The 55521-nt window shown below is 65.0% G+C and carries 51 protein-coding genes, 1 tRNA gene and 2 pseudogenes (1 of these 54 running past the window's edge); 21 read left to right on the top strand and 33 right to left on the bottom strand.

Annotation, left to right across the window (positions count from 1 at the left end; translation table 11 throughout):
- Positions 1-19: 19 nt before the first annotated feature.
- Together B3H47_RS13680 and B3H47_RS13675 are read right to left on the bottom strand one after the other, a co-directional pair.
- Positions 20-271, bottom strand: coding sequence for a hypothetical protein (locus tag B3H47_RS13680; RefSeq protein WP_286987547.1), 252 nt, complete (start codon positions 269-271; stop codon positions 20-22).
- 575 nt (positions 272-846) lie between these two features.
- Positions 847-1008, bottom strand: a pseudogene (locus B3H47_RS13675) (ATP-binding protein); the annotation flags it as partial.
- A gap of 114 nt (positions 1009-1122) precedes the next feature.
- Between B3H47_RS13675 and B3H47_RS13670 the strand changes: the two are divergent.
- Positions 1123-1290, top strand: a pseudogene (locus tag B3H47_RS13670) (IS21 family transposase); the annotation flags it as partial.
- Positions 1291-1398: 108 nt separating this feature from the next.
- Here B3H47_RS13670 and B3H47_RS13665 read toward each other — a convergent pair.
- A tRNA-Arg gene (locus B3H47_RS13665) sits at positions 1399-1474 on the bottom strand.
- A gap of 304 nt (positions 1475-1778) precedes the next feature.
- On the opposite strand from B3H47_RS13665, the gene B3H47_RS15355 reads away from it, so the two are divergent.
- Complete coding sequence (locus B3H47_RS15355; RefSeq protein ID WP_156054296.1) at positions 1779-2411, top strand: c-type cytochrome; 633 nt, start codon at positions 1779-1781, stop codon at positions 2409-2411.
- A 74-nt stretch (positions 2412-2485) separates the two neighbouring features.
- Here B3H47_RS15355 and B3H47_RS13655 read toward each other — a convergent pair whose 3' ends face one another.
- The 6 genes from B3H47_RS13655 to B3H47_RS13630 form a co-directional block, all read right to left on the bottom strand.
- Positions 2486-3055, bottom strand: coding sequence for a DUF2946 family protein (locus B3H47_RS13655; RefSeq protein WP_276709005.1), 570 nt, complete (start codon positions 3053-3055; stop codon positions 2486-2488).
- A gap of 3 nt (positions 3056-3058) precedes the next feature.
- On the bottom strand, positions 3059-4090 hold the full coding sequence (locus B3H47_RS13650; RefSeq protein WP_414718246.1) for a YheT family hydrolase: 1032 nt from the start codon (positions 4088-4090) through the stop codon (positions 3059-3061).
- A 4-nt stretch (positions 4091-4094) separates the two neighbouring features.
- Positions 4095-4547, bottom strand: coding sequence for a YybH family protein (locus tag B3H47_RS13645; RefSeq protein WP_276709001.1), 453 nt, complete (start codon positions 4545-4547; stop codon positions 4095-4097).
- Positions 4548-4572: 25 nt separating this feature from the next.
- Complete coding sequence (gene purU, locus B3H47_RS13640; protein WP_286987545.1) at positions 4573-5448, bottom strand: formyltetrahydrofolate deformylase; 876 nt, start codon at positions 5446-5448, stop codon at positions 4573-4575.
- Between the two features lie 232 nt (positions 5449-5680).
- A complete protein-coding gene (locus tag B3H47_RS13635; RefSeq protein ID WP_286987544.1) occupies positions 5681-6643 on the bottom strand; it encodes an IS5 family transposase in 963 nt (320 codons plus the stop codon).
- A gap of 89 nt (positions 6644-6732) precedes the next feature.
- Positions 6733-7488, bottom strand: a complete 756-nt coding sequence (locus tag B3H47_RS13630; protein ID WP_276708997.1) for an SIMPL domain-containing protein — start codon at positions 7486-7488, stop codon at positions 6733-6735.
- A gap of 129 nt (positions 7489-7617) precedes the next feature.
- Between B3H47_RS13630 and B3H47_RS13625 the strand changes: the two genes are divergently transcribed.
- From B3H47_RS13625 to B3H47_RS13615, 3 genes are all read left to right on the top strand, one after another.
- Positions 7618-9114: a Do family serine endopeptidase gene (locus B3H47_RS13625; RefSeq protein ID WP_276708995.1), complete on the top strand. Its 1497-nt coding sequence runs from the start codon at positions 7618-7620 to the stop codon at positions 9112-9114.
- 120 nt (positions 9115-9234) lie between these two features.
- Positions 9235-9687 (top strand): RidA family protein, encoded by a 453-nt coding sequence (locus B3H47_RS13620; RefSeq protein WP_013122227.1) that lies wholly within the window; start codon positions 9235-9237, stop codon positions 9685-9687.
- Between the two features lies 1 nt (position 9688).
- Positions 9689-10117 carry a GNAT family N-acetyltransferase gene (locus tag B3H47_RS13615; RefSeq protein WP_276708222.1) on the top strand — a complete coding sequence of 143 codons (429 nt, stop codon included), beginning with the start codon at positions 9689-9691 and terminating at the stop codon, positions 10115-10117.
- A 41-nt stretch (positions 10118-10158) separates the two neighbouring features.
- On the opposite strand, the gene parC is transcribed toward B3H47_RS13615, so the two are convergent.
- The 4 genes from parC to B3H47_RS13595 form a co-directional block, all read right to left on the bottom strand.
- The gene (gene parC, locus B3H47_RS13610; protein ID WP_276708219.1) at positions 10159-12492 is read right to left on the bottom strand and encodes a DNA topoisomerase IV subunit A; all 2334 of its coding nucleotides are present in this window, start codon (positions 12490-12492) and stop codon (positions 10159-10161) included.
- A 1-nt stretch (position 12493) separates the two neighbouring features.
- Complete coding sequence (locus B3H47_RS13605) at positions 12494-14452, bottom strand: DNA topoisomerase IV subunit B (protein ID WP_276708217.1); 1959 nt, start codon at positions 14450-14452, stop codon at positions 12494-12496.
- 259 nt (positions 14453-14711) lie between these two features.
- Positions 14712-15209: a GlcG/HbpS family heme-binding protein gene (locus B3H47_RS13600; protein WP_013122231.1), complete on the bottom strand. Its 498-nt coding sequence runs from the start codon at positions 15207-15209 to the stop codon at positions 14712-14714.
- Positions 15210-15367: 158 nt separating this feature from the next.
- Positions 15368-16213 carry a GDSL-type esterase/lipase family protein gene (locus B3H47_RS13595; protein WP_286987541.1) on the bottom strand — a complete coding sequence of 282 codons (846 nt, stop codon included), beginning with the start codon at positions 16211-16213 and terminating at the stop codon, positions 15368-15370.
- Between the two features lie 365 nt (positions 16214-16578).
- On the opposite strand from B3H47_RS13595, the gene B3H47_RS13590 reads away from it, so the two are divergent.
- Positions 16579-18837: a sensor domain-containing diguanylate cyclase gene (locus tag B3H47_RS13590; RefSeq protein ID WP_286987540.1), complete on the top strand. Its 2259-nt coding sequence runs from the start codon at positions 16579-16581 to the stop codon at positions 18835-18837.
- Between the two features lie 26 nt (positions 18838-18863).
- On the opposite strand, the gene rsmI is transcribed toward B3H47_RS13590, so the two are convergent.
- Positions 18864-19745, bottom strand: a complete 882-nt coding sequence (gene rsmI / locus B3H47_RS13585) for a 16S rRNA (cytidine(1402)-2'-O)-methyltransferase (protein WP_276708203.1) — start codon at positions 19743-19745, stop codon at positions 18864-18866.
- A gap of 7 nt (positions 19746-19752) precedes the next feature.
- Between rsmI and B3H47_RS13580 the strand changes: the two genes are divergently transcribed.
- The 4 genes from B3H47_RS13580 (at position 19753) to ppa (ending at position 22091) form a co-directional block, all read left to right on the top strand.
- A complete protein-coding gene (locus B3H47_RS13580) occupies positions 19753-20127 on the top strand; it encodes a YraN family protein (RefSeq protein WP_276708224.1) in 375 nt (124 codons plus the stop codon).
- 79 nt (positions 20128-20206) lie between these two features.
- Complete coding sequence (locus tag B3H47_RS13575) at positions 20207-20806, top strand: phosphoheptose isomerase (RefSeq protein ID WP_013104663.1); 600 nt, start codon at positions 20207-20209, stop codon at positions 20804-20806.
- Entirely contained in the window at positions 20803-21522 is a 720-nt protein-coding gene (locus B3H47_RS13570) for a BON domain-containing protein (protein ID WP_286987538.1), read from the top strand. The genes B3H47_RS13575 and B3H47_RS13570 overlap by 4 nt, the downstream gene beginning before the upstream one ends.
- A gap of 38 nt (positions 21523-21560) precedes the next feature.
- Entirely contained in the window at positions 21561-22091 is a 531-nt protein-coding gene (gene ppa / locus B3H47_RS13565; protein ID WP_013104665.1) for an inorganic diphosphatase, read from the top strand.
- A gap of 71 nt (positions 22092-22162) precedes the next feature.
- Here the strand turns inward: ppa and B3H47_RS13560 are convergent, their stop codons facing one another.
- The gene (locus B3H47_RS13560; protein WP_286987536.1) at positions 22163-23068 is read right to left on the bottom strand and encodes an NAD(P)-dependent oxidoreductase; all 906 of its coding nucleotides are present in this window, start codon (positions 23066-23068) and stop codon (positions 22163-22165) included.
- Between the two features lie 28 nt (positions 23069-23096).
- On the bottom strand, positions 23097-24377 hold the full coding sequence (locus tag B3H47_RS13555) for a putative Na+/H+ antiporter (RefSeq protein WP_286987535.1): 1281 nt from the start codon (positions 24375-24377) through the stop codon (positions 23097-23099).
- Between the two features lie 114 nt (positions 24378-24491).
- Between B3H47_RS13555 and B3H47_RS13550 the strand changes: the two genes are divergently transcribed.
- On the top strand, positions 24492-28454 hold the full coding sequence (locus tag B3H47_RS13550; RefSeq protein WP_286987534.1) for a DUF748 domain-containing protein: 3963 nt from the start codon (positions 24492-24494) through the stop codon (positions 28452-28454).
- Here the strand turns inward: B3H47_RS13550 and B3H47_RS13545 are convergent.
- The gene (locus tag B3H47_RS13545) at positions 28442-29485 is read right to left on the bottom strand and encodes a DUF2235 domain-containing protein (RefSeq protein ID WP_286987533.1); all 1044 of its coding nucleotides are present in this window, start codon (positions 29483-29485) and stop codon (positions 28442-28444) included. The genes B3H47_RS13550 and B3H47_RS13545 overlap by 13 nt on opposite strands.
- 154 nt (positions 29486-29639) lie before the next feature.
- On the opposite strand from B3H47_RS13545, the gene B3H47_RS13540 reads away from it, so the two are divergent.
- Genes B3H47_RS13540 through pncB form a run of 3 tightly spaced genes read left to right on the top strand, consistent with a single transcriptional unit; the run spans position 29640 to position 31860 of the window.
- Positions 29640-30380, top strand: coding sequence for a nitroreductase (locus tag B3H47_RS13540; RefSeq protein WP_286987531.1), 741 nt, complete (start codon positions 29640-29642; stop codon positions 30378-30380).
- Positions 30377-30646, top strand: a complete 270-nt coding sequence (locus B3H47_RS13535) for a DnaJ family domain-containing protein (RefSeq protein WP_286987529.1) — start codon at positions 30377-30379, stop codon at positions 30644-30646. Before B3H47_RS13540 ends, B3H47_RS13535 begins: the two co-directional genes overlap by 4 nt.
- Positions 30643-31860 (top strand): nicotinate phosphoribosyltransferase, encoded by a 1218-nt coding sequence (gene pncB / locus B3H47_RS13530; RefSeq protein WP_156054316.1) that lies wholly within the window; start codon positions 30643-30645, stop codon positions 31858-31860. Before B3H47_RS13535 ends, pncB begins: the two co-directional genes overlap by 4 nt.
- Before the next feature lie 33 nt (positions 31861-31893).
- On the opposite strand, the gene B3H47_RS13525 is transcribed toward pncB, so the two are convergent.
- Positions 31894-33300, bottom strand: coding sequence for an APC family permease (locus B3H47_RS13525; RefSeq protein ID WP_276708182.1), 1407 nt, complete (start codon positions 33298-33300; stop codon positions 31894-31896).
- A gap of 144 nt (positions 33301-33444) precedes the next feature.
- Here B3H47_RS13525 and B3H47_RS13520 point away from each other — a divergent pair, with 144 nt between their 5' ends.
- The 5 genes from B3H47_RS13520 to B3H47_RS13500 all read left to right on the top strand — a co-directional run bounded on the left by B3H47_RS13520 (position 33445) and on the right by B3H47_RS13500 (position 40700).
- Complete coding sequence (locus B3H47_RS13520; RefSeq protein WP_276708181.1) at positions 33445-34104, top strand: LutC/YkgG family protein; 660 nt, start codon at positions 33445-33447, stop codon at positions 34102-34104.
- Positions 34094-35512, top strand: coding sequence for a sodium:proton antiporter (locus B3H47_RS13515; RefSeq protein ID WP_276708180.1), 1419 nt, complete (start codon positions 34094-34096; stop codon positions 35510-35512). Before B3H47_RS13520 ends, B3H47_RS13515 begins: the two co-directional genes overlap by 11 nt.
- Positions 35509-36495 carry a 2-hydroxyacid dehydrogenase gene (locus tag B3H47_RS13510; protein ID WP_276708179.1) on the top strand — a complete coding sequence of 329 codons (987 nt, stop codon included), beginning with the start codon at positions 35509-35511 and terminating at the stop codon, positions 36493-36495. The genes B3H47_RS13515 and B3H47_RS13510 overlap by 4 nt, the downstream gene beginning before the upstream one ends.
- 6 nt (positions 36496-36501) lie before the next feature.
- Entirely contained in the window at positions 36502-38031 is a 1530-nt protein-coding gene (gene rmuC / locus B3H47_RS13505) for a DNA recombination protein RmuC (protein ID WP_276708178.1), read from the top strand.
- Positions 38032-38264: 233 nt separating this feature from the next.
- The gene (locus tag B3H47_RS13500) at positions 38265-40700 is read left to right on the top strand and encodes an adenosylcobalamin-dependent ribonucleoside-diphosphate reductase (protein ID WP_286987526.1); all 2436 of its coding nucleotides are present in this window, start codon (positions 38265-38267) and stop codon (positions 40698-40700) included.
- Positions 40701-40751: 51 nt separating this feature from the next.
- Here B3H47_RS13500 and minE read toward each other — a convergent pair whose 3' ends face one another.
- From minE to B3H47_RS13430, 14 genes are all read right to left on the bottom strand, one after another.
- Positions 40752-41009 (bottom strand): cell division topological specificity factor MinE, encoded by a 258-nt coding sequence (gene minE, locus B3H47_RS13495; protein ID WP_013104679.1) that lies wholly within the window; start codon positions 41007-41009, stop codon positions 40752-40754.
- A 14-nt stretch (positions 41010-41023) separates the two neighbouring features.
- Positions 41024-41836 (bottom strand): septum site-determining protein MinD, encoded by an 813-nt coding sequence (minD, locus tag B3H47_RS13490; protein ID WP_013122249.1) that lies wholly within the window; start codon positions 41834-41836, stop codon positions 41024-41026.
- 19 nt (positions 41837-41855) lie between these two features.
- The gene (minC, locus tag B3H47_RS13485; protein ID WP_276708976.1) at positions 41856-42671 is read right to left on the bottom strand and encodes a septum site-determining protein MinC; all 816 of its coding nucleotides are present in this window, start codon (positions 42669-42671) and stop codon (positions 41856-41858) included.
- Between the two features lie 94 nt (positions 42672-42765).
- Positions 42766-43449: an ABC transporter ATP-binding protein gene (locus tag B3H47_RS13480; RefSeq protein WP_286987523.1), complete on the bottom strand. Its 684-nt coding sequence runs from the start codon at positions 43447-43449 to the stop codon at positions 42766-42768.
- Between the two features lie 58 nt (positions 43450-43507).
- Positions 43508-44374, bottom strand: coding sequence for a universal stress protein (locus tag B3H47_RS13475; protein ID WP_286987516.1), 867 nt, complete (start codon positions 44372-44374; stop codon positions 43508-43510).
- Between the two features lie 10 nt (positions 44375-44384).
- Positions 44385-45863, bottom strand: a complete 1479-nt coding sequence (locus B3H47_RS13470) for a SulP family inorganic anion transporter (protein WP_286987514.1) — start codon at positions 45861-45863, stop codon at positions 44385-44387.
- 221 nt (positions 45864-46084) lie between these two features.
- Positions 46085-47920 (bottom strand): polysaccharide biosynthesis protein, encoded by a 1836-nt coding sequence (locus tag B3H47_RS13465; RefSeq protein WP_286987510.1) that lies wholly within the window; start codon positions 47918-47920, stop codon positions 46085-46087.
- Positions 47917-49425, bottom strand: coding sequence for an aminotransferase class I/II-fold pyridoxal phosphate-dependent enzyme (locus tag B3H47_RS13460; protein WP_286987506.1), 1509 nt, complete (start codon positions 49423-49425; stop codon positions 47917-47919). Before B3H47_RS13460 ends, B3H47_RS13465 begins: the two co-directional genes overlap by 4 nt.
- Positions 49422-50072 (bottom strand): NeuD/PglB/VioB family sugar acetyltransferase, encoded by a 651-nt coding sequence (locus B3H47_RS13455; RefSeq protein WP_286987504.1) that lies wholly within the window; start codon positions 50070-50072, stop codon positions 49422-49424. The genes B3H47_RS13460 and B3H47_RS13455 overlap by 4 nt, the downstream gene beginning before the upstream one ends.
- Before the next feature lie 7 nt (positions 50073-50079).
- Entirely contained in the window at positions 50080-51471 is a 1392-nt protein-coding gene (locus B3H47_RS13450; protein ID WP_286987499.1) for a UDP-N-acetylglucosamine 2-epimerase, read from the bottom strand.
- Positions 51472-51571: 100 nt separating this feature from the next.
- Positions 51572-52153 (bottom strand): GIY-YIG nuclease family protein, encoded by a 582-nt coding sequence (locus B3H47_RS13445; RefSeq protein ID WP_286987498.1) that lies wholly within the window; start codon positions 52151-52153, stop codon positions 51572-51574.
- A gap of 85 nt (positions 52154-52238) precedes the next feature.
- Positions 52239-52655 carry a type II toxin-antitoxin system VapC family toxin gene (locus B3H47_RS13440; protein WP_276710119.1) on the bottom strand — a complete coding sequence of 139 codons (417 nt, stop codon included), beginning with the start codon at positions 52653-52655 and terminating at the stop codon, positions 52239-52241.
- 4 nt (positions 52656-52659) lie between these two features.
- Positions 52660-52911 carry a type II toxin-antitoxin system Phd/YefM family antitoxin gene (locus tag B3H47_RS13435; protein ID WP_276710122.1) on the bottom strand — a complete coding sequence of 84 codons (252 nt, stop codon included), beginning with the start codon at positions 52909-52911 and terminating at the stop codon, positions 52660-52662.
- A gap of 28 nt (positions 52912-52939) precedes the next feature.
- Complete coding sequence (locus B3H47_RS13430; protein ID WP_276710124.1) at positions 52940-54772, bottom strand: NERD domain-containing protein/DEAD/DEAH box helicase; 1833 nt, start codon at positions 54770-54772, stop codon at positions 52940-52942.
- Between the two features lie 174 nt (positions 54773-54946).
- Here B3H47_RS13430 and B3H47_RS13425 point away from each other — a divergent pair, with 174 nt between their 5' ends.
- Both B3H47_RS13425 and B3H47_RS13420 read left to right on the top strand, forming a co-directional pair.
- Entirely contained in the window at positions 54947-55189 is a 243-nt protein-coding gene (locus tag B3H47_RS13425; RefSeq protein ID WP_276710126.1) for a type II toxin-antitoxin system Phd/YefM family antitoxin, read from the top strand.
- A complete protein-coding gene (locus B3H47_RS13420) occupies positions 55186-55449 on the top strand; it encodes a Txe/YoeB family addiction module toxin (RefSeq protein ID WP_276710130.1) in 264 nt (87 codons plus the stop codon). The genes B3H47_RS13425 and B3H47_RS13420 overlap by 4 nt, the downstream gene beginning before the upstream one ends.
- Positions 55450-55470: 21 nt before the next feature.
- On the opposite strand, the gene B3H47_RS13415 is transcribed toward B3H47_RS13420, so the two are convergent.
- A protein-coding gene (locus B3H47_RS13415) for an SAF domain-containing protein (protein ID WP_276710137.1) crosses the window boundary here: on the bottom strand, positions 55471-55521 show its end. The gene runs 198 nt beyond the window's last position; the window shows 51 of its 249 coding nt (coding positions 199-249); the start codon falls outside the window, past its right edge; its stop codon occupies positions 55471-55473.

Here is a 55521-nt window from a genome sequence, read left to right as displayed (position 1 = left end):
CCAACGCAGTTCGCGCACATTAGTATGCGTTCGCCTGACGCGTCAGTACTTCGAGGCGGGCGATGACGACGGCCAAGCCGTCGGATGCGGGGAGGGTCTGCGACGGATTCGCCGCGAACTGTGCGTCCGACTGGGCCTGCCGCACCTTGGCAGCCTGAACGAGTGAGTCCCAGTCGGTCCGTGGGTCGTAGTCATCGCGGCTGGACTGCGCTTCAATTGCTTGGATTTCGGCCCAAGTTTTGCCGATCAGGTTCGGGTTGTCTTGTTGCATGGGGTTCAGGATTCGTTCTTTCGGCAGGACACTTTGGAATCTGTGAGACTGGGTCGCGGAATCCGCGGTGCGACCCACAGTCTCATTGGGAGGGCGGCCAACACCCGCGTCAACGATCTGGACGCAGCAGGCCATATCAGCTTGACGATGGATCCCCACGGCGGCGTCTTTGTTCCTTAACCAGTCGTGAGTGGTGCCGCCGATGCACTGCCTGCCGGGTGGTGCGCCCTCAATCCTCAGGGTTCTGCGTCAGTTCGATCCGGAAAAGCGAACACGACTGGACTGTTCGCAACTGGAGCCGCACCACGACAGGACCGCTTGAACGTCTAATCGGGCTGCGCGCCCATGCATTGTCCAACCCCGAATTCAAGATGATCCTCCTCTTGCGGCCGCATCAAACAGTAACGAAGGAACTGGGCAAGCAAGTCGAGCACGCGATCCGTGTGATGGTCTTCAACCGACTGGGCGACGCAGAGTGCGTATTTCGGCGAACGTGACCGACGATTTCGGTCGAACGTGACCGGTCATGCAGCATGAGGTGTTGCGCGCTCACAGTTTAGGTTGATCGGTCACGATTAGTCGGCTTTTTTCTCCATTTTGGGCGGTTTCGGAGCCTGGCGCAACGAGTCGCCGGTCAGGGTGAAGCGGTGGTGCTGCTGCATGACACGGTCGAGGATAGCGTCGGCGATGGTGACGTCACCGATCCAGGCATGCCAGTGCTCGATGGGCAATTGGCTGTGTTGACGCCGACCGAAAATTGACCCACCTACAGTGATAGTGCCGATCCAAATTTGACCCGGGTGTTCAACCTACCCTGCCTTTTTTTGAGCAGGGGAGAAGGAGTGATCACCATGGCCATGATTGGCAAAGTCAAGCGGATGTATTTTCGCGAGAAGAGGTCTGTTCGGGAGATCGTGCGGCTGACGAGTTTGTCGCGCACCACGGTGTGCAAGTGGCTCAAGACGCCGGTGCTGGAGGAGCCCAGATACGGGCGCAGCGATGAGGCGGGCAAGCTCACTGGGAATTGAGTGGGAATGCGTTCCCACAAACGGGCGTTTTTGGCACAAAAAAGCCCACGGCGTTAGTGTGGGCCTGTTCTTTAAGTTCCTGTTTTTCTTTTGTTTTCTTGGTGCGCCCGGCTGGGATCGAACCAGCGACCCTTGGCTTCGGAGGCCAATACTCTATCCACTGAGCTACGGGCGCAGGCGGAAGGTGCGTTGTGACTTCCGTGCAACGCAACATCTTAACCTGATCGGGGGCTGTCGCGGACGTAATGTCAGGAGGGCTTCTGCTTTGGCTGCCTGCAGATTTGACTTGAATTTGACTTGAGGTTCGGTCGACAGGGGGCGACGGTATGTCGCACTACAGAATGTTTCTGAATATGATGCGAATCAAGTTCAGGATCTCTGGCGGGCGGTGTTGGGGTTGACCCCGTCGAGGGATCGTGAGCAACGCATATCATGTCGTCTGCAACTTTTCAGATTTCCACTTTTTACACTCGACCGTTATGAGCGCACCGCACTCGAATTCCCATTCCGCTTCTTCCAGTTCCGACGATGTGTCTGATCTGCCTTTTGCGCCGACTCTGCGCAAGATTCTGATGGTGATGGGCGTCGGCTTCATTGTTCCTATCGTCTTGTTGCTGTTGATTGCGTTTTACATTGGCAGCAGCAGCCAGCCACCGGCGGGTTCGGAGGCGCTGGCGACGGCTGAGGTGGATGCGCGGGTTGCTCCGGTGGGCTCTGCCGCAGTCGCGGCCAGCAGTCAGGCTGCGGCACAGCAGAATGCGGCCTCGATGACCACAGCCGCTGCGGCGCCTGCGGCTTCTGCTGCAGCGACAACGCCGGCGGGCTCAAGCAGCGGTGCCGCGGTGCCGGTTGCGGCGACCAAGGTGGACGGCAAGGGCTTGTACGAATCCACCTGTATCGCCTGCCACGGTGCGGGTGTGGCGGGCGCACCCAAGGTGGGCGACAAGGCAGCCTGGGCGCCGATCATTGCACAGGGCGATGCGGTGCTGTACGACCGTGCGATTCATGGTTATACGGGCAAGCTCGGCGTGATGCCGCCCAAGGGCGGTTCGTCGGCGAGCGATGATGACGTGAAGGCCGCTGTGGACTATATGGTGGCTCAGTCGAAATAAGTGTCGAAGGGGGTGCTCCCCGCCTTCGTTGCGACAAAAAAGCCCGCGATCTGCGGGCTTTTTTGTCGCCAACTTCAGGGGGGATCGGGCCGGAAACCGAAGAACTCAGCAGGCGACTCGGTGAAGTGGCCGATAGTCAGGGGGGCGGCGTTGGGCAGGCAGAGTTGTGTGCCCGGGGCATCGAGATGGTCGGAGAGCAGGGCCATGTCGGCGCTGTGCAGCAGGCCGGGGCCGAGGTCGGTGCGCAGCCACACCTGACCCCGATCATCCAGCCAGAGGGATTCGACCTTGCAGGTCTGGTCGGTATGCGTGCTCCACGGTTCGCCCGCTTGGGCGCCGTGATGCAGGCGGATGATCCACGGCGCGGCTTCCAAGCTGACATCGACCCGCTGCGGGCCGTTCTGAAAGTACCACGCGCCGGTGGCATCGACGGTGTAGTTGCGGCCGATGAAAGCGGCCAGGCCCGCATGCAGGACGGGGCCGGCGTCGGTTTTGTCCAGTCGCCCCTGTGCATCGCGAGGCCAGGTGGTGGCGCCAGCGTGATTGCGCATCCACCATTGGCCGCGCTGGTCGAGGGCCAGCCAGCCGGTGCAGCGTGGCACGCTGGGCCAGCGTGACATGGCTTGGAGTACCGCGCTGTCCATGGGTTAATTTCCGTGTTGGAAGAAGTGCAGCAGACGCTGCGGCAGCCAGTCGAGATGCCCGGGCAGGCCGCCTTGAGCAAAACCGACATGGCCGCCGTGGGCGGGCTGCTCAAGCCGCACCCAATCTGAGACGGCGCTGGCGACGGGTAGCACGGCGGCGGGCTGGAAGGGGTCGTTGCGGGCGTTGAGAATAAGGGTGGGGACGCGAAGCTCGCGCAGATGCGGTTTGCTGGAAGCGCGCTCCCAATAATCGGCCGCGTCGCGGAATCCGTGGATGGGGGCGGTGAAGGCATCGTCGAACTCGCCCAGATTGTGCGCACGCCGCACGCGCTGCGGATCGGCGAGCCCGGGGTGACGCGCGATCATGCGCAGGGCCTTGGGCTTGAGGGTGCGCAGAAAAAGCCGGGTGTAGATCTGGTAACTCATGCCGGTGGCGATAGCGCGGCCTCCGGCGGCCAGATCGAGCGGGGCGCTGACGGCCGCCACGGCGCGCACTCGCTGGCTGGCCGCCGCGCCCTGCACTTGCGCCCAGCGCAATAGCGCATTGCCGCCCAGCGACACGCCTGCGGCGTACAAGGGCGCGCGCGGGCGGGTCTTAGTGAATCTCTGGAGTATCCAGTCGATCTCGGTGAAATCGCCGGAGTGATAGGCGCGTGGCGCGCGGTTGTCTTCGCCCGAGCAGCCCCGGAAGTGCGGCACGGCGCATTGCCAGCCGACCAGGGCGCAGGCGGCGAGAATCGCCTGTGCATAGTGGCTCTGCGACGAACCTTCTAGCCCGTGGAACAGTACCAGCAGGGGGGCGGAAGGGCCGAACGGGGCGTCCAGCCAGTCCACGTCGATGAAGTCGCCGTCGGGCGCCGTCCAGCGTTCACGGCGCAACGCGGGGCGACGCGCGCCGGGACGTGAGATCAGTGCAGGCACCACCGTCTGCAACTGCCCGCCGGGCAGCCAAAGCGGTGCGATGTAGGGAGTTGCGGCCTTGGTCGAAGACACGGTGCGGGTAAGGAGGCCGAGCGGGACGCTATTCGTCGACACCCTCTCAGTGCAGGACGTCGGTCGGCGCCATGGCGGCCAGCGGCGCCTGCGGCGCGCCGGGGCTGGCGTGGTGCAGCACGATGCGCCACCCGGCGGCGGTTTGTACGAACAGATTGGTGGCGAGCACGAAGCCCCATTGCGGCTGGCCGTCCACATCGAGCGGCACGCGTTCGACCACGCTGTGTGCGGCGCTGGTCATGCTGTGCCAGCGGTGCTGTACCTCGGCATTGATCTGCAAGCCGCCGTTGGCAAACAGTTGCGCGAAGCCCTCGCGTATCGCTGCCTGACCGTCCAGCCGTTGGCCGCCGGGATGAATGCAGCAGATCTCGTCTTCTTCCGACCACAGGGCCATCAGTGCGTCGAGATTGCCGCTGGAAAGGGCCTCGTAGAACGCGGCTTCGACATCATCGGGCGAGTTGGTCCAGGGGGTTTGGGGCGGGAGCTTGCGGCGCGGCATGGTGGGTCTCGGTCGTTGTGTCGGGTCAGCGGAACACCACGGTTTTGTGGCCGTTGCGCAGAATGCGATGCTCCACCTGCCAGCGCACGGCGCGCGCGAGCACGACGCTCTCCACATCCTGGCCGACGGCGGTGAGGTCGGCTGCACTCATGGTGTGGTCGACGCGTTCGACGTCCTGCTCGATGATGGGGCCTTCGTCGAGCTCGGCGGTGACGTAATGCGCCGTGGCGCCGATGAGCTTGACCCCGCGCGCATAGGCCTGCGCGTAGGGGCGCGCCCCCTTGAAGCTGGGCAGGAAAGAGTGGTGGATGTTGATGGCTCGGCCTTCGAGTTGGGCGCAGAACTCAGCGCTCAAAATCTGCATATAGCGCGCGAGCACCAGCAGCGCCGCGCCGCTTTGTTGCATCACGCCGAAGAGGGCCTGCTCCTGCGCCCGCTTGGTTTCGGCGGCTTCTCCGGCCTTCAACGGAAGATGGTGAAACTCGATGCCGTAGCTGCGCGTCAGGTCGGCGAAAGTGGTGTGATTGGAGACGACGGCGGCGATGTCCATCGCCAGTTGCCCGGCCTTCCAGCGGTATAGCAGATCGTTGAGGCAATGGCCGTACTGACTGACGGCGATGACGACCTTGGGGCGAATGCGCAGATCGTGAAACTGAGCCTGCATGTCGAAGCGCTTGCGCACATCGCCGAACAACAGCGCGAGCTGGGCAGCGTCTTGTAGATGTTCCGGGGCGGAGAAGTGCACCCGCATGAAAAACAGCCCGGTGTCGGCGTCACCGTACTGCTGCGAATCCATGATGTTGCAACCCGCCTGATAGAGCAGGCCGGAGACCGAATGCACGATGCCTGGCGCGTCCGGGCACGAGAGGGTGAGAACGAATTCTGGCTGGGTGTGAGGCATACCGGGCCGTGCGGGACGGCAGGGAAGAAGGGCAAGCCCGCGATTTTAGGGGCCCGGAAGCGAAGAGAGAACTAGGGATGGTGTCCAAAAAGCGTGAACGGATGAACGGCTGGAGACGGGATGGCGTGTAATGCAGTCGGACCGCGATGTGGGGCCGAAAGCGCCTGCCCATTCGGGATCGCAGCGAGTTTTGCGCTGCACTGGGCAGCGCTTTGACGCCTTGCGGACGCATTCATCCCATGGCGCCGATCAGTCGGTGGCGCGCCATCCACAGATTGCTCAGCGCGAACAGCGTGTGCAACTGGGCGGTGTTCTTCGCCAGTCCGCGGTAGCGGACCTTCATGTGCCCGAACTGGCGCTTGATCACGCGGAACGGGTGTTCCACCTTGGCACGGATGCGCGCCTTGACGTGCTCGAGTTGTTCGGCGATGGCGTCGTTGGGATCGGCCTTGTCGAGCAGCCGGCGCTTGCCCGGACGCATCGCGACATGCCACTGGGTGTCGATGGCCTGCGTGTCATCGCGCTTGTCTACGCCCTGGTAGCCCGCATCGGCGAACACCGCCGATTCTTCGCCATGCACCAGCGCATGCGCCTGGGTCACGTCATTGACGTTGGCCGGTGTGCCCACCACCGTGTGCACCAAGCCGCTGTCGGCGTCCACGCCGATAGGGGCTTTCATTCCAAAATGCCACTGGTTGCCCTTCTGGGTTTGATGCATCTCGGGGTCGCGTGTGCCGGTGCTGTTCTTGGTCGAACTGGGTGCCGCGATCAGCGTGGCGTCGATGGCCGTGCCTTCCTTGAGCAACAGCCCCTGGGCCGCCAACGTCGCGTTGACGGTTTGCAGCATCTGGGGCGCCAGGTCATGGCGCTCGAGCAGATGGCGAAACCGCAGGATGCTCACCCGGTCGGGCAACCGGTTCATCCCGCCCAGCCCCGCGAACTGCCGGTACAGCGGCACGTCGAACAGCGCCTCTTCCATCGCCACGTCCGATAGTCCGAACCCCTGTTGAAGGAAGTGAATGCGCAGCATCACTTCAATGCCGAAGGGCGGGCGCCCTTTGTCCTTGCGCGGCGCATGCGGCGCGATCAACGCCAGCAATGCATTCCACGGAACCACGCGTTCCATCTCGTCAAGAAGGACCGCCTTGCGGGTCTTGCGGTGGGTCAGGTCCAAGCCAAGGTCGGTCTGTTTCATGCCGTCATTGTCTCGACTGCGTGACCACCACGCCAGTGGGCGGCGGCTTTTTGGACACCATCCCTAGAGGCGGAAATAGAGGCGGCGTATCAGCGAGTGAGCTGCACCGACCCCTGCACCGTGAGCTGCAGCGGGGTACGCCCTGTGGCCAGGGGTACGGCGGGTGCTTGCTCTTCGGCCATGGGCGCGGCGGCGCGCATCATCATGGGGCGGGGCTGCGGCAGTTGTCCCTGCGTGGGTTCGATGCTCAGGGTGCGCAGGGTGTAGCTGCCGTAGCCCAGCGCGCGCGCCGCCGTGGCGGCCTTGGACTTGAAGCGCGCTATGGCCGAATCGATCAGCGTGGTTTCTTCGCGGTCGCGCAGGGCCTTGGAGAGTTCGAAGCCGTTGGATTCGATCATGAAGCCCTGCTGCGCCAGTTGCCCGGCCATCTTGCCCAAAGCGGCAAAGTCGTGCGACTTGAGCACCAGTCCGCCGCGCACCGTCCAGCCGTCGCGTTGCGACTGATTGTTCACCGTTTTCCAGCGTGGCTGGGTGGTGAACGCCCCACTGCTGGCCTCGATGTCGGGCACGGTGCGGGCCTGCTTCAAGGCTGCTTCGAGCGACTTGCTGACTTGCGCGGTGAGGCTGGCCGGGTCAGCCCCGCTGCGTTCCGCGGCCAGAGTCATCACCGCGAGGTCGGGCACCACTTCGACCTGCGCCGTGGCCTGTAGATCCACCACCCCCGCGACCACCCCCGGGGTGGGCTGCGCAAGGGACTGCGCCTGCGCGGCAGAGCAGAACAGAAGGCTGGCGAGCCATAGGCCGACGACGGGTGAAACTGGACGCAAAACAGGACGTGATGACATGGTTTTCCTCGCAGACAAAGATCGGACGCGACAGACGTAGACCCCAGACGCAGACCCTTAAGCCGAGTCTAAGGCAAGGCAGCGAACATTCCACCATCGCAACTCGTTTGAATCGTTTCGGAGGCAGTCATGCAAAGCAAAAAATCGAAGGTTTCGTCAAAACTCTGGGCCGCACTGGCGGCAGCGGGCATCATCGCCGGAGCCGGCACCATGGCCTATCAGTTCAGCTATGCCGAAACGGCGCCGCAGGTTGAAATGAACCACAAGGTCGTGCCGCTATTCAACAATCCGCCGGCCGCACCAGCGACCAATGTGGCGGTGAACGCGCCGAACTTCGCTTCCATCGTCAAGGCCTACGGCTCGGCGGTGGTGCACATCAATGTGAAGGGCGAAACCAAGGAAACGGTGCAGCAGCAACAGATTCCCAAGCAGTTCCAGAACGATCCGTTTTTCCGCTTCTTCCAGCAATTCAATAACGGCCAGCAGCAGGAAGTGCCGACCGAAGGGCTGGGCTCGGGCTTCATCATCAGCTCCGACGGGCTGATTCTGACCAACGCGCACGTCGTCAAGGGCGCCAGCTCGGTGCGTGTGACCCTCACCGACCATCGCACTTACAAGGCCAAGGTGCTGGGCTACGACACCAAGACCGACATCGCGGTGATCAAGATTCCGGCGACCAATCTGCCCACGGTGCGGCTGGGCAACCCGTCCAATCTGGAGCCGGGTGACTGGGTGCTGGCCATCGGTTCGCCCTACGGCTTCTACAACACGGTGACCGCGGGGATTGTGAGTGCCAAGAGCCGCTCGCTGCCCGACGACAGCATGGTGCCCTTCATTCAGACCGACGTGGCGGTGAACCCCGGCAACTCGGGCGGGCCGCTGTTCAACACCAAGGGTGAAGTGGTCGGCATCAACTCGCAGATCTTCACGCAGACCGGCGCGTTTGAAGGGCTGTCGTTCGCCATCCCGATCAATGTGGCCGAGCGCGTGGCCAAGCAGATCATCGAGCATGGCAAGGTGCAGCACGCACGGCTGGGCATCGCGGTGCAGACGGTGACGCAAAACCTGGCGACCTCTTTTGGCTTGCAAACGCCTCGCGGCGCGCTGGTCGCGCAGGTCGAGAAAGACAGCCCGGCATCCAAGGCCGGTCTCCAGCCGGGCGACATCATTCTCAGCGTGAACGGCCAGCCGGTGAACGATTCGGCCGATCTGCCGATGATGATCGGCCTGTCCGAGCCCGGCAGCAAAGTGACCCTGGGCGTGTGGCACGATCACAAGCAGCAGACCATCACCGCGGTTCTGGGCAACTTCAGCGATAACGTGACCCTCGCTTCGGCCAGCCCGGGCGCAAAGGGCGACCACGGCGGGCTGGGTCTGGTGGTGCGCCCGCTCAACGCCAATGAAGAGCAGCAGGCCGGCGTGTCGCATGGGTTGTTGGTCGAGGGCGTCAGCGGCCCGGCGGAACAGGCCGGCATCCAGCCCGGCGACATTCTGATCGCGGTCGACGGCAAGTCGGTCAGCAGCATCGATCAGGTGCGTGGCATCCTGAAGAGTGCGGGCAAATCGGTGGCCTTGCTGATTCAGCGCGGCAGCAACCGCATCTTCGTGCCGGTACAGGTCGGCTGAAAACTTTCCTCAACTTCCTTTCCTCCAAGCAGTGTTTCGCGGGGCCGCTGGCCCCGCTTTTTTATGCGCGGTCTGGCTGCGGGTGTGTTCTACACTCGGGTTTTCCCGAAGGAGTACGCCATGTCGATCGCACAAAACCTCAAGAATCTGGGCATCAGCCTGCCCCCCGTTTCCACCCCCGCCGCAGCCTATGTGCCGTACGTGCAGACCGGCAATCTGGTGTTTCTCTCAGGCCATATTGCGAAAAAAGAGGGCAAGGTGTGGGTCGGGCAGCTTGGTACGGACATGGACACCGCGACCGCCAAGGAAGCGGCGCGCGCCATCGCCATCGACCTGCTGGGCACGCTGCAGGCCGCGGTGGGCGATCTGGAGCGGGTCAAGCGCGTGGTGAAACTGCTCGGTCTGGTGAACTCCGCGCCGAATTACACCGAACATCATCTGGTGATCAACGGCGCGTCGGAACTGATCGCCCAGGTGTTCGGCGAACGCGGCGCGCATGCCCGCAGCGCTTTTGGCGTGGCGCAGCTGCCGATGGGCGCCGCGGTGGAAATCGAACTGATCGCCGAGGTGTGAGGTGATTCGCAAGGCCCAGCTGGGCGACGCCGAGGCGCTCGCCGCACTGTCGGGTCAACTGGGCTATCCCGCCACTGCGGTACTCATGCGCGAGCGGCTTGCACTCATCTTGCCATCAGCCGATCATGCGGTGTTTGTTGCCGAAGTGCAAGGGCGAGTGGTGGCCTGGACGCATGTGCTCAAGGTGCTGCATTTGGAGTCCGGGCTCTGCGCCGAAATTGCCGGGCTGGTGGTGGACGAGGCGCACCGCAGCGAAGGCCTGGGAGCGGAGCTGGTGCGCCGCGCCATCGACTGGACGCGTTCGCAGGGACTGGCCGTGCTGCAAGTCCGCAGCCGCGCCGAGCGCCTGCGCACCCATCAGTTCTATTTGCGTCTGGGCTTTACCCAGACCAAGGTGCAGCACCTGTTCGAGTTGCGCCAGCCGGACTGAGTGTCGCAGCGCAAGCCCGGCTTCTATGCAGGCGTTCTGTTTTACGCGCGGCTTAGGCGGTCCGGCTTGAACGTCACCTCGAGCTTGCGTCCGCGCCGGGCGCGTTTGCCGACATAAGCGGTTTGCTGTGCGGCGCTGAGTGTGGCGCTGCGTTCCGTGCCGCCGCGACCTTTGCCGCTGACGAGCAGGGCGTCGCGCTCGGCGGCCAACTGCGCCACGCTTTGCAGGGCTTCCTTGGCGTCGAGCGCCATCAGGGTGATACCCCTTCCGCCGCGGGCCAGAGTTTTGACTTCTGCGGCCGGATAGAGCAGCAGGCGGCCGTCTGCGCTGAGCGTGGCCAGACGCCCGAAAGGGCTGCCGTCGGCGTCGGTGTCGAGCACCAGCGGGCGCTGCAGGGCGTCGCCGTCTTCGAGGGTGACGAAGGTTTTGCCCGCGCGTTGGCGGCTCAGGGCATCGCTGATGTGGGTGACAAAGCCGAAGCCCTGCGCCGTCCACAGCAGTAGCGCCGTGGTGCGGGCGCCCGCGAGGTAATGCAGGGCCTGCGTGCCCGGTGCGAGTTCGATGAAAGAGGTGACGGGCTGGCCGTCGCCGCGCCCGCCGGGCAGGTCGGCGACCTCGATGGAATAAACCCTGCCGTCGCTGCCGAGCACGACGAGCGGATCGACGCTGCGGCATTCGAACGTGGCGTAGAGCGCATCGCCCGGCTTGAAGGTGAGGGCGGACAGCACCAGGCCGTGGCCTTTCTGCGTGCGCAGCCAGCCTTTTTGCGACACGATGACGGTGACGGCTTCATCGACCACCTTGACCTCGGCCACGGCGCGTTGCTCGGCCTGGATGAGGGTGCGGCGGTCATCGCCGAACTGTTTGGCGTCGGCCTCGATTTCGCTGATGATGCGCCGGGTCATGGCTTTTTCGTCGGCGAGCAGTTTTTGCAGCTCGGCGGCTTCAGTGCGCTGGGCGGCGAGTTCCTTGTCGATGCGGATGGCCTCCAGCCGTGCGAGCTGGCGCAGCCGCATGTCGAGAATGTCGTCGGCCTGCAACTCGGTGAGATCGAAGCGCGCCATCAGCGCCGGCCTGGGATCGTCGCTGTTGCGGATGGTGTCGATCACCTCGTCGAGATTGAGCAGCACCTGCTGCCGACCTTCGAGGATGTGGATGCGCGCGTCCACCTGTTCCAGACGATGTTTTGAACGACGCTGCACCGTGTCGCGGCGGTAGGCGATCCACTCGCGCAGAATGTCCATCAGCCCCTTCTGGCGCGGCTTGCCGTCGGTGCCGATCATCACCAGGTTGATCGGCACGCTGGTCTCCAGGCTGGTGCGCGCGAGCAGGGTGTTGACGAACTCGGCCTGATCGATGCGCGAGCTGCGCGGCTCGAACACCAGACGCACCGCGGCTTCGCGGCCCGACTCGTCGCGCACCGTGTCGAGCAGGTTCAGCAGGGTGGCTTTCAGTGCGATCTGCTCGGGCGCGAGCGCCTTCTTGCCAGGGCGGATTTTGGGGCTGCTGAGTTCCTCGATTTCTTCGAGCACCATCTGCGCGCTGGTGCCGTGCGGCAGTTCGTTGATCACCAGTTGCCATTGGCCGCGCGCGAGTTCTTCCACCGTCCAGCGGGCGCGAACCTTCAGGCTGCCGCGGCCGACGGCATAGGCGGCGGCGATGTCCTGCGGGCTGGAGATGAGCTGGCCTCCGGTGGCGAAGTCGGGCCCGGGCATCAGCGCCAGGACGTCGGCGAGTTCGAGGCGGGGATTCTTCAGCAGGGCGACGCAGGCGCTGGCCACCTCGCGCAGGTTGTGCGCCGGAATCTCGGTGGCCATGCCCACGGCGATGCCGCTGGCGCCGTTGAGCAGCACGAAAGGCAGTCGCGCGGGCAGCAGTCGGGGCTCGGTGGTCGAGCCGTCATAGTTGGGAATGAAGTCGGCGGTGCCCGCGTCGATCTCGCTGAGCAACAGCCGGGCGATGGGCGCAAGCCGCGCCTCGGTGTAGCGCATGGCGGCAGCGCCGTCGCCGTCGCGCGAGCCGAAGTTGCCCTGACCGTCGATCAGGGGATAGCGCTGCGCGAAGTCTTGCGACAGCCGCACCAGGGCGTCGTAGGCGGCCTGGTCGCCATGCGGGTGAAAGCGGCCGAGCACGTCGCCCACCACCCGCGCCGACTTGACCGGCTTGGCATCGAACGCCAACCCCATGCGCCACATGGCGTAGAGGATGCGCCGCTGCACCGGCTTCAGACCGTCGCACACATCGGGCAGGGCGCGGCCCTTGACCACGGAAATGGCGTAGTCGAGATAGGCGCGGCGCGCATAGTCGCCCAGCGCCAGCGAGTCGGTGTCGTCTTCAGGCCGGTTGTCGAATTCGAGGGTGGCTTGTTCGCTCATATCAAATGTCCACTTCGATCTGGTCGCCGTATTCCTCCATCAGCCCGCGGCGCGCCTGGGCTTCACCTTTGCCCATGAGCTGATGGAACAGAGCTTCTGCGTCGTCGGGCCGCACGCGGTACAGACGGCGGGTGTCGGGGTTCAGCGTAGTGTCCCAGAGTTGCTCGGCGCTCATTTCGCCCAGGCCCTTGAAGCGCGAAATCTGCCAGGCGCCGTCCTTCAGGCCGTCCTTGCGCAGTTTGTCTTGTGCGGCCTGCAGTTCGGCGTCGTCGAGCACGTAGATCTTCTGCGCCGGTTTCTTGCCGCGCGCGGGCGCGTCGAGGCGGTAGAGCGGGGGGCGGGCCACGCAGACATGACCGCGCTCGATGAGCTTGGGAAAGTGGCGGAAGAACAGGGTGAGCAGCAGCACCTGGATGTGCGAGCCGTCAACGTCGGCGTCGCTCAGAATGCAGATTTTGCCGTAACGCAGGTTGCACAGATCCGGCACGTCGTCCTTGCCGTGCGGATCGACGCCGATGGCCACGGCGATGTCGTGGATCTCGGTGTTGGCAAACAGCCGGTCGCGTTCGATTTCCCAGGAATTGAGCACCTTGCCGCGCAATGGCAGCACGGCCTGGAACTCCTTGTCGCGGCCCATTTTGGCCGAGCCGCCGGCGGAATCTCCCTCCACCAGAAACAGTTCGGTGCGTTCGGTATCGCGGCTTTCGCAGTCGGTCAGTTTGCCCGGCAGCACGGCCACGCCCGAGCCTTTTTTCTTCTCTACCTTCTGCGCCGCGCGCAGGCGGCTCTGCGCCTGGCGGATGACCAGTTCAGCGAGCTTCTTGCCCTGATCGACGCGCTCGTGCAACCAGAGTTCAAGCGTGGGCCGCACCGCCTGGCCAACCAGGCGCAAGGCATCGCGGCTATTGAGCTTTTCCTTGATCTGGCCCTGGAACTGCGGATCGAGCACCCGCGCGGAAAGCACGAAGGACGCCCGCGCGAACAGGTCTTCGGGCAGCAGTTTCACGCCCTTGGGCTGCAGGTTGTGTAGCTCGATGAAACCCTTCACCGCCTGGAACAGGCCCTCGCGCAAGCCGGCTTCGTGCGTGCCGCCGGCCGGGGTGGGAATGAGGTTGACGTAAGACTCGCGCAGCACGGCGCCCTCTTCGGTGAAGGCCACGCACCAGGCCGCGCCCTCGCCTTCGGCGAAACTCTCCTGCTCTGAAGCGCTGGCGTAGTGCTCGCCTTCGAACAGGTCGATGTAGGGCTCGGCGGGCAGACTGCTGAGCAGATAGTCGCGCAGCCCGCGGGCATATTCCCAGTGCGTCGTGTCGTCGGTTTTCTCCTGGATCAGATCGACCTTGACCCCGGGCAGCAGCACCGCCTTGCTGCGCAGCAGATGGGTGAGTTCGGCCAGCGGAAGATGCGGGCTGTCGAAGTATTTGGCATCGGGCCAGACGCGCACACGGGTGCCGCTTCTGCGCTCATCGCGTGCGGCCTTGCGCACCGTCAGCGGCTCGATGACGTCGCCACCTGCGAACACCAGATGCGCCACCTGACCGTCGCGCCAGACCGTCACTTCCAGCCGCGCCGCCAGTGCATTCGTGACCGAAACGCCCACGCCGTGCAGCCCGCCCGAAAAGCTGTACGCGCCGCCCTGCAGCTTGTCGAACTTGCCCCCGGCATGCAGCCGGGTGAACACCAGCTCGACCACCGGCGCGTTCTCTTCCGGGTGCAGGCCGAAGGGGATACCGCGGCCGTCGTCTTCCACGCTGATGCTGCCGTCGGTGTGCAGGGTGACGGCGATGTGCTGGCAGTATCCGCCCAGGGCTTCGTCAGCGCTGTTGTCGATGACTTCCTGCACGATGTGCAGCGGGTTGTCGGTGCGGGTGTACATGCCCGGACGCTGGCGCACGGGCTCCAGGCCCTTGAGCACGCGGATGGACGATTCGGAATAGGCGGGAGGTCGGCGACTAGCCATGGAGGATCGGAAAATTATCCACAGGGGTGCCACCGGTGCCCAGTTATCCCCAGCGGCTGGGGAAAATGTCACACCGGATGGGCGGAAAGCCCTGATTTCATGCGGGTTGATCGGGCTGCCCAAAAAAAAGGCAGGCCGTTGTGTCGGTCAGTTCTGCGCGGCGCGAGGTCACGCAGAACTGAGTGAGGATTGTAGGCAGGGGCGCGAGTAGGGAAAACCAGGGAAGAGCAACGGGAAACGCGAGGGGACGCGCAGGCCCTTACTGCATTTCCAGATCGGGCAAGACCGCGTCGAGTCCGGCCTGGGCGCATTCCTCGTCGACCTTGCCGTCCGGCGCGCCGCTCACGCCCACGGCGCCGTACATCCGGCCCCCGGCTTCGATCGGCACGGAACCCGCGGTGAAGGCCAGGCCGTCGCCGAGCAGCGCCAGGGGCGAGGCGGCTTGCGGCCCCATGGCGGTGCCTTTGATGCCGAACATGGCGGCGGTGTAGGCCTTTTGCCGACTGATGGCCAGTGAGACCGGCGGGGCCAGGGTGTCGCGCAGCGTGGCCTGCACGATGCCGTTGCGATCGACCACGGTCACACTGACCTGCAAGCCCTTGGCGCGGCAGGTCTTGATGGCGCCCTGCGCGATGCGCTCGGCGGTCTCAAGGGTGAGTCGGTGGACCGTGACGGTGAGGGGCTCGGCCGCGAAGGCGGGTGCGGACAGCAAGGCGCACAGACCGAGCGCCGCGGGCAAACGAAGGGAAGCTTTCATGTTGTCTCCTGCAGAATTTTTTTGGGGATGGGCAGGCAGTGTGCGTGGCGCAGTATTGCACAGCAAAAGCCGCTTTGCCTGCGGGCAGGAAGGCCGGTTCAGCGAGCCACCAGCCCACCCCGAAACCCTTCGCTTCGCTCGGTTCTCTGTTCTGGGCACTATGGACTCTTGGGACGGTCCGGCGCGTCTGTCATGAGTTTGTCCAGCGTGGGCGCGATCGCCTGGGCGATACGTTCCATGCCTTGCGCATCCGGGTGGAGCAGCACGGTTTGATGCGTCTCGTGCCCTTCGAGATAGAGCGCGGGATCGGGCTGGCCTTGGGCATTGAGCAGCACATGGCCGACATTCAGGAAGGTCACAAAGGAGCTGTGGGCATAACGCTGTGCCAGCGCGGCGTTGATCTTGAGGGTTTCGGCGCTGATCCAGGCCGAGCGCTTGCTGGGCAGCACGCCGAGCAGCAGCACCGCGGTGTGCGGCAGCAACTGGTGCACCTTGTCCACCACCGCCTCGATGCCCAACACGGTCAGGTGTGCGCCCCAGTGCGGCCGCCCCAGATTGTTGGCGCCGATCAGCAGAATGCAGACCTTCGGAGACAGCCCCTGCACCTGCCCGTGATCGAGTCGCCACAACACACTGGAGGTGGTATCGCCGATGAAGCCGAGATTGAGCGGCTGGTAGCGTCCGTATTCGCGTTGCCAGATGGTCTGGTAGTCGGCCCAGGGCTGCGGGCTGCTGCGCTCCCAGTTCTGGGTGATGGAGTCGCCCAGCCAGACGAGTTCTGGCTGGCTGCGGCGCACCTGTTGCAGCGACGCTTCAAAGCGCTTGCGCCACCAAGGCAGATCCATGCGGCCGATGGGCGTCGCGGCCAGATTGACTGCGGCTCGCGCCTGGGCGGCTTTCAGCCACGGGCTGAACAAAAGCGTACCTGCCGCGGCCCTCAGCAGTAAACGACGCTGCATCGCAGGCGACGAGAAGGACGGTTCGGGGTCGGGCAGTGGAGACATGGGAGAGGGTTCAGTAAAAGAAACAGCCAGAGAAACGCCGCGCTTACGGTGCTGAGTTCGTGAAGCAGTGCGCAATTTTCAACAATTCTTAGCGCTGCGTGAGAGGCTACGGGCCGACAACGTGACGGATTTCACGGACAGGGCGGCGCAACTTCCAGAGAATCCAGTCAAGCTAGAGCAGTCTGCGAATCTGGTGCAGGAATAATGCTTATCTTTCGTTGATTTCTCCAGTTTGTCTGGATTGTCAACAAGTTTGGTTCTTTGCTGACAATCATCGACCGATTTTTTGGGATGTTTTTCTCTTCATGAAATGTCGTTTTCAGCCCTGAAACTTTGACTCACTGACCCTGCTCTGCAACGCCCTCATGTGCTCCGTGTCCACCCGCTCCGTGATTCGCTGGCTGTTCTGGTCAGTAGGCCTCGCTGCGTGTTACATCCTGGTGGCCTGGCTGGTGCTCGGGGTGCGGTCGAGCGAGCTCATTCTGTGGCCTTCGGCCGCCGTGGCGGCCTTCGGCCTGATTGCGCGCGGGCCGTCGATGGTGCCGGCCATCGCACTCGCGTCCTGGGTGAGCGACTACATGCTGTTGGGCTGGGGACTGCAGGCCAGTGCCTTGATCGCGGCGGGCGACGTCCTCGGGCCGCTGCTCGGTCTGTGGCTGCTGCGGCGACGCGCGCGCTGGCAGGGTTTCGAGACGACGGCCGACGGTCTCTGGTTCATCGGCGCCATGGGCGTAATCGGCGCGGGGGTCTCGGCGACCGTGGGGGCCGCTGCTGCGGCCACCTTCGGTTTTGGCCAGACCCCCGTTTCGCCTGATCTGGGCGTGCAATGGTGGGTGACCGATATGGCCAGCATCGTGGTGCTCACCCCCGCCGCCGAACTGCTGCGCCGGGCGTCGCTGCAGACCTTGCGGGCGGCGTTCAACGGGGAAATGGTGTGGCTGCCGGCGCTCGCGGTGATCGGCACTCTGCTGGTCTATCTCATGCCAGTCGGCCAGAGCGCGCTGCCCATCGGGCTGGCGAGCCTAGTCATGTTGCCGCTGCTGTGGTCAGCGATGCGCTTGCCGCTGGCGGTTTCCGCCGCCTTGAGCGCGGTCATCAGCCTGCTGATCGTGACGGCGACCGTGCTGCAGCATGGCCCGATGTACAGCATGCTGGGCAGCGATCGCTTCATGTCCATGCAGATCATTCTGCTGGCGTTCGCCAGCGCCATGCTGCTCGCCGGATTGCTGGCCAACGAGCGCACCGTGGCACTCAAACAGGTGCGCGACATCAATGCCACGCTGGAAAAAAAGGTCAACCGTCGCACCGCCGCGCTGCAGATCAGCCAGGCCACCACACAGGCGCAGTTGCGGTTTCAGGAATCGCTGCTCAACGCCCTGCCCAACCCGGTGGCGTTCAGCGATCCGCAGGGGCGATTCACCCGGGTGAACGTCGCCTTCAACCTGCTCGTCGGGCTCAGCGGCCCGGAAATTCACGGCCGCACCGGGACGCAGATTCTCGGCACGACGCTGGGCCGCATTTGGGAAGACATGGACAGCGAGTTGCTCTCCGGCAGCCTGCAGGTCACGCGCGAAGCGCCTTATCTGCATCCCGATCATGAGCCCACGGTGTGGATTCTGAACAAGGCGCTGGTGCGCGACGCGGTCAGCCGCCAGATCGTGGGCGTGGTCACCAGCATGCAGGACATCACCGCCATCAAGCAGTTGCAGCAGCAACTCAGCGAAGACGAGCAGCGTTTTCGCTTCCTCGCGGAAGAGTCGCCGGTGCCGCTGGTCATCACCCGCACCAGCGACGCGGCGCTGCTGTTTTCCAACAAGGCCGCCGACAGCCTGTTCCGCGGCTCGTATGCGGAGCACGCCGGGCAGTCGATGCGGCCTCTTTGGGGCGACTCGGTCGATCGCGATCAACTGCTGGCTCGGCTGCAACGCGAAGGCGGCATCGTGCGCGGCGTGGAGGCCCAATTCCGTCGGTTCGACGGCACCGAGGTCTGGCTGCTGCTGTCGGTCACCCGAGGGCGTTACCGCGACGACGACGCGCTGATCTTCGCCTTCAAGGACATCACCGAGGCCAAGGCGCGCGAAAGCGAATTGCGCAATCTGGCCTACACCGACACGCTCACCGGCATTCCGAACCGCCGCTACTTTCTGGCCCGCGCCGCACTGGAGCTGCGCCGCGCGCAGCGTGAGGGCAGCCCGTTCGTGGTGCTGGCGCTGGACATCGACCGTTTCAAACAGATCAACGACCGCTTCGGCCATCAGGTGGGCGACGCTGTCATTCGCTGTTTTGCGCAAACCTGCATGCAGCAGTTGCGCGGGCCCGATCTGTGTGGACGGCTGGGGGGCGATGAGTTTGCCATTCTGCTGCCGCAGACCACCCGGCAGGTCGCGTTCGATGTGGCGCAGCGCCTGCGGCTGTCCATTCAGGAAGCCAGCTGCCTGCCCTCGAGCGCGCCTGATGGCTTGACGCTGACCACCAGCATCGGCATTGCCGAGTTCCTTCCCACGTCCACCCTGATGGACGCCGACGAATTGCTCGACCGCGCCGACCAGGCGCTCTACCGCGCCAAACAAGCCGGACGCAACCGGGTGGAAATCTGGACGGGTGAAGCCCCGGCGCCGGTGTGAGGCGGGGCGCCCGATCAGCCCGTTTATCAGCCCTGTTTTTGATCGAGTAGCCAGCGGTAGAGCGTATCGCGCTTCAGCCCGGTGAGGTCGGCCGCCACCGCCGCCGCGCGTGAGGCGGGCAACTCCTGCGCCAGCCGCTGCAGCAGGGCGATGGCTCGGGTGTCGAGTTCCGCCACGGCCGCGCGCGGCTGCAGCAGCAGCACGAATTCGCCCTGCGCCCGCCGGGGATCGGCATCGAGCCAGTCGAGCGCGGCTTGCGGCGTGCAGGGCAGCAGGGTTTCGAACTGTTTGCTCAACTCTTTGGCGAGGACGAGTTGCGCTTGCGCGTCCAGCTCCAGCAAGGTGAGCAGGCAGTCGCGCAGCCGGTGCGGGGCTTCGAAAAACACCGTCACCCGCGAAGCCTGTAGCGCGGCCTGCAGAAAGGCGCGCAGCGCCACGGCCTTTTCGGGCGCGAAGCCCGCGAAGCAATAACCCGAGTGCAGATCGAGGCCGCTGGCGCTGAGCGCCGTCGTCACCGCGCTGGCGCCCGGCAGGGGCATTACCCGCAGCCCGGCGGCATGAGCGGCCGCGGCGATGCGGCTGCCCGGATCGCTGATGCCCGGCGTGCCCGCGTCGCTGACAAAAGCCACGCGCTCGCCCGCGGCCACCGCGGCGACGATGTGCTGCGCGGCCTGCGCCTCGCGGTGCCGGTCGCAGCGCAGCGTGGGTTTGCGCAGCCCGTAGGCTTCGAGCAGACGCTGCGCCATCCGGGTGTCTTCCGCCGCGATGCGGTCGGCATGGTGCAGTACGGCCAGCGCGCGCAGGCTGATGTCGGCCAGGTTGCCGATGGGCGCGGCCACCATGTAGAGCGCGGGCGGAAAATCCTGCTGGGCGCAGAATTCCAGTGCGGTTTGGAGGGGAGTGGACATGGCGGGCATGTTGCAAATGTGGAAGCAGCGCGCGGCGCGCCGTCTGGGGCAGTCGGCAGAAGCGCGGGCCTGCGCCGAGCTGCAGGCCCGCGGCTTGCGGCTGGTCGAGCGCAATTATCGGGTGCGGGGCGGCGAGATCGACCTGATCATGCGCGCGGCCGACGGCACGCTGGTCTTTGTCGAGGTGCGCGCCCGCAGCAACGCGGCGGCGTATGGCGGGGCGGCGGGCAGTGTCGATGCGCACAAACGCCGCCGTATTGTGCTGGCCGCGCGTCACTATCTGGCGCGTCTGGTCGAGGAGCCGACGTGCCGTTTCGATGTGGTTGCGCTGGAAGCGGGCAAGCTGGAGTGGCTGCCCGGTGCGTTTTCGGCAGAAGAGTGACGACGCAGGCAGGACAACACGCGGGCCGCGCAGGCACTCGACCCCGACTAACATCGCCCTTTTGTCTCTCAGTCACATCATGCTAGAGCAGCGTATCCAGCAGCATTTTTTCGACAGCGCCGATCTGAAGTATCAGGCGGCCGAGGCGCTGACCGGGCCGATCGCGCGCGCCGTCGATGTGCTGGCGACGGCGGTGTCGAATGGGCACAAGATTCTGATCTGCGGCAACGGCGGATCGGCCGCCGATAGTCAGCATCTGGCCGCGGAACTGGTCGGCCGCTTCGAGCGCGAGCGCCCCGAGCTGGCCGCCATCGCCCTCACCACCGACACCTCCACCCTCACCGCCGTGGCGAACGATTACGGTTTCGACCATGTGTTCGCCAAGCAGGTGCGGGCGCTGGGCCTGCCCGGCGACGTGCTGGTGGCGTTCAGCACCAGCGGCAATTCGTCGAGCATCGTCGAAGCGGTGCGGGCCGCGCAGGCCAGAGAGATGAGCGTGCTGGCGCTGACCGGGCGCACCGGCGGCCGGGTGGCCGGCCTGCTGCGCGAAGCGGATGTGCATATCGCCGTGCCCAACGACCGTACCGCCCGCATCCAGGAGGTGCATCTGTTGACATTGCATTGCCTTTGCGATGGCTTAGACTGGGTGCTGATGGGTGAACCGGAGTCTCTAGCATGACACAGATGAACGTGGATATTTGTTCCAAATCGGCTTCTGCGGCGAGCGCCGTGCGCCGTTCGCGCGGTTTGTGGCGCGCGGCCAGTCTGCTGACCGTCGTGCTCGCGGCCACGCAGTTGCAGGGCTGCTTCGTTCTGGGCTTGGGCGCGGTGGGCACAACCGCGTATGTGGCAACCGACCGACGCACGGCGGGCTCCATCCTCGAAGACAACACCATTGAGCTCAAGGCGGACAACCGCATTTCTTCCGCCCTGGGCGCCGGTGTCAATGTGCGCGCCGTGAGCTACAACCAGCAGGTGCTGCTGGTCGGCCAGGTTCCCAACGAGGCTGACAAACAGAAGGCCGAAGAGATCGTCAAGGGCGTGCCCAATGTCAAGGCCGTGCTCAACGAAATCGACATCGGGCCTGTGGCCGACCTTAACCGCAGCGCCACCGACACCCTCATCACCACCAAGGTGCGTGCCCGCCTGATCGACGCCCGCGATATTTTTGGCAATGCGTTCAAGGTGACCACGTCCAATAGCGTGGTCTATCTCATGGGCATTGTCACGCAGCGCGAGGCCGACCGCGCCGTGCAGATCGCACGTGACACCACGGGCGTGTCGAAGGTCGTGACCATGTTCAACATCATCAGCGAACAGCAGTTGCAGGACATGCGCAACCCGCAAAAGGAAAACGCACCGCCGCCCGAGCCACGCGGCAATAATCCTGCCTAAATTTTTTCTACCTCTCTCTCTTAACCCAAGGACTGATTATGAGTTTGCGCGATGTGCCTGCGGGCAAAAGCCTGCCTGACGACTTCAACGTAGTGATCGAGATTCCCGCGCACGCTCCGCCGGTGAAGTACGAGGTGGACAAGGCCAGCGGGACGCTGTTCGTCGATCGCTTCATGTCCACCGCGATGCACTACCCGTGCAACTATGGCTACATTCCGCAGACCCTGTCGGAAGACGGCGACCCGGTGGACGTGCTCGTGGTCACCACCATTCCGCTGGTGCATGGCTGCGTGGTGCGTTGCCGCCCCATCGGCATGCTGAAAATGACCGACGAAGCCGGGGTGGACGCCAAGCTCATCGCCGTGCCGGTGGAAAAACTGCTGCCGCAGTACCGCCACATCCAGAAGCCCGAAGACCTGCCGCCCGAACTGCTCAAGCAGATCGAGCATTTTTTCAACCACTACAAAGACCTCGAAGCGGGCAAGTGGGTGAAGACCGAAGGCTGGGCCGGGATTGATGCCGCGCGGGCCGAAATCACCGCCAGCGCTGCGCGCTACACGGCCAAATAATCGTTGTCGGTAAAAGCAAAGGCCACACTCGGGTGGCCTTTGTCGTCTTTGTCTTTTGTGGCGCCGCAGTTTCAGTTGCTTTTATCACGCAGCCGCTTGAGCAGCGACGAGGTGTCGAGCCGCCCGCCGCCTGCCGCCTGCACATCGGCATAGAACTGATCGACCAGGGCAAGGACCGGCAGCCGCGCGCCGTTGTGGCGGGCCTCCTGCAGACACAGACCGAAGTCTTTGCGCATCAGATCGACGGCAAAACCGAAGTCGTAGCGGCCTTCGATCATGGTCGGGCCGCGGTTGTCCATCTGCCAGCTCTGCGCCGCACCTTTGCCGATCACCTGCAGCACCGTGGACAGATCCAGCCCGGCGTGCTCGCCGAAGGCGATGGCCTCCGCCAGGCTTTGCACCACGCCGGCGATGGCGATCTGGTTCACCATCTTGCAAAGCTGCCCGGCGCCGTTGTCGCCCAGACGGGTGACCGCGCGGGCGAACGCGGCAATCACCGGCTCCGCCCGCTCGAACGCCTGGGCCTCGCCGCCGCACATCACGGTGAGTGTGCCGTTCTGCGCACCGGCCTGCCCGCCCGAGACGGGGGCGTCGAGAAAAAACAGGCCGCGTTCGCGCGCCGCAAGGCCCAGCTCGCGGGCGACATCGGCCGAGGTCGTGGTGTGGTCGATGAACACCGCGCCGGGCTGCATGCCGGCGAAAGCGCCGTCCGGGCCGAGGGTCACGGCGCGCAGGTCGTCATCGTTGCCGACGCAGGAGAACACGAAGTCGGCCCCCGCCGCGGCTTCGCGCGGTGTCGCCGCTGAATGCCCGCCGTTGCGGCGCACCCAGTCGTGCGCCTTGCTCGCGGTGCGGTTGTAAACAGTCACGCGGTGCCCGGCGCGGGCCAGATGCCCGGCCATCGGGTCGCCCATGACGCCCAGGCCGAGAAAAGCGACGGTGTGAGTTGCAGAGTCAGGGAGGGTGGGAGTGTTCATAGGGTAGAAAAGCGTTTGGAAAAATGGATCACAGCAGCCAGAAGCAGCCCATCGCTACCGCGGTGGGCAGTAGGGCGGCGGCCAACAGGCCCAGCGGCTGCACCGCCCCTTCGTCAAAACAGCTGCGCAGCAGGGCGATGCCGGCCGGATTGGGGGCGTTGGCGATGACCGTGAGGCCGCCGCCGCTGACTGCCCCCGCCACCAGCGCGTATTTGAATTCGGGGCTCAGGCCCTGCACCAGCGAGCCGAGGTAGGTCAGCGCCGCGTTGTCGGTGATGGCCGTCAGCGTCGTGGCGCCGAAAAATACCGCCGTCGCATCCATGCGGGTGAGCAGCGGTTGCAGCCACCATTGCTGCAGGCCGCCCAGCACCACCAGCCCGCCCAGAAAGAAGCCCACCAGCATGCCTTCCTTGAGCATCAGGGCGTCTTGATAGCGCGCGTAGGCGGTGGCAAAACCGACGAAAAACAGCAGCAGGGGAATGAACACCGCCGGGTGATGGGCGAACACCACGACGGCCACCAGAAACAACAGGTGGATGCCGATGACGCTCAGCGGCGCGCGTTGCTGTGTGGGGTCGGGCGTATCCACCGCAGCCGGTCGCGCCAGACCGGCCAGTTCGCGGCGGAACATCAGGGTGGCGCCCACGGCGTTGATGGCCACCGCGATGGCGGCTTTCCAGCCGAAATGGGTGAACATGAAGCCCAGATCCCACTGCCAGGTCGAGGCCACCATGAGCACCGGCGGCGCGGCGAAATGGGTGAGCGTGCCGCCGATGGATACGTTGACGAACAGCACCCCCAGGGTGAGGTATTTGAGCCGCAGCGACACTTCGGCGCGAAAAATGCGGTCGCGCAGCAACAGGGCGGCCAAGGTCATGGCTGCCGGTTCGGTGATGAACGAACCCAGCAGCGGTACGAGCACCAGCAGAAGCAGGTAAAACATGATCGCGCCCGGCAGGGGAAGGGCGCGTTCCAGCCCGTTGACGATGTCGCCCGCAGCCTGAAGAATGGGCCGGGTGCCTGCGACCACCATGATGGCGAAGACGAACAGCGGCTCGGTGAAATCGCGCGAGTCGATGTAGCCCACCGCTTCATGCTGCCCCAGCGTGGCGAACAAAAACACCATGAGCACCATGGCCCAAAACCCAAACACCACCTCGACCTCGCCGAGCAGATGCCACAGCCCGGCGTGCGCGGGCTGGCGGTGCGCCAGGCCCTCGAAGAATTTGGTGGAAAAGGTATGGATCACCGCAATGGCAAACAGGGCGGCGCCTACGTACTGAACATAAGCGGGGGTCGAGTCGGTCATGGGTTCGGGTGGATTGGCGGCAAGCGCAACAGACCCTGATGGTATCGGCCGAAGCGGCGGCGCGCCGCGGGGTGGAGCCATAATGCAGTGCATCCAATCTTTCGCGAGGTTTTGATGTCTGCCACTGCTTCGTCCGTCTGGAGGCGACTGCGCCGCGTGCTGCTCAGCCTGCCGGTGCTCATTGTGGCGGGCCTGTTCGTGTTTTACGTGGCTTTTGGCTACCTTGCGGTCGGGCCGCTGGCCGAGCACTACATCCCCAGGCTGGCGCAGTCGCAGCTCGACAGCCGGGCCACGGTGGGCAAGGTGGCGTTCGACCCCCTGCACCTGAATCTCACGGTGGATCAGCTGCAACTGAGCACGCCGCAAGGGGCGCCGCTGGCGGGGTTTGGCAAGCTGTTCGTCGATTTCGCCCCGGTGAGCCTGTTTCGCTGGGCGTGGACGTTTCATCAAATCCGCATCGATCAGCCTCAGGTGAATGTGGCCATTGCGCAAGGCGGCGCGATGAACTGGGACGCTCTGGTGCGCGCCCTGCAGCGCGGCCCCAAACCGGCCAAACCTTCCGACACCCTCCCGCGCGTGGTGATCGAGCAGTTGCAGATCGCAGGCGGCACGCTGCGCTACGCCGATGCCAACCGCCCCCATCCCTATGCCACGCAGTTGACGCCTTTGAACGTGCAGGTCAGCGATCTGTCCACTCTGCCCAAGGCGCGCGGGCAATACGCCATCAGTCTGGTGCTGCCCGAGCAGAAGGCCACGCTGCGCTGGAAGGGCTATGTGGGCGTCAATCCGCTGGTGTCCGGCGGGCAGGCGGAACTCACCGGGCTCGACCTGGCGGCCGCGGCGCGGGCCGTGCCGAATCTATCGAGCACCTTGCAGATCACCTCGGGCACGGCGTCGATTCATGCGGCCTACAGCGCGGTGCAGGGGCAGCAAGGCTGGCTGTGGGCGATCAATGACCTCGGCGCTCAAATTCAGACCTTGGCCGCGCGGGCGGGCGCCGCCGCCGTGCAGTGGCAAAACCTGAAACTGGATCGGGCAAAAATCGACGGCGCCAAACGCACCGTGTCGATGCAGTCTTTGTCGCTGGACGGGCTGAGCGCCACTTCGGGCCGCAATCAGCTGCAGTTCCACACCGCGCAACTGCAAGGTGCACAGCTCGACTGGGGTCGGCAACACGCAGGTTTCGGGCCGCTGCGAGTGCAAGACATCAGCGGGCAGATCGGCCAGGCCGCACTGCAGGCGGGTAGCCTGCAGACGCAGCCGGGCACGGTCGATCTGGCCCAGCGCACCCTGCAACTGCCGCAAATCACCCTGCAGAACAGCCAGTTGCGCGCAGAGGCTGCGCAAGCGACTCCGTGGCTGTCGCTGCCCTTGCTGCAGGTCGATGCGGTGCAGGCCGATCTGGCCCAGCACCGCGTGCAACTCGGCGCCGTCCAGCTCGACGCGGCGCGTGTTCAACTCAAACGTCTGGCGAACGGGCAGATCGATCTGCTGCAGGCCATGAGCGCTTCCAAAGCGTCGAAGCCGCCGAGCCCGCCCGCTTCAGTTCCCACCTCAGTGCCCACTTCAGCGTCGGCATCAGCCGCTCGGCCCGCTGTTCAGCCCGTCTCCGCCTGGACTCTGGAAGTGCAGCGCGTCGCCACCCGGGTGCGGGCGCTGGATTACACCGACCAGAGCTTCAAGGCGCCGCTGCAACTGCAGCTCAGCGACCTCAAGATGAACTCCGCGGCCAAGGTGGTGCTGCCTGCGGGCAGCCCGGCGCAGGTTCAGGCCAAAGACCTGCAACTGCAACTCGGCGCGATGCAGCTCGACAGCGCCCGCCAAGCGCTGGCGCGGTGGAAAAGCCTGCAACTCGGCTCCAGCGAAATCAGTCTGCCCTCCTCCGGCGTGGCCCATATTCGCGCCGGAGCCCTGCAAGTGGACGGCTTCAATACCGAGGTGACTCTGGCGCAGAACGGCCTGAACTGGGCGCAGGCCTTTGTGCCCGCGTCCGCTACTCGCGCCTCCGCAGCGCCGCGACCCGCCAAGCCTGCCGCACCAAACCCGGCTGCCAAGCTGCCCGATCTGCAACTCAAAAGCCTTGCTCTGCGCGACTTCTCGGCTCAGGTCGAAGATCGCCAGACTTCCGCTCCCATCCGTCTGGACGTGATGCAGGGCCAGGCCAGCGCCCGCAACCTCAGCCTGGATTTGCGCAAACCCGTAGCGCTGCAAGTGCGCTTCGCGCTCAAGCAGGGCGGGCAGTTCAGCGCCCGCGGTCAAGTGGCCCCGCAGCCGCTGGCCGGTTCGCTGCAGGTGCAACTTCAGCAGCTTGCGCTCACCCCCTACGGCAGTCTGCTGGCGCCTTATGTGCGGCTGCTGCTCACCAGTGGAACGGTCTCGGCCGACGGCACCGTGAAGCTGGGCAAGGGCCAGGGCAGCGTGCCGAAGGTGAGCTACGACGGCCGTGCGCAGATCGACAACCTCGCGCTGGTCGAGCCCGAAGGGCGCACGCCGTTTCTGGGCTGGCGCAAGCTGGCGGCCACCGGGCTGAGCGTCGATAGCGCGCCGCTGTCGGTCAGCATCAACGCGCTGCAGGCGGTGGAGCCCTATGGTCGCATCGTCATCAACCCCGACCGCACGCTCAATGTGCAGGCCATCCTGCTCACGCGCAAACCCGCCCAGAGCCCGCCGCCTGCCGCTGTGGGCAACAGTGCGGAAAAACCCTTGCCGCTGGCGCTGCGCATCGATCGCACCGCCATCGAAAATGCCGACGTGGACTTCACCGATCAGTCCATCAAGCCCGACTTCCGGGTGCGCATGCAAAAGCTCTCCGGGGTGATCAACGGTCTGTCAGACGCGCCCGACAGCAGCGCCCAGATCGAACTCGACGGCCAGGTCAACGACTACGGCTCGGCCAAGGTGCGGGGGCAGTTGCAGCCCTTTCGCGCCACCCAGAACACCGACGTCACGCTGGATTTCCGCAACCTGAACATGGCCTCGGTTTCGCCCTACTCGGGCAAGTTTGCCGGGCGCACCATCGAATCGGGGCGGCTCGATGCCAAGCTGCAGTACAAGATCGTCAAGGCGCAGATGCAGGGCAACAACCAGTTCACCATCACCCGCCTCAAGCTGGGCCCGCATGTCGACAGCCCCGGCGCGATGAACCTGCCGCTCGATCTGGCCATCGCCGTGCTGGAAAACAGCGACGGCGTGATCGACCTCGACCTGCCGGTGCATGGCGACCTGAACAACCCCAAGTTCAGCTACGGCGGCATCATCTGGCAGGCCATCGTCAACGTGCTCACCAAGATCGTCACCGCGCCGTTCCGCGCGCTGGGCGCACTGTTCGGCGGCGGGGGCGAGCAAACGCCGCAGAACGTGGCTTTCGCCCCCGGCAGCGCAGTGCTGGCGCCGCCCGAGCGTGAAAAGCTGCTGCATATCGCCGAGGCGCTGCGCAAGCGGCCGCGGCTGGAATTGCAGGTGCCGCCCACGCTCGATGTCGCGCGCGACACCGCCGCGCTGCAGCAGGCCGCGGTGCGCCGTCAGGTGCTGCTCAAGCTGGGCGTGACCGTGCCGCCCGATGTCAGCCCGGGCCCGCTCGATCTGGGCAATGCCCGTACCCGCAATGCCATCACCGCGCTCTACCTCGACCAGCACCCGACCAGCGCACTCGACGCGCTGAAAAAATCGCTGCCCAAAACCGATCAGCCGGAGCAGGCTTTGCTGCACGCCATCCTGGCGCAGTTGGCCAAGGCGGTAGTGATTCCCCAGTCGGCTCTCGGCGCGCTGGCGCAGGCGCGGGCCAGGGCCGTGGTCACTGCGCTGACCACCGGCCCCAAGGCCTTGCCTGCGACGCGGGTGCAGACGGGGACTGCGATCAAGGCCGCAGAAGAGACGGCGGGCAAGATGGCCGACAAGGGCTACGAGAAAGATCAGGAAAAGGACGTGGTGCTTACGCTCGGCCTGGCTTCAGGTCAGGCCACTGCAAGCGCACCAGCCGGAGTGTCGACCGCTGCGCCGACCACATCGCCAACAACGGCACCGCAAGCGCCCGCTGCTGCGTCTGCTGCTTCTGCCGCGGCCGCTCAGGGCAAGTAAGTCACTGGCCGCATGGCGAGAAAACGCTCCAGCGCGGGGGGGCGATAGTCGGGCAGGGTGGAGTGTCGGCTGAGGGTGGAGGTATGCACGCCCTCGTGACCGGCGGGGTTGGCCTGTCCCGGCTGGCGTTCGCGCTGGCCCAGCAGGCGGTAGAACAGCGTCAGGGTGTCGCCCATTTGCGCGGCGGGGTCGCCATGTGGAGGAAGCAGGGCCGGGTCGAGCGCCAGACCGCAGCGTTGCGCCCGGTCGGCCATCCATAGCAGCGCACCGTCAGAAAGGCCGGTGAGCGTTTGCCCTCCGCCCACATCGCCATGCACGCCCGGAAACCAGGCCTGCTCCACCACCTGATCGGTGGCGTGGCTTTGCTTCTGCCAAAGCGTCGGCACGAAAGGCTTGCGGCGCTCGTCCAGCGCCAGTGCTTGATAGCCGTAACGCACATGGCTGCTCAGCGCCACGTCGTGAAACTCGTACAGAGGTTTGGTCCAGAAGCGCAGCGGGGTGACGGGTATGCCCAGGGCGCCTACCGTATCCCAGACGCCGATGAGTTCGATGGGCGCGTCCGGCCAGGCGTAGGCCTCGCGAAAGGCGACGGATTGCGGCGAGTTGGGGTGGCTGTCGGGCGAACGGTCGCGATAGAGTGCGTAGGCCTCGCCCACGCGGCCGACATGCTGCGGACGCAGAATGCCGCAATTGCGAATCAGCCCGCCCACGCTGCGCACCGTGTACGCGCCGCGGCTGTAACCGAACAGAAAGATCTGGTCGCCTGGGTGATAGTTCTGCACCAGAAACAGGTAAAGCTCGCGGATATTGGCCGAGATCCCCAGGCCAAACGCGCCCCCGGTGATCTTGTCCCACAGGCCGCCCTGTTCGCCCAGACCTTTTTGGTAGAACACCACCTGATCGATGCCATGACTGTCTTGCGGCGCGACGGCGACCGAGAGCTTGACCACATTGGTCGGCGTGGGCGCGTTACCGTCGTTCTGGTCGGGCTTGCTCCAGGTGCCGTCGGCGAACAGGGCGATGCGTTTCATGTGAGGAATCCGCAGAGGTGTTACGTTTTTTCACGTTTGGACTTTGCGAATGATGGGGCGACCCGTGCGGCTTGCCCACCCCCAAACCCGGTGTCGCGCAGGGCTTCGATTCGGGGGGATAGACTGGCGCTGAATGACCGCATTCGCTTCAGCCATGACCCATCGCCTTCCCATCGCCTCGGCAGAACAAAAGCCCCCCGCGCCAGAGACGCAGTCCGCAGTGGATGGCGCGATTACTTCGCGCCGTTCCATCCGCCGCTTTCTGCCCACGCCGGTGCCGCGCGAAACGATCGAGGCCATCCTGCAAGTGGCCGCGCGCGCGCCGTCGGGCACCAACACCCAGCCCTGGCAAGTGCATGTGCTCACGGGCGCGGCGCTCGCGCGGCTGTCCGCTCGCATCCTGGCGGCGTATGACGATCCGGCACAGGCCGCGCAGCACACCGAGGAATACGCCTACTATCCGCGCGAATGGCGTTCGCCCTACATCGACCGCCGCCGCAAGGTCGGCTGGGACTTGTACGGTCTGCTGGGCATCGCCAAGGGCGACAAGCCCGCCATGCACGCCCAGCATGGTCGCAACTACCGGTTTTTCGACGCGCCGGTCGGGCTGATTTTCACCATCGACCGGGTGATGGAGCAGGGCAGCTGGCTCGACTACGGCATGTTTTTGCAGAACATCATGGTGGCGGCGCGCGGCCGCGGTCTCGACACCTGCCCGCAGGCCGCGTTCACCCAGTTTCACCGCCTCATCGAAGACGAATTGAAGCTCGACGCCGCAACGCAGCAAGTCGTCTGCGGCATGTCGCTGGGCTGGGCCGATCCTGCGGCCATCGAAAACACCCTGGTCACCGAGCGCGCGCCGGTGGCTGAATTCACCCGGTTCCACGACGCATGAACGCGCTGGCCTTCATCGGCGAAACCCGCATTGCCCAAGCCGTGCAGGAGGGCAAGCTCGACAACCTGCCCGGCGCCGGACGCCCGCTCGATCTCACCGTGCGCGACGGCGCGCTCGAAGCCCAGGCACGCCTCGGACTCGAACTGCTCGACCGGGCGCGCCGCGTGCGCACCGATGCCACGCAAGACCAGCGCGAACGCGCCGTGCTGCGCCTGCTTTGGGCCAAGGCGCTGTCACGCCAGCGCCGCAACTCGTCCAACCCATGATCATCGAATCCCTGCTCGACACCGACCTCTACAAGTTCACCATGATGCAGGTGGTGCTGCATCACTTTCCCGGCGCGCAGGTGGAGTACCGCTTCAAATGCCGCACGCCCGGGGTCGATCTGGTGTCGCGGCTGGGCGAGATCAACGCCGAACTCGACGCCCTCTGCACCCTGCAATTCAAACCCGACGAACTCGACTACCTGCGCAGCCTGCGTTTCATCAAGAGCGATTTTGTCGATTTCCTTGCGCTGTTCCGCCTTAACCGCCAGCGCATCCGCGCCACGCCCGCTGCCGACCCGGCTGCACGCGAACGCGGCGAGATCGACATCGCCATTCAAGGCCCCTGGCTGCACACCATTCTGTTCGAAGTGCCGGTGCTCGCCATCGTCAGCGAGGTGTACGCCCGCCACGCCCATGCCGATGCCGACCAGCACGCGGGCCTGGCGCGTCTTGCCGACAAGATTGCCTTGCTCCATACCCCGGAGCTGCAAGACTGCCGCATCGCCGACTACGGCACCCGCCGCCGCTACTCGCGGCGCTGGCAGGCCCAGGTGCTCGGGCGGCTGCATAGCGGCCTCGGCCCCCAGCTTGCAGGAACCAGCAATGTGCTGCTCGCCAAAGATATGGGCCTTACCCCGCTGGGCACCATGGCGCACGAATACCTGCAGGCCTGCCAGGCGCTGGGCCCGCGCCTGCGCGACACCCAGGTGTTCGCCTTCGAGACGTGGGCCAAGGAATACCGCGGCGACCTGGGCATCGCCCTGGCCGATGTGTATGGTCTGCAAGCCTTCCTGCGCGACTTCGATCTGTATTTCTGCAAGCTGTTCGACGGCGCCCGGCACGACTCGGGCGATCCCTTCTCCTGGGGCGAACAGATGATTGCGCACTATGCCAAGCACCGCGTCGATCCCCGCACCAAGACCCTGGTGTTCAGCGACATGCTCACCATTCCCAAGGTCATCGCGCTTTACCGGCAGTTTCACCAGCGCGTCGGCCTGGCCTTCGGCATCGGCACCAACCTCATGCACGACCTCGGCTTTGAAGCGCCGCAGATGGTGCTCAAAATGACCCGCTGCAACGGCCAGCCCGTCGCCAAGGTCAGCGACGCGCCGGGCAAGAATATGTGCGACGACCCGGCGTATCTGGCCTATCTACGTGAAGTCTTCCAGATCCCCGCCGACCAACTGGTCGAGCATGATGGGGAAGACGGGTGACTCCAGTTAAAGACTTCGCTTGGGTGCGGTGTTTTATTCGTCTGCGATAAAGCTGCCGATGGTCTGCGCAAGGTGCGGATTACTCTTGGTCAGAATCAATCCGTAGATCACCGACAGCGCCAAGACAGCGAGGGCGACGTAGGGGAAGAGGTTGAATGGTTCCGGCTGTCCGGGCTCCACCAGTCCCCACAAGGGCATCAGCATCAGCAAGGTTCCCAGAATCGGCAGAATGAGATGTTTGGTCAACTGGAATTCCGCGCGGTGGTGTTTTCGCATGTAGACCGGCAAGGCGAGGTTGGTAATCAGGTAAGTGAGGATGATGGGAATCGTCCCCAGTGTGGCGGCATAGCCGAACAGATCCACGGGTTTGATGTGCCTGCCGTAGACCGCAACAATCAACACGGCAATGGCGATGAAGGTCCACATGGCGATATGGGGCGTTTGGTGTTTTTGGTGGACGCGCCCGAAAAATTTGGGCAGCAAGCCTTCGCGCCCCGAATTGAACAGAATGCGCGCTTGAGAGTTGGTCAGCCCGATCAAAGATGAAAAGATGCTGCTGATGCCCGCGAGATAGGCCACGATGAGCAGTGCAGCGGCAGAGGCTTTGAGCGCATCGACAAAGGGGATTGATGACGCACTGATGGCTTTTACGTTGTGATGAAAGCCGATCTCGGTGGCATAGGCCAGAAATGCATAGAGTGCTCCGATGGCCAAAGTGGCAGAGCGCAATGCTCGCGGAACATTGCTCCGGGGATCTTTTGTTTCCTCGGCCAGCATGGCCGAGTTTTCCCAGCCGATGAATAGATAGATGGCCAAAGGGAAACCCAGGCTGAGGCCCTTGAAGCCGCCGGCAAGTTGCGACCATGAAAACGGCGACAGGTTGATCCACTGCGCGTTTTTAACCAGCATGATGACGGCGCCAATCAGCAGCAAGACAAGCTCAAAATAGAAGAAACCCGCCGCCCACCTCGTCGATAAACCGATACCTCTGGACACTAGGAACCCAACGATGAGCGCTGATGCGACGCTCAGAATTTGCCAGGGCACATTGATGCCGAGAAAAGTCTGCAAGGTGTCATGCGCCCAACCGCCGGAAATCACAACAACGGCAGATGCCCCGATGACATAACCGAACACGACAAAAACCGACGCCGCAGCACCCGCAACGGGACCGAAGCCCATGCCGATAAAAGTGACAAACGACCCGGCGCTGGGCCGGTACTTCGAGAACTCGGCCAGCGTATTTGTGAGGAAGAGCACGACCACCATTGCGGCGATGATGGTTAGCGGCGCCGCCACGCCTGCACCCTGAACAATGGTGCCGAATCCGAAATAGAAACTCATGGCTGGCGCGATATTGGCCAGCGTGGATGCCACGATTTGCGGCAGACCCAGCGCATTGCGCTGTAATCGTGAGCCTTGTTGGTGTGGGGTATGCATAGTGTCTCCGAGACGATTTTTTTGTGATAGGCGACGCTGAGCATAGAAACCCGTCACATGACAGTCGGTCAGTATTGGTAACAAACTGTCTGTTGGAGTTAACGACAGGGGCAAGCGCGGGGTTGGCCTCCTAGAATCTCCCGCATGAATACCGACACCGCCCGCGCCGCGATCCTGGCGCAGATTCGTGCCCGTCAGGGGCGACCGGCCGCGCTGCATGACATCGAGGCGGCCGATGCCGAGGTCGATATCGGCCGCCATGTGCGTGGGCCGCAGCCGACGATTGCCGACCGCATAGCGGGTTTCACCACGCAGGCGCTGGCGCTGCAGACCAGCGTGGCCCGCGTGACCAGCGCGCAGGACGTGCCGCCCGCGGTGGCGGCTTATCTGCGCGAGCAGGCCTTGGGTGTGCAGGGCGTGGCCTGGGAAACTCTGGCCGATCTGCCCTGGGTCGACGCGGGCGTGACCCTGGAGTTCCGTCCGCCGCGCGATGAAGACAAGCTCGGCATCACCGGCTGCTTTTGCGCGGTGGCCGAGACGGGTTCGCTGGTGCTGGCGAGTTCGCCCGCCACGCCGTCGTCCACCCATCTGCTGCCGCAAACGCATATCGCCATCGTGCCGGCCAGCCGCATCGTTGCCACGCTGGAAGATGCCTACGCGCTGCTCAGGGCCGAACTGGGCGAATTGCCGCGGGCGCTGTCCACCGTGTCCGGGCCGTCGCGCACGGGCGATATCGAGCAAACCATCGTGCTCGGTGCGCATGGGCCGTACCGCGTGCATGTGGTGATCGTCGATGCGGCGTGAGACCCCTGCTGCGGCCACGGTGCTGCTGAGCCTGTTGCCAGGTCTGGCATCGGCCGCCACCGTACAGACCGGCCCCGACCCGGAGACGCTCAGCCTGTGGTGGGGCCTGCCCTTCGCGGCCATGTTGTTGTCCATCGCGCTCATGCCCTTGTTTGCGGCGAAGGTGTGGCATCACCATCAGGGCAAGATCGCGGCGGGCTGGGCTGCGCTGTTTCTCATCCCCTTTGCCCTCAGTTTCGGCGTGCAGGCCACTTGGAGCGCTGCGCTGCACACCCTGTTGCACGAGTACCTGCCCTTCGTCATTCTGCTCACCGCGCTCTACACCGTGAGCGGCGGCATTGCGGTACGCGGCAATCTGCACGGCAGCCCGGCGCAGAACACCCTGCTGCTGGCCATCGGCACGGTGCTGGCCAGCGTCATGGGCACCACCGGGGCGGCGATGCTGATGGTGCGTCCGGTCATTCGCGCCAACGATGGCCGTCGGCACAACGCGCATGTGCTGGTGTTTTTCATCTTTCTGGTGGCCAATGCCGGCGGTGCGCTCACCCCGCTGGGCGATCCGCCGCTATTTCTCGGTTTTCTCAAGGGCGTGGATTTTTTCTGGACGCTCAAGCACCTGCTGGCCCCCACGGCTTTGCTCTGCGCCCTGCTGTTGGCCGTGTTTTATGCGCTCGACTGCTGGTTCTGGAGCCAGGAGGCCGAGCGCCCGGCCATCGACCCCACGCCGGACAGCCCGCTGGGCATCATTGGCGCGTGGAATGTGCTGTGGCTGGTGGTCATCGTCATCGCGGTGCTGCACAGCGGCTTTTGGAAACCGGGCATCGCCGTGACGATCCTCGGTCAGAGTCTCGATCTGCAGAACCTCACGCGCGACGCAGCGCTCGTCCTCGTGGCGCTGTTGTCGCTGGCCACCACGCCATGGCAGGCACGGCATGAAAACCAGTTCACCTGGGGGCCGATGATCGAGGTGGGCAAGCTGTTTCTCGGCATTTTTCTCACCATCATTCCGGTCATCGCCATCCTGCGGGCGGGCAGCGGCGGAGCGCTGGCCGGGCTGGTCTCGCTTACTTCCGATGCGCAGGGCCAGCCCATCGCGGCCGCGTACTTCTGGCTCACCGGGGCGCTGTCGTCCTTTCTCGATAACGCCCCGACCTATCTGGTGTTTTTCAATCTGGCGGGGGGCGACGCGGCGCAACTCATGGCCCATGTCACCACGCTGATGGCGATTTCGGCCGGGGCGGTGTTCATGGGCGCGGTCACTTATATCGGCAACGCGCCCAACTTCATGGTCAAAGCCATCGCCGAGCATCGCGGCGTGCGCATGCCCTCGTTCTTTGGCTATATAGGTTGGTCGCTGGCCGTTCTGATGCCGTGCTTTCTTCTCCTGACCGTGGTGTTTTTCCGATGAGCAATCTTGTTGCAGACGGCCCGCTGCGCGTGCTGGTGGCGCGTGCCGTGTTTCCCGACGTCATCGAGCCGCTGCGTGCCGTGGCCGAAGTCGAAACCACGCCCGACGACGCCATCGCCACGCCCGAGGCGCTGCGCCAGCGCCTGGCCGACAAGCACGGCGCTTTCATCACCGGCAGTGAGCGCATCGATGCGGCCTTGCTCGATGCCTGCCCGCAGCTCTTGGTCGTGAGCACCATGACCGTGGGCGTCGATCACATCGATCTGGCCGCCTGCGCCGAGCGCGGTGTCATCGTCACCCACGCGCCCGACGTGCTCACCGAGACCACCGCTGATTTCGGCTTCGCCCTGCTGCTGGCCGCGGCCCGGCAGGTGGGCGAGGCCGAGCGCTATCTGCGGGCGGGGCAGTGGAAAAAATGGAGCGTGGATCTGTTCGCCGGCGCGGATGTGCATGGCGTCACGCTGGGCATCGTCGGCATGGGGCGCATCGGCCAGGCCATCGCGCGGCGTGCGGCGCATGGCTTCAATATGCGCGTGCTCTATCACAACCGCAAACGGCTGGCCGCGCATCTCGAAGACGATCTGCGCGCCAGTTATCGCGAGCTGCCCGAGCTGCTGCGCGAAAGTCGGCATGTACTGCTGGCGCTGCCCTACAGCCCCGCCGCCTATCACCTCATCGGTGCGACCGAGCTGGCGCAGATGCAGCCTGGCGCCACGCTGGTCAACATCGCCCGCGGCGGCGTAGTGGACGAAACCGCGCTCGCCCACGCCCTGCACAGCGGTCATCTGGGCGCCGCCGGGCTGGATGTGTTCGAGGGCGAGCCCGCCGTCAACCCCGCGCTGCTGGCCGCGCCGCGGCTGGTGCTCACGCCGCATATCGCCAGCAGCAGCATTCCCACCCGCCGCGCGATGGCGCAACTCGCGGTGGACAACCTTGTCGCGGTGCTGCAAGGCCAGCCGCCCATCACGCCCGTTACGGGTTGAACCTGCATGTCTCTTGAACTGGTGTTGCTCCTCCTCGTTGCGCTGTTGTTGCTCATGCTGCTGGGCATGGCCTGGACGCTGTTGTCGCGTCTGCGCGGTCTGGCCGAGTTGCGGCGCGAAATCGGCGCGGAGCTTGCCCCTCAGCTGGGGCGTCTGGAGCGCGAACTGCGCGGCGCGGTGCAGACCAGTGGCCAGAGCCTGCGCACCGAGCAGGCCGGGCAACTGGCGCAATTCCAGCAAATGCTGCTCAACCAGCAGGGCGAGAGCACGCGCACGCAAAACGCCCAGCTCGACGCCGTCAACCTGCAACTGCAAAGCCTGCAAAAAGCAGTGGGCGACACCCTGGTGCAGCAAGTCGGCCATCTCACCCAGACCAACACCCAGAGCCTGCAATCGTTGCAGGCCCAACTCATCGAGCGCCTCGACGCCTTGCGCAAGGCCACCGACCAGCGCTTGATCGAAGCGCGCCAGAGCGCCGAGCAGGGCCAGACCGCCATGCGCGAGTCCACCGAGTTGCGCCTCACCGAGCTGCGCCAGTCCACCGACAAGAACCTGAACGAAATGCGCGGCACGGTGGAACTGCGCCTGCGCGAGCTGCAGGCCGACAACGAGAAAAAACTTGAACAGATGCGCGCCACCGTGGACGAAAAACTCCACGCCACACTGGAGCAGCGGCTGGGCGAGAGCTTCAAGCAAGTCGCCGAGCGGCTGGAACTGGTGCACCGTGGCCTGGGCGAAATGCAGACCCTGGCGCAAGGCGTGGGCGACCTGCAGCGGGTGTTCACCAATGTGAAATCGCGCGGGGTGTTCGGCGAAATTCAACTGGCCGGCCTGATCGAGCAGGTGTTCACCCCCGAGCAATACGGCGTCAACGTGGAAACCGTGCCCGGCAGCAACGCCCGGGTGGAATACGCCATTCGCCTGCCGGGCAAGGGCGAAGGCCCGGTCTGGCTGCCGATCGACGCCAAGTTCCCCCGCGAAGACTATGAGCGCTTGCTCGACGCGCAGGAGCAGGCTGACAAACCCGCCGCCGAGGCCGCTTCTAAGGCGCTTGAACTACGTCTGCGCGAGGAAGCCAAGACCATCCAGAGCAAATACATTGCCGCGCCGCACACCAGCGATTTCGGCATTCTGTTCCTGCCCACCGAGGGTCTGTATGCCGAGGCGCTGCGTCGTCCGGGTCTGGTCGAGGCGCTGCAGCGCGAGTACCGCGTGATGCTCGCCGGGCCGACCACCCTGCTGGCCCTGCTCAACAGCCTGCACATGGGTTTTCGCACCCTGGCGCTGGAGCAACGCTCCACCGAGGTGTGGAAAGTGCTCGGTGCGGTGAAAACGGAATTCACCAAATTCGGCGACGTTCTGGCAAAAACGCGCAAGAAGCTCGACGAAGCGAGCAATACCATCGGCCAGGCGGAAACCCGTACGCGCGCCATGACGCGCCAGCTCAAGCAGGTGGAAGCGCTACCGGTCGATCAGACGCAAACCCTACTGGGTTTGACCGAGGTCGAACCCGACGATCACAAAGACGCGGTATAAACCTGGGAGTCTGTCGGACTTGAGGATCGCGGGCTGCAAAAAGGCTGTGCGGCGTCCTTCGGCAGCGGCTTTTTGCCCCATAGCTACGGCTATGGGGCGGCAAATCCGCCGCCGCAGGCCATCCCCACACCCTTTTTTCGCTCTATGCGACTCAAGCCCGACAGACTCCCAGCATCGATTTTTCGCGCCGCAGGCATTCCGCCGTGCGGCCTTTGCGTTTTTAGGCTCCCATCATGCAAGCACAAGACATCAGTCTCGACGTTCTGGCGGAGAAATACGCCAAGGGCGATGAGCGCACCATCGCAGACATTCACGCCCGCGTCGCCCGCGCCCTGGCGGTCGAAGAGGCCGACCCGGCCCGCAGCGAAGCGCTGTTCCGGAAGGCGCTGGCCGACGGCTTCGTGCCCGCTGGACGCATCATGTCGGCGGCGGGCACCGACATTCAGGCCACGCTGATCAACTGCTTCGTCCAGCCCGTGGGCGATTCGGTGTCCGACGACAAGGATGGCAAGCCCAGCATCTACAAGGCGCTGGCGCAGGCGGCTGAGACCATGCGGCGCGGCGGCGGCGTAGGCTACGACTTTTCGCGCATCCGCCCGGTGGGTGCGCATGTCGGCGGCACCCACAGCCGCGCCAGCGGCCCGCTGTCGTTCATGCGGGTGTTCGACGCCTCGTGCGAGACGGTGGAATCCGCTGGCAGCCGCCGGGGCGCGCAGATGGGCGTATTGAGAGCCGACCACCCCGACATCGAAGCCTTCATCCATGCCAAGGATCAAGGGGCGTTCAAGAACTTCAATCTGTCGGTCGGCGTGAGCGCCGCGTTCATGCAGGCGGTCGAAAACGACGCGCAGATCGATCTGGTGCACAAGGCCAGGCCGGGCGACGATCAGCTCGCTGCAGGCGCGCATCAACGCGCCGACGGCGAGTGGGTGTACCGCAGCGTGCGGGCCCGCGATCTGTGGGACCAGATCATGCAGTCCACCTACGACCACGCCGAGCCGGGCATTCTGTTTCTCGACACCGCCAACGCCGACAACAATCTGTATTACTGCGAAACCTTCGAGGCGACCAACCCTTGCGCCGAGGAGTTTCTGCCCGACTACGGCTGCTGCTGCCTGGGCTCGATCAACCTCACCCGTTTTGTGCGCGATCCGTTCACGCCGCAGGCGCGGTTCGATGCCGAGGGCTTTCAGACCGTCACTCGCACTGCGGTGCGCATGCTCGACAACGTGCTCGACGTGACCTACTGGCCGCTGGTCGAGCAGCACAACGAGGCGCAAAACAAGCGCCGCATCGGCCTGGGCTTTCTCGGCCTGGGCGACGCCTGCGTGATGCTCGGCCTGCGCTATGACAGCGACGACGCCCGGCGCTTCGCGGCCGACATGGCCCGCACCCTGCGCGACGCGGCCTATGCCGCCTCGGTCGATCTCGCCAAGGAGAAGGGCGCCTTCCCGCTGTTCGACGCGACAAAATACCTCGACAGCGGCTTCGCCAAGCGTCTGCCCGAAGCCCTTCGCGCCGACATCGCCGCGCATGGCATCCGCAACTCGCACCTGCTCGCCGTGGCGCCTACCGGCACTATCAGTCTGGCGTTTGCCGACAACGCCAGTAACGGCATCGAGCCTGCGTTCTCCTGGGTCTATACCCGCAAGAAGCGCATGGCCGACAACACCACCCGCGAGTACGAAGTCGCCGACCACGCCTGGCGCCTGTACCGCAGCCTGGGCCGAGACATGAGCGCCCTGCCGCCGGCCTTCGTTACCGCTCTGGAAATGTCCGCCACCGATCACATGAAAATGCTGCAGGTCGTGCAGCCCTTCATCGACACCAGTATCAGCAAAACCGTCAACGTCCCGGCCGACTACCCCTACGACGACTTCAAAGACCTCTACCTGCAGGCCTGGAAAGCCGGGCTCAAGGGGCTGGCCACCTATCGCCCAAACGCTGTGCTTGGCGCGGTGCTGCAGGCCACGCCCACGGCGGCCGCGACTGCTGCCGCATCTGCCCGGACTGCCGACGACATCGATCCGCTCACCCGCCGCATCGAAGGCCGTCCCTCGGGCGACTTGCAGGCCGTCACCAGCAAGATCAGCTACATGACCTCGGAAGGACAGAAGACCGTCTATCTCTCCGTCTCTTTCGCTGAAGTGGAAGGCCGGGTGAACGGCGAGGCGGTGCGCATCGAGCGGCCCATCGAGTTCTTCATGCCCGCGGGCCAGCGCGACGAAGGTCAGCAATGGATCGCCTCCAATATGCGGCTGCTTTCCCTCGTCGCACGTTCGGGCGGCTCCATCGCCAAGAGTTTGCAGAACATGCGCGAAGTCGTGTGGGACAAAGGCCCGGTGCGCTGCGGCGAAGTCATCAAGTCCGACGGTAGCCGCGCGCCGCGTTTCCACCAGTCCGAAGTCGCCGCCATCGCCTACGCCCTGCAGGAACTGCTGCGCCGCCGCGGTTATCTCGACGCCTCCGGCCGAGAACAATCGCTGCTCTCGCTGGCGCAGCGCGCCCACGTTCCCGAAGCCCTGCGCATCGACCTCGAATCGGCCGACGCATCGCCTGAGCTGCTGCCCGGCGGCCGCATCTGCCCCGAATGCGGCGGGCCGTTTCTACGGCGAGTGGACGGCTGCGACCGCTGCGAGAACTGCGGGTATATCGGCAGCTGCGGTTGAGGCGCTGGTCAGGACGGCTGTACCTGTACTGCGTTCGGCCCGCGCTATCCGTCAACCTCGCGGCGGGATTTCGATTTTCACTTCCAGCACATCCAGCGTGTCCTGGCGTTCGAGCTTGACCTGGATGTCGTTGCTGTCGATCTTGACGTATTTCGAGATTACGTCGACCAGTTCGCGCTGCAGTGCGGGCAGCCAGTCGGCGGGGGCGCCGTTGCCGCCACGTTCATGCGCGAGGATGATCTGCAGCCGTTCTTTTGCGACGGTGGCGGTTTTCTTTTTTTCGCCCAGAAAGAAAGAGAGGAATGACATGGTGCGCCCCTCTCTCAACCACCGAACAGGCGCTTGAACAGGCCCGGCTTCTGATAATCGGTGAAGCGCATCGGCTTGTCTTCACCGAGGAAGCGGGCCACCACGTCCTGATAGGCCTCGGCCACGTCGCTGCCGGTGAGGTGAATGGCCGGCGTGCCTTGGTTGGAAGCCTGCAGCACCGATTCGCTCTCAGGAATCACGCCGATGAGCTGGATGCGCAGAATGTCCTGGATGTCGGTGAGCGAGAGCATCTCGCCGTCGCTGACGCGCTTGGGGTTGTAGCGGGTGATGAGCAGATGCTCGCGGATCGGCTCGCCGCCTTCGATGGCGCGCTTGGTTTTGCTCGACAGCATGCCCAGAATACGGTCGGAGTCGCGCACGGACGACACTTCCGGGTTGGTGACGATGAGGGCTTCGTCGGCGAAGTGCATGGCCATGAGCGCCCCGCTCTCAATCCCGGCCGGCGAGTCGCAGACGATGTAGGTGAAGCCCATGTCGTCGAGCTCCTTGAGCACGTTTTCCACGCCTTCCATGGTGAGCGCGTCTTTGTCGCGGGTTTGCGAGGCGGGGAGGATGAACAGGTTGTCGCACTGCTTGTCCTTGATCAGCGCCTGGGTGAGCTTGGCCTCGCCCTGGATGACGTTGATAAGGTCGTACACCACGCGGCGCTCGCAGCCCATGATCAGGTCGAGGTTGCGCAGGCCGACGTCGAAGTCGATGACGGCGGTTTTGTGGCCGCGCAGGGCCAGGCCGGAGGCGAAGCTGGCGCTGGTGGTGGTCTTGCCCACGCCGCCTTTGCCCGAAGTCACCACAATGATTTTCGCCATGAGTTCTGTCCTTCTTGAATTATTTGAGTGCCAACGGTTCGATCAGCAATTGTTCGCCCTGCAGCCGCACGGTGGTCGGCTTGCCGCGCACTCCGGCGGGAAAGTCTTGTTCGGCGGTGCGGTAGATGCCGGCAATGGCGACCAGCTCCGGCTCGAAGCTGGTGCAGAAAATCCGCGCCGCGGTGTTGCCCCGTGCCCCAGCCAGCGCCCGGCCGCGCAGCGCGCCGTAGATATGCACATGCCCTTCGGCCATGACTTCCGCACCGTTGCTGACCACGCCCTGCACGATGAGGTCGCCGGGGGAATAGATGCGCTGACCCGAGCGCAGCGGGCGGTCGATGAGCACCGTGGGCAGCGTTGCGGGGGCGGGTTCTTGGGCGGGTGTTGCGGCAGGGACGGAAGGCTGCGCCGCGGCTTGGGGCTCGGCGCCGGGCACCGCAGCGGCGGGTGTCGTTGCGGGTGCAGTGGCGGCTTCGATGGCTTCGGCGCTCTCGGCCGGTTTGCGCGGGTCTCGGGCGACGTCGCGGCTGTCGAGTAGGGGCAGATCGCTGGCCCCGGCCCAGGTTTGTTGCGCGGCTTGCGCCACCACGCCGAAGGGGCGCATTTTGAAGCGGCGAAGCAGGGCGGCGAGTTCGTCCAGCGGCAGGGTGGCGTCGTCGGCCAGGCGGCGCAGATCGATGGCTACGGCCTCGCCCGAGAAAAACTCGGGTGCGGTGTCGAAGCGCTGCTGCAGCGCTTCGGCCAGCGCGGCGAAGTCGGGCGTTTTCACCACCAGATGCACGGCGTCGATGGCGCCGCTGCGAAGTTCAAACAAGGTGGCTTTGGAACGGGACATGGACAAACAGGACGAATGCGGGTGTGAGGAAAAAACGAATCCGGCAATCGTAGTGGATCGGTGCGGGCGGCCGCAGGTGCGAGCCCGAACTTTCTCAGGCTTCTTGCAGCGCACCGTTCACCAGCCGAAGCTGGCGCTGGCAGCGCGCGGCCACCGTGGCGTCGTGAGTGACGATGATGACGGCGTCGCCCTGCGCCAGCGCCACGTCGAGAAGCAGGTTCAGCGCCACCGCCGAGGCTTCGCTGTCGAGATTGCCCGTGGGCTCGTCGGCAAGCACGAGCTGTGGCTGCGTGACCAGCGCGCGGGCAATGGCCACGCGCTGGCGTTCGCCGCCTGAGAGCTCGCCAGGGCGGTGCTGCAGGCGAGCGCCCAGGCCCATGCTCTGCAACATTTGCGTCGCGACGGCATGCGCAGCTTCAGCCGTTGTGCGGCGAATGCGCAGCGGCATGGCCACGTTGTCAAGCGCGCTAAATTCCATCAGCAGGTGATGGAACTGATACACGAAGCCGACATGCTGATTGCGCCAAGTGCCCTGCGCCTTGGGGCTCATCTGCGCCCAGTCGCGCCCGCAGACCTGCACGCGTCCGCCATCGGCCCGGTCGAGCCCGCCCAGCAGGTGCATGAGCGTGCTCTTGCCCGAGCCCGAAGCGCCGATGATGGCCAGAGTCTGCCCGCCGTCCAGGCGCAGGTTCACGTCCTTGAGCACATCGACGGCCTGCGGCCCTTCGGTGTAGCGCTTGCGCAGGTGTTCAGCCAGCAGGATGGGAGGGGTGGACATGGGCAACGGGGTCTAGACGTGGAGCAGTGCATTGCACCACAGGCCCGCGTGTGGTGGGTCAGCGCAGCAACAGAGTGGGTATGGTCGAGGCGCGCAGCAGGTCGGCGGTCTTGCTGCCCAGCAGCAGTTTGCGCACCGGTGAATGGGAATAGGCGCCCATGATGAGCAAATCGATGTTCTGCTCTTTGAGCACGGCGGAAATCACGCTTTCGGGGTCGCCCGCCCGGGCCAGCACCTGCGCCGTCATGCCGCGCGATTGCAGGGTTTGCCGCGCCCAGTCGAGCGCTTTTTCGGTTTGCGCTGAAGGGGTGCTGGCCATGCACACGGTGATGTCCAGCCCGGCGAGCAAAGGTTGCGCTCCGACCCATTCCACCGCACGGCGGGTCATGCTGCCGCCGTCGTAGGCAATGAGCACGCGCTGCGGCGGCGTGAACGCATCGGTCACGGTCAGGATGGGGATGTGCAGGGCGCGCACGATGGCTTCGACGTGACGGCCGATGTCGCGCCCCGACCGTTCTGCCGATGCGCCGCGCCGCCCCAGAACCAGTAGGCCGATGGCGGGGGCCTGCTCGACCAGCGTCTGCGTGAGCTCGCCCAGGCGCTGACGAATGTCCACCTCGGCGGCTCCCGCATCGAGCGCGCGCTGGCGCAGCCGGGCCAGCAGTGTGCGGCCGCGCTCGCGTGCGCTCAGCAGGGTCTGGCGTTCGCTCTCGGCCAGTTCCTGCAGCAGATCGTCCTGCGCGCCCAGGCCGATGGCGCCGCTGTGGTCGCTGCTGGAGGCTGCGGTTTCGGGATGGCGATCCAGCACATGAAGCAGGTCGAGCAGCGTGCCCATGCGTTGCGCCGCCCAGGCGGCGTAGTCGGTGACGTAGTCGGCGAAGCGGGAATGATCCACGCAGGCCGTGACTTTGTTGTGGTCTGGCATGGTCGGCTCCTCAATGGCTCATCAACAGGTCTTCGGCGCCGTCCTTGTCGTGGACCGCGAACTTGTCCACCAGCGTGGCGCTAGCTTCGTTGAGCCCCGTGACCTCGACCTCGGTGGCTTCGCGACGGAATTTGAGGATCACCTTGTCCAGCGCGCTGATGGCCGTGATGTCCCAGAAATGCGCGCGGCTGACGTCGATGTGAACCTTGTCGATCACCTCCTTGAAGTCGAAGCGGGAGATGAAGGCGTCTGCCGAGGCGAAAAACACCTGCCCGGTCACGGTGTAAGTGCGGCTGCGGCCTTCGGCATCGGCGCGCGAGCTCACACGCAGGATGCTGCCGACCTTGTGGGCGAAAAAGAAACCCGACAGCAGCACGCCGGTCAGCACCCCCAGCGCCAGATTGTCGGTGGCGACGACCACGGCCACAGTGGCCAGCATGACCACGCTCGAACTCTTGGGATGCTCGCGCAGATTGCGGATCGAGCCCCAGTTGAAGGTGCCGATGGACACCATGATCATCACTGCGACCAGCGCCGCCATGGGAATGCGCGCCACCCAATCGCCGAGGAACACCACCATGACCAGCAGCACGACGCCCGCCGTCAGCGTGGAAAGTCGCCCGCGGCCGCCCGACTTCACGTTGATGACCGACTGGCCGATCATGGCGCAACCCGCCATGCCGCCGAGAAAGCCGGTGGCGATATTAGCCACGCCCTGGCCCACGCATTCACGGCGCTTGTTGCTGGAGGTGTCGGTGAAGTCGTCGATCAGCGTGGCGGTCATCATCGATTCCAGCAGCCCGACCACGGCCATGGCCAGCGACACCGGAAAGATGATGCGCAGGGTCTCGAAATTCAGCGGCACATCGGGCATGAGAAACACGGGCAGGCTGTCCGGGAGCTGACCCTTGTCGCCCACGGTGGGCACATGGATGCCGAAAGCCGCCGTCACGATGGTCAGCACCACGATGGCCACCAGCGGCGAAGGCACCACGCGGGTGATTCTGGGCAACAGATAGATGATGGCCAGCCCGGCCGCTACCAGCGGATAGACGGCCCAGGGCACGCGGATCAGCTCGGGCAGTTGCGCCAGGAAAATGAGAATCGCCAGCGCGTTGGCAAATCCCGTGATCACCGAGCGCGAGACAAACCGCATGAGCCTGTCAAAGCCCGCCCAGCCGATGATCATCTGCAACACGCCCGTCAGCAGCGTGGCGGCCAGCATGTACTGCAGCCCGTGTTCTTTCACCAGAGACACCATCACCAGCGCCATGGCGCCGGTGGCGGCAGAGACCATGCCGGGGCGCCCTCCGGCGAAGGCGATGACCGTGGCCATGCTGAAGGCGGCGTACAGCCCCACCTTGGGGTCGACCCCGGCAATGATGGAAAAGGCAATGGCTTCGGGGATCAGCGCAAGCGCCACCACGACGCCCGAGAGCAGATCGTTGCGAATGTTGGACAGCCAGTCCTGTCGGAAGGTTTGCATCATCAGGGACACCTTTGTTGTCGTTGTGCGGCAACGGCATGGCCTGCATAATCAAGGCGATCCTGCGTGGCACTGCAGCGAAGCAGCTGGGGAAACCAACCTGCAGAACCGCAGGGGAATCATCGCTCGACACGCCGCAGCAAGGCGGCGGATGAGGAGAGTCGTTGCGACCCTCCGAGCGAAAACCAATGCGATTGTAGGGATACTCGCGACGCAGCGTGCGGCTACTGCGGGGTGTACTCCGGCACCAGCGCGTGCAGCGCGGCCTTGATCTGCGCGGGTGAGTCTGCGCCGCTGGCGGCGATCCATAGCTCCAAGGCCTGCAAATCGATGGCGTCCTGCTCGGCCTGACGGGCGACCCGCAGTTTGGGGTGGGGCGTGGGCAGAGTGGTTTCGTCGTCGGCCAGCAATTCCTCAAATAGCTTCTCGCCGGGGCGCAAGCCGGTGAAGTGAATGGGAATTTCTTCCTCGGTCTTGTTGGAGAGCCGGATCATCAGCCGTGCCAGATCGACGATCTTCACCGGCTCACCCATATCGAGCACGAAGATGTTGCCGCTTTCCCCCATCAGCCCCGCCTGCAGCACGAGCTGCGCGGCTTCGGGAATGGTCATGAAGTAGCGCACGATCTCCGGGTGGGTCACGGTGACTGGCCCGCCGGCGGCGATCTGCGCCGCAAAGCGCGGCACCACGCTGCCGCTCGATCCCAGCACATTGCCGAAGCGCACCGCGCAGCAATGCGTGTCGGGGTGCTGCGCGGCGTGCGCCTGCAGCGCCAGCTCGGCCAGCCGTTTGCTCGCGCCCATCACATTGGTCGGGTTCACCGCCTTGTCGGTGGAGATGAGCACGAAGCGCTGCGCGCCGCTGGCCGTGGCCGCGCGTGCCGCGCCCAGCGTACCCAGCACATTGGTGCGCAGCGCCTCGATGGCGTTGTCGTCTTCCATCAGCGGCACGTGCTTGTAGGCCGCGGCGTGCAGCACCACGGCGGGGCGGTGCCGCTTGAACAGGTCGAGCAGCCGCTCGGGCTCGCGCACGTTGGCGGTGTAGTAGCGCACGGCCAGCTCGGGAAAGCGCGCCTTGAACTCCTGCTCCAGCGCATAGATGGCGATTTCAGACGAGTCGATGCACACCAGTTGCCGCACGCCGAAGCGCGCGATTTGGCGGCACAGCTCCGAGCCGATGCTGCCCCCCGCGCCCGTGACCAATGCCACCTGACCGGCGAGCAGACTGGAGAGGCCGCGCACGTCGAGCTGCACCGCGGGGCGCCCGAGCAGGTCGGCCAGCTCGACCTGGCGCGGCGCCTGACCACCGCCTGCGCTGCTGCCGCTTTGCAGCCAGTCGTCGGCGCGCGGCAAGGTGAGCAGGGCGAGGTGCGCATCGCTGGCCTGCAGCAGTAGCTCGCGGCGCGCTGGGCTGCCGGGCTCGCTGGCGATCAGCGCGTGGCTGGCGCCCTGCGCCTGCGCCACCCGGGCCAGATCGTCCACACTGCCGGCCACCCGCACGCCCTGCACGCTGCGGCCCACTTCGCCGCGATTCGGGCTGATGAGGGCGGCCACCTGCCAGCCTTTGCTCGATCGCAGGCTTTGCAGCGCGCGCGCGGCCTCGTCCAGCGTGCCCAGCACCAGCAGCGGCTTGCCTTGCGCGGTCGAGCGGGTCAGCCGTCCTTCGGCCAGAATGCGCGCGCCCAGCCGCAGGCCAAGCAGCGCGGCGCCCGCGAACAGCGGATGCAGCAGCACGATGGAGCGCGGGAAATTGGGCAGGCGCAAGAGCAGCAGCACGGCCGCCAGCGCCAGCGCCGCCACGATCATGGCCGAGGCCAGCCGCTTGAACTCGGGCACGCTGGTGTGCCGCCACGGCGTGCGGTAAACGCCCAGCCCCGCCAGCGCCGCCACCCACACCACGGCGGCCAGCGGCGTGCTGATCCACAGAATCTGCGCTAGGTTGACCGGCGCGTCATTGCGCAGCAGGCTGAACCGAAACAGGAAGGCGAGCAGCCAGGTGAGGGCGACGAGCAGGGCGTCGGCCGCCGCGGGGCGCCAGATCGCTCGGGTCGAAAACCTCATGCGGCGCTCCGCCAGCTCAGCTCCAGGCCGCGCGCCACCAGTTCGCACACCCGGGCGCGCTGGGCGTCACTCATGTTCGAGCCCGAGGGCAGGCAGACGCCGCCTTCGAACAGCGCGCGGCTCACATCCTGCCCAGGTGCGTGGGGGAAGTAGCGGCAAGCGGCGTAAAGCGGCTGCAGATGCATCGGTTTCCACACCGGCCGGGCTTCGACGTTGTGGCGCTCGAGAAAGTCGAGCAGCGCGTCGCGGCGGGCCTGGGGACTCTCTCCATCTCCGTCCTCCAGCACGAAGGCCGACAGCCAGCGGGTGGACTGGTGGCCGTCGGGCTCGGCCATCCAGCGCAGACCGGGCACGCCAGAGAGCGCGTCGCGATACTGCGCAAACACCTCGCGGCGGCTCTGCACCCGCTGCTCAAGCACCCGCAACTGACCGCGACCGATGCCCGCCAGCACATTGCTCAGGCGGTAGTTGTAGCCGTCTTCAATGTGCTCGTAATACCGCGCCGGTTCGCGCGCCTGGGTGGAGAGCTTGCGGGCGTGTTCGATCAGCGCGGCGTCGTTGCTCACCAGCATGCCACCGCCCGAGGTGGTGATGATTTTGTTGCCGTTGAACGAAAACACCGCCAGCTTGCCGAAGCTGCCGCTGGGGCGGTCGCGGTAGGTCGCGCCGAGCGATTCGGCCGCGTCTTCGAGCATGGGCACGCCATAGCGTTCGAGCAAGGGGACGATCTCGTCCATCTCGGCGCTCTGGCCGTAGAGGTTGACGACCACAGCGGCTTTGGGCGTGATGCCTTCTGCCTGCAACGCTGCCAGTGCTGCGGCCAAAGCCTGCGGCGACATATTCCAGCTCTCGGGCTCTGAGTCGATGAACACCGGCGTGGCGCCGAGCTGTTTGATGGGGTTGGCGCTGGCCACGAAGGTCAGGCTGGAGCACAGCACCACATCGCCCGGCCCCACGCCCAGCAGGCGCAGGCCCAGATGCAGCGCCGCCGTGCCCGAACTCGTGGCGGCAGCGTGTTGCACGCCCACGCGCGCGGCAAGCTCGCGCTCGAAGGCGTCCACATGGGGGCCGAGCGGCGCGATCCAGTTGCTGGTGAAGGCCTCCTGCACCAGCGCCACTTCGTCTTCCCCCAGATGTGGCGACGACAGATAGACGCGCTGCGACAGCTCGCGCCGCGTCACCAGATCGACCGCGCGCCCGGCTGCGTCGACCACCGGCACATGGTCGATGCGTTGCGCGTCCATCAGCGCCAGCACGTCGCGCTGGCTGGCCTGCAGGCCGACCGTGTGCGGCGGGCGCGCAGGCAGGGCGGACAAGGGCGCCTCGTTGCTCACCCCGGCCAGCGCGGCGCGGCGCAGATCGCCGTCAGTCACGGTGCGCAGCAGACGCCCCTGCGCGTCGGTCACGAGCAGAATGCCCTGCGCCGTGGCATCGAGCCGCGCCAGCGCCTCGTGCAAGGTGGCCCCGGGGGGCAGACAAAGGGCGTTGAAAGCGTTGAGATTCATGCCGAAACTCCTTGAAGGGGGCGGGCCGGCACACCGGCCCAGGACTCGCCGTCGGGCAGGTCTTGCAGCAGCACAGCGCCCGCGCCCAGCGTAGCGCCCGCGCCCACGCGCAGATTGCGCAGCACCGTGCTGCCCGCGCCCACCAGGGCGGCTTCGCCCACCTGCACCGCGCCGCCCAGCTTCACGCCGGGGGCCACATGCGCCCAGGCGGCAATTCGGCAGTCGTGATCGACCACCGCGCCGTGATTGACGATGACGCCCATGCCCAGCTCGGCCATGGGCGCGACGACGCACTGCGCTGTGATCAGGCAGCCCGGCTGCACGCGCGCCGAAGCCGCCACGCTGGCGCTGGGGTGCACGATGGTGGCCAGCGGCCCGATGGACGCCAGCCGCGCCGCCTCGTCGCGCCGAATGGCGTTGTGGCCGATGGCCACATGCACTGCGCGCGGGCCGGGCAAGGCGCTGGCGTCGTCGATGGAGAGCACCGGCACGCCGGGCAGCAGTTCGCTGCCCCAGGTGGCCGGGTTGCGGTCAGAGGCGACCACGCGCGCAAACGCGCCGCTCAACAACGCCGCGTCAGCCGCCACGCGGCCGTGGCCGCCGGCGCCAAACACGATCAACACAGGTTTGTCGGAGGATGGGGACATAGGGGTTTCAATAACGATTGACCTTGTGCAGCAGATCGCCAGACAGCGGCAGGGTGGCCAGCAGATGCGCGATGCGCGCGGCACTCCGGCCGTGACCATAGACATTGTCTTGCGGATGCGGCCAAGGCCCGAGCGCCAGCGCCTGCCGCACGGCGGCCTCGATGGCGCTGGCCTGCGGCGGTACGTCCACCGTGTTGGCGTTGCGCTCGCGCAGGTTCTGGCGGCTGCCGACGTTGACCACCCGCGTGCCCAGACTGGCCGCCTCGATGATGCCCGACGACGAATTGCCCGCCAGCACCGCGGCGTGGCGCAGCGCGGCCAGATAGTCGGTGCGCGGCAGATGGGTGATGCGGTGAAACCCCGGCCACTGCTGCGCCCGCAGCAAGGCTTCGATGTGGCCCGAACCCGCGTCGGCATTGGGCGCCAGCCACACCACGCTGAAGGCCGACCCGGCTCCCGCGGCCCGCAGACCGTCAAGCAGCGCCTGGGTCTGCGCAGCGGCGTCGCCCGCCTCTTGCACTACGGGGTGGAAAAGGACAAGGGCGTAAGGGCGCTCGGCTAGGCTCCCCCTCCCGGCCTCCCCCACAAGTGGGGGAGGTGAGAACAGCGCTTCGCGTTCCCTTCGGATGCCCCTCCCGGCCTCCCCCACAAGTGGGGGAGGTGAGAACAGCGCTTCGCGTTCCCTCCGGATGCCCCTCCCGGCCTCCCCCACAAGTGGAGGAGGAGCAAACCCTCTCACTGCAACATCAGTACCCCCTCCCCACGCGTGGGGAGGGTTGGGGTGGGGAGTCTGCCGCTCCAGCGCCGCCTGCAAGGCCCGCAGCGCAGCCTCTCGCGGAAGCTGCCGCGCATCAGACAGATCATCCAGCCCCGGTGCGCCCACGACATGCACGCGCTGCGGGTTTTCGCCCATCGCGATGAGGCGCTCGCGCGACTGCGCCGTGGCGCAGAAATGTGCCGCCGCCAGCTTGCTGATGGCATGGCGCACCGGTTCGTCCACCGTGCCCGAGCGCTCGCCGCCGTGCAGGTGGATGGACGGCACGCCCAGATGCAGCGCGGCAATCGCCCCCGCGAGCATTTCGCCCCGGTCGCCCAGCAGCAGCAGTGCGTCGGGCTGCTCGGCCTGCAGCACCGGCGCCAACCCGGCGAGCGTTTGGCTGATCGCCCGCGCCATGCCCGCCCCGTCGCGCGCGCCCACATCACTGGGAATGCGCGCCGCAATGCGCAGCCCGCTGGCCGCGATGTCGTCCACCGTGTGGCCGTAGTCGGTGTGCAGATGCATGCCCGTGACCGCCACCGCCACCTCCAGCTCCGGATGCGCCGCGGCCGCGTGCAAGGTCTGGCGCATCAGCCCGAAGTCGGCACGGGTGCCGGAGAGATAGAGAATGCGGCGGGGCATGGATGTCTAGTTGGCGGTAATGCCGAAATGAAGAATTTGATTTGAACTGGGGGCGGAGTTTGATGATTGGAGAGATCGCTCGATGACGTTTGGCACAGGATCACTCCACGCGAGCGATATGTTTCTTGCCTGTTTGAGATCGCTCTAGCTTGCCTTCGCGCATGAGGATGCCGAGCAGGCTGTACGACAAATAGTCCTTCGAACCCCCGCCGTAATCACTGCGAAGCCCAAGTAGGCTAGCAGTATCCGAATTAGAAACGCCTTTTGGATTGGCTTTTGCGAGTTCGAGAACGGCTTCCTTCAAGAGAGTCAGCCCTAGCTGAGCTTTTTCTTTTACGCCCGAGGGAACAATCACAGATGTGCGTGCTTTCGCTGCAAGGCCAGACGGCATCACTGTGTTCGTCAAGAGTCCGCCAGTGTCGATCGTTCCGAATGCTGAGATCAATTCCGCTTCCAGTCGGATTGCTTGGTGCTCATCAATCGCATCGACCAAACGGCTTACCAGCACTTTCGCTCCCGCGGCTTCTATCTCTTTAATCTTCAGGCCTTTGCGAGTGTTATCAGGTTTGACAAGATGATCAAAGGAGCGCGTCCCCGTTCCCTTGCCAATGTAAAACGGCAAGGCTGGCGACGATCGAGGGTCTTTGAGGGCGTAGACGTAGTAGGACGTATCGCTGGACATGGATTTTCAATAAAAAGAGAGGGACGGGGTTTGCGGTGGCGAAGGCATTAGCGCAACTCAGAGCTGAAAGATTTGCCAGATGAGATCACTTTGCAGTCCAAGGGTCGATGACCGTCAGCCCGGAAAATTGAAAGTCACGCACATGACGAGTCACCAGGGTCAGGCCGTGGGTCAGGGCTGTGGCGGCGAGCAGGCTGTCGATGGCGGGAAGCGGGCGTCCGGCTTTCGCTAGCAAATTCCCCCAGTGTTCAGCGACTTTCCTATCGACCGGCAGCAGCCGGTTTGCGAAGAACGCAGGCAATTCCACTTCCAGCCAGTCGAGCAGTTGTTGTTTGCGCAGGCCAGCGGGCAGCGCCTCGATGCCCTTGCGCAATTCGCCCACGGTCAGGGCAGACAGAAACAAGGCTGTAGCCGGGCGTGCTTCCATCCACTGCACAACCGCGTGCGCCGGCTCGCGGCGTCGCAGTTCGGACAGGACGTAGGTATCGACGAGGTAGCTCACAGGCTTAGAGGCGGGTTTCTCGTGTGAGACTGGGGTCGCGCGTGAAGTCGAGATCGTCTGCGCCGACCAACGGCGAGCGACGTATGAAGGAAGCCAGCGACTCACCGGTGCCGGCCAAACGGTCGTAATCGGCGCGCGACAGCACGACGGCCACCGACCGGCCATGCACCGTGATCTCCTGCGGGCCGTCGCGCTCGGCCTCTTTGACGACCTCGGATAGGCGCGATTTGGCTTCTTGCATTTGCCAGATGTGCATGTAGAACCTCAAAGTCTGACTAGACAGGTCAGATGGTAGAGCGAATGCGTGAGGCGAACTTCCCGTTGCCACTCGCACCAATCACCAAGCGCTGCGTCGCCCGCGTCGCTCCCACATAGAACAACCGCGCTTCCTCGCGTTCGTCTTCGCCCTCGGCAGGCATGCGCCCGGCGCCGACCAGCGCCACCACCGGGAACTCCAGCCCCTTGCTGGCGTGCAGGGTCATCACCTTGATGCTGTCGTGCGCGGGGTCGAACTCGCCTGAGCGTTTGCGCACCTGGTGTGGCAGCTTGCGTTTGCGCAGGAATTCGGCGCACAGGTCCATTTCGCTGTGGTATCGGCAGAGGATGGCCATGTCGCCCCAGGCATGGCCTTCGCGGTGGGCGGTGGCCAGTAGATCGGCCATCTGGGTCACCTCTTCGCGCAGGGTGGGCAGGCGCACGATGAGCGGCGCCTCGCCGTCGCGCCCGCAGCTCACGGGTTTGAGCAGGGGCACGCCGTCGTCGTCCTTGTCTTCGGCGGTCAGCAGGTCGGCCGCTACCAAGCTGGCGGATTGCAGGATCTGCAGCGTGTTGCGGTAGTTGATCTTGAGGATGGTGGTGCGCCCTTGCGCCTGGATGCCGAGGCTCTTGAAGCTGAAGTTCTTCTTCTGCGTGCGCTCGTAGATGCTCTGCGCGTCGTCGTACAGCACGAGCAGGCTGTTGGTGGCGGGGTCCACCATCTGCACCACCAGGCGCAGCCATTCGGGCGCGAAGTCGTGGCCTTCGTCGATGAGCACGGCTTGGTATTGCCCGCTCGGGATCTGGCGGCGGTCCACGCCGGTGATGACGCGCTGGACCATGTCGGCCATCTTGTCGGTGACCGACTGGTTGTTAGCGGGCAGGCTTTGCCCGTAGGCAACCAGCTGGTCGCGGCACCATTTGTGGAAGTGCACGACGTGCACGCGGTCGGCAATGCCTTTGGCGGCCATCACGCTGGCGAGCTGCCGGGCCAGCGGTTCGTTGTAGCAAAGGATGAGGATGGGTTTGCTCGCCGCCGTCTGTGCTTTCGCCAGGTGTTCGGCGCGGTAGCCCAGCAGCATGGTCTTGCCCGAACCGGCCACGCCGTGGATGACGCGGTGGCCCTCGCCCAGGCTGCGGGCCAGCTGCTCCTGCTGCAAGTCCATCACGCGCATGATGCTGGGCAGTTCGGCGGCTTCGCCGCTGTCGTCAAACAGGGTGGCCGCCCCGGGAACGGCCACCCGCACCTCGGGGAACATGATCCAGCGCACCCGGTCCATCTGCGGCAGCGACATGACGCCGCCCATCATGAAGGGGAACATGTCCCACAGGCGGCTTTGCAGTTCTTCCGGGTCCACCGACTCAAGCATCTCGTCCTGACAGACCACGCGGTGCGGTTCGATGGCGTGGCCGAGTTCGGCCTTGTCGAACTGCGCGCGGGTGATGTTGGGCAGCACCACGCCATAGCTCCACGGAAAGGCCAGCTTGCCCTGGTGTTGGCCCTCATGCTGCACCAGTTGCGGGTCGCGCTCCAGCGCGTTGACCACTTGATGCGCATACTGCCGGGCTTGCTCCAGCGGGTTGGCAATGGTCTTGGGGCCGAGCTCGCCATGGATGTCCCAGGTCTGCTTGTTGGCCTGGATGAGGGTTGAGAGCCGGAAGTCCTTGACCTCCAGAATCAGAATGCCCCGGCGCGGGTGCATGACCACAAAGTCCGGGTGCTGGTGCTTGGGGCCGACGGCCACGTCGTACCAGAGCAGGTAGTCGGCGTCGAGCTTCTGTTCAAACCGCTCGGCGGTGCGGCGCTCGCCGGGCGTCATGCGCGAAACGCAGGAACCCAGCGCAGGAATCAGGGTGGCCATGTTGTCTCTTGTTTGCTTTCTTGTCCAGAGTGAATGATGCCGCAATTTCTGGGGAAGGCCGAATACTCAGCGGGCAGGGCGGGTGTGGTTGTTTGGAGTATCGATCGCCACGCTCAATTTTTGCATTGACGTACGTCTTTGCGTACATTTATGATCCACCAACCGGAGTTCAACATGACCACCTTAACTGCGAGTGAAGCACGCGCCAACCTGTATCGCCTTATGGATCAGACGGCACAGTCGCATCAGCCCATTGTTATTTCTGGCAAACGCAGCAATGCAGTTCTGATCTCAGAGGAAGACTGGTCGGCGATTCAGGAGACTTTGTTCCTGCTGTCGGCGCCCGGCATGCGAGAGTCAATCAAGGCCGGTATGGCGGAGCCCATCGAAACATGCTCACAGGATCTTGACTGGTGAGTTGGAACGTCGTCTTCACCAAGCAAGCGCAAAAGGACGCCAGAAATCTGGCTGCTGCTGGACTCAAGGAAAAAGCTCAGGCCTTGCTGGGGGTGATTGCAGCAGATCCCTTTCAAACACCTCCGCCTTACGAAAAGCTTGTCGGCGATCTTGCTGGGGCCTATTCCAGGCGTATCAACATCCAGCACCGGCTCGTGTACCAAGTTCTCCAGCCAGAACATGCTGTGAAAGTGCTGCGCATGTGGACGCACTACGCGTAGCCGCCGCGGCGTGCACAGACGCTAACCCATTTTTTTGAGATCGTTCCACTGCAACACGGCGCCCGCCGGGGT

The sequence above is a fragment of the Thiomonas sp. UBA7699 genome (genome assembly GCF_002482605.1).
GTDB classification, from domain to species: Bacteria; Pseudomonadota; Gammaproteobacteria; order Burkholderiales; family Burkholderiaceae_C; genus Thiomonas; species Thiomonas arsenitoxydans.
This window is presented reverse-complemented; position numbering and strand designations above follow the sequence as displayed.

Bases quoted from the DNA above. Each gene is read 5' to 3' on its own strand.
- B3H47_RS13475 (WP_286987516.1), bottom strand. From the start codon at position 44,374: ATGCCAGACCACAACAAAGTCACGGCCTGCGTGGATCATTCCCGCTTC.
- B3H47_RS13560 (WP_286987536.1), bottom strand. From the start codon at position 23,068: ATGAACACTCCCACCCTCCCTGACTCTGCAACTCACACCGTCGCTTTT.
- ppa (WP_013104665.1), top strand. From the start codon at position 21,561: ATGAGTTTGCGCGATGTGCCTGCGGGCAAAAGCCTGCCTGACGACTTC.
- B3H47_RS13645 (WP_276709001.1), bottom strand. From the start codon at position 4,547: ATGCCGCGCCGCAAGCTCCCGCCCCAAACCCCCTGGACCAACTCGCCC.
- B3H47_RS13575 (WP_013104663.1), top strand. From the start codon at position 20,207: ATGCTAGAGCAGCGTATCCAGCAGCATTTTTTCGACAGCGCCGATCTG.
- B3H47_RS13600 (WP_013122231.1), bottom strand. From the start codon at position 15,209: ATGAAAGCTTCCCTTCGTTTGCCCGCGGCGCTCGGTCTGTGCGCCTTG.
- parC (WP_276708219.1), bottom strand. From the start codon at position 12,492: ATGAGCGAACAAGCCACCCTCGAATTCGACAACCGGCCTGAAGACGAC.
- B3H47_RS13625 (WP_276708995.1), top strand. From the start codon at position 7,618: ATGCAAAGCAAAAAATCGAAGGTTTCGTCAAAACTCTGGGCCGCACTG.
- B3H47_RS13445 (WP_286987498.1), bottom strand. From the start codon at position 52,153: ATGTCCAGCGATACGTCCTACTACGTCTACGCCCTCAAAGACCCTCGA.
- B3H47_RS13545 (WP_286987533.1), bottom strand. From the start codon at position 29,485: ATGAAACGCATCGCCCTGTTCGCCGACGGCACCTGGAGCAAGCCCGAC.
- rmuC (WP_276708178.1), top strand. From the start codon at position 36,502: ATGTCTCTTGAACTGGTGTTGCTCCTCCTCGTTGCGCTGTTGTTGCTC.
- B3H47_RS13520 (WP_276708181.1), top strand. From the start codon at position 33,445: ATGAATACCGACACCGCCCGCGCCGCGATCCTGGCGCAGATTCGTGCC.
- B3H47_RS13480 (WP_286987523.1), bottom strand. From the start codon at position 43,449: ATGTCCACCCCTCCCATCCTGCTGGCTGAACACCTGCGCAAGCGCTAC.
- B3H47_RS13555 (WP_286987535.1), bottom strand. From the start codon at position 24,377: ATGACCGACTCGACCCCCGCTTATGTTCAGTACGTAGGCGCCGCCCTG.
- B3H47_RS13450 (WP_286987499.1), bottom strand. From the start codon at position 51,471: ATGCCCCGCCGCATTCTCTATCTCTCCGGCACCCGTGCCGACTTCGGG.
- B3H47_RS13470 (WP_286987514.1), bottom strand. From the start codon at position 45,863: ATGATGCAAACCTTCCGACAGGACTGGCTGTCCAACATTCGCAACGAT.
- pncB (WP_156054316.1), top strand. From the start codon at position 30,643: ATGATCATCGAATCCCTGCTCGACACCGACCTCTACAAGTTCACCATG.
- B3H47_RS13510 (WP_276708179.1), top strand. From the start codon at position 35,509: ATGAGCAATCTTGTTGCAGACGGCCCGCTGCGCGTGCTGGTGGCGCGT.
- B3H47_RS13435 (WP_276710122.1), bottom strand. From the start codon at position 52,911: ATGCACATCTGGCAAATGCAAGAAGCCAAATCGCGCCTATCCGAGGTC.
- B3H47_RS13465 (WP_286987510.1), bottom strand. From the start codon at position 47,920: ATGAGGTTTTCGACCCGAGCGATCTGGCGCCCCGCGGCGGCCGACGCC.
- B3H47_RS13525 (WP_276708182.1), bottom strand. From the start codon at position 33,300: ATGCATACCCCACACCAACAAGGCTCACGATTACAGCGCAATGCGCTG.
- minC (WP_276708976.1), bottom strand. From the start codon at position 42,671: ATGTCCCGTTCCAAAGCCACCTTGTTTGAACTTCGCAGCGGCGCCATC.
- B3H47_RS13570 (WP_286987538.1), top strand. From the start codon at position 20,803: ATGACACAGATGAACGTGGATATTTGTTCCAAATCGGCTTCTGCGGCG.
- B3H47_RS15355 (WP_156054296.1), top strand. From the start codon at position 1,779: ATGAGCGCACCGCACTCGAATTCCCATTCCGCTTCTTCCAGTTCCGAC.
- minE (WP_013104679.1), bottom strand. From the start codon at position 41,009: ATGTCATTCCTCTCTTTCTTTCTGGGCGAAAAAAAGAAAACCGCCACC.
- B3H47_RS13630 (WP_276708997.1), bottom strand. From the start codon at position 7,488: ATGTCATCACGTCCTGTTTTGCGTCCAGTTTCACCCGTCGTCGGCCTA.
- B3H47_RS13605 (WP_276708217.1), bottom strand. From the start codon at position 14,452: ATGGCTAGTCGCCGACCTCCCGCCTATTCCGAATCGTCCATCCGCGTG.
- B3H47_RS13515 (WP_276708180.1), top strand. From the start codon at position 34,094: ATGCGGCGTGAGACCCCTGCTGCGGCCACGGTGCTGCTGAGCCTGTTG.
- B3H47_RS13680 (WP_286987547.1), bottom strand. From the start codon at position 271: ATGCAACAAGACAACCCGAACCTGATCGGCAAAACTTGGGCCGAAATC.
- B3H47_RS13460 (WP_286987506.1), bottom strand. From the start codon at position 49,425: ATGAATCTCAACGCTTTCAACGCCCTTTGTCTGCCCCCCGGGGCCACC.
- B3H47_RS13430 (WP_276710124.1), bottom strand. From the start codon at position 54,772: ATGGCCACCCTGATTCCTGCGCTGGGTTCCTGCGTTTCGCGCATGACG.
- B3H47_RS13540 (WP_286987531.1), top strand. From the start codon at position 29,640: ATGACCCATCGCCTTCCCATCGCCTCGGCAGAACAAAAGCCCCCCGCG.
- B3H47_RS13550 (WP_286987534.1), top strand. From the start codon at position 24,492: ATGTCTGCCACTGCTTCGTCCGTCTGGAGGCGACTGCGCCGCGTGCTG.
- rsmI (WP_276708203.1), bottom strand. From the start codon at position 19,745: ATGTCCACTCCCCTCCAAACCGCACTGGAATTCTGCGCCCAGCAGGAT.
- B3H47_RS13635 (WP_286987544.1), bottom strand. From the start codon at position 6,643: ATGAAACAGACCGACCTTGGCTTGGACCTGACCCACCGCAAGACCCGC.
- B3H47_RS13500 (WP_286987526.1), top strand. From the start codon at position 38,265: ATGCAAGCACAAGACATCAGTCTCGACGTTCTGGCGGAGAAATACGCC.
- B3H47_RS13455 (WP_286987504.1), bottom strand. From the start codon at position 50,072: ATGTCCCCATCCTCCGACAAACCTGTGTTGATCGTGTTTGGCGCCGGC.
- B3H47_RS13425 (WP_276710126.1), top strand. From the start codon at position 54,947: ATGACCACCTTAACTGCGAGTGAAGCACGCGCCAACCTGTATCGCCTT.
- B3H47_RS13595 (WP_286987541.1), bottom strand. From the start codon at position 16,213: ATGTCTCCACTGCCCGACCCCGAACCGTCCTTCTCGTCGCCTGCGATG.
- B3H47_RS13590 (WP_286987540.1), top strand. From the start codon at position 16,579: ATGTGCTCCGTGTCCACCCGCTCCGTGATTCGCTGGCTGTTCTGGTCA.
- purU (WP_286987545.1), bottom strand. From the start codon at position 5,448: ATGCCTCACACCCAGCCAGAATTCGTTCTCACCCTCTCGTGCCCGGAC.
- B3H47_RS13535 (WP_286987529.1), top strand. From the start codon at position 30,377: ATGAACGCGCTGGCCTTCATCGGCGAAACCCGCATTGCCCAAGCCGTG.
- B3H47_RS13620 (WP_013122227.1), top strand. From the start codon at position 9,235: ATGTCGATCGCACAAAACCTCAAGAATCTGGGCATCAGCCTGCCCCCC.
- B3H47_RS13580 (WP_276708224.1), top strand. From the start codon at position 19,753: ATGTTGCAAATGTGGAAGCAGCGCGCGGCGCGCCGTCTGGGGCAGTCG.
- B3H47_RS13655 (WP_276709005.1), bottom strand. From the start codon at position 3,055: ATGGACAGCGCGGTACTCCAAGCCATGTCACGCTGGCCCAGCGTGCCA.
- minD (WP_013122249.1), bottom strand. From the start codon at position 41,836: ATGGCGAAAATCATTGTGGTGACTTCGGGCAAAGGCGGCGTGGGCAAG.